Below are 55,855 nucleotides of genomic sequence, written 5' to 3' on the forward strand. Positions count from 1 at the left end.
TTCGTGACCGTCGTCGGTCTCGTGCTCCACCTCGCGGGTGTGCCGTGGGCGCTGCCTATCGCCGCCGCGATGGCGTTCATGGCCGCGTTCCTCAATGCCGTCTTCGGGCTCTGCTTGGGATGCCAGCTGTGGCTGCTCCTGCAGCGCGTCGGGCTCGTGGGCCGCGCCGCCTGACCGCTCCGCGCCCGTCCGTCAAGACGCTCCTCGGTCCACCGCCGCCGGTCTAGGCTCGGCCTCGAATCCGTCAGCACGACACGAGGAGACCGACATGAGCGTCACGAGCGAAGCCACCACCAGCTGGAAGGGAAGCCTCTTCGAGGGTTCCGGCGAGATCGCACTGGAGAGCTCGAACCAGGGACCGTTCGCAGTGAACTGGAAGGCGCGCAGCGAGGGGTCGACCTCTGTCACGACACCCGAAGAGCTGATCGCCGCGGCCCACTCCTCGTGCTTCAGCATGGCCCTCTCGAACGCCCTCGCCGAGAACGGCACCCCGCCCGAGCGCGTCGACACGACGGCATCCGTCACTTTCATCCCCGGCACCGGCATCACCGGGTCGCACCTGAACGTCAGTGCCACGGTCCCCGGGCTCTCCGCCGAGGACTTCGACCGCATCGCGAACGAGGCGAAGACGGGATGCCCCGTCTCGGCCGCCCTCGCCGGCATCGAGATCACCCTCGAGGCGACGCTTGCCTGACCGGCGCGTCGTGATCTCGGGCGCGTCCGGCCTTATCGGGCGCGCCCTGATCGACTCCTTCACGGCTGACGGGTATGCGGTCACGAGGCTCGTGCGACACGCGCCGCAGTCCCCTCACGAGGTCGAATGGCACCCGGGCGCGGCGCCGCTCGAACCGCACGTCCTCGCCGGCGCCGTCGCCGTCGTGGGGCTGAACGGTGCCACCATCGGCCGGTTCCCGTGGACGTCGTCGTACAAGCAAACGCTCGTCCGTTCGCGCCTCCAGCCGACGCACACCCTCGCCCGCGCGCTCCGTGAACTGGGCGACGATGCACCCCTGTTCGTCAGCTCGTCTGCGACGGGGTACTACCCGACCGACGGACGCGACCGGATCTTCGACGAGGCGGGGCCTCGGGGCGACGCGTTCCTCTCCGAGCTGTGCGGGGAGTGGGAGGATGCCGCCGCCGCTGCGGGTCCCCGCGTCGCCCGGATCCGCACCGCCCCGGTCGTCCACCGGGCCGGCGTTCTGAAGCCGCTGATGCTGCTCACCCGCCTGGGACTGTCCGGGCCGCTCGGTCGCGGCACGCAGGTCTGGCCCTGGATCTCGCTCGAGGACGAGGTGCGCGCGATCCGGCACATCATCGATCGGGGACTCACCGGTCCGGTCAATCTCACCGGTCCGGAACGCGCCACAGCGAACGATCTCGGATTCGCGCTCGCGCAGCGCCTGCATCGGCCGTACGTGCTCCGAGCGCCGCTCTGGGCGATCCGCCTCGTCCTCGGCCGGGACGCCGTCGACGCACTGTTGGCGACCGACACGCACGTCGTCCCGAAGGCCCTCCTCGATTCCGGGTTCGAGTTCCGTCACCGGAGCGTCGAGGACGCGGTCGCGGCGGCCGTCTGAGTCAGCGGCGCCGCGAGGCGCGCTCCACCGAGATGGCCTTCCGGATGGCGCCTCGTGCGCGCTTGCGGTCGCCCGCGCCGTCGTACAGGAGGCCCATCCGATACCACGCCCGCCAATCCCCCGGGTCGGATCGCACGGCGTCGCGGTAGGCCGGGAAGAGCGCGTCAGCCTCGGCCTGCACGGGACGCCCACTCGGGCGCAGGGTCAGTTCCTCGGACGGCAGTGCCCCCTCGTCCGCGAGACGCGCTCCGAGACGCTGCGCGCCGATCCCGAAGCTGAGCTCGCGCCACAGCGCCCAGAGCGCCACGAGCGGGAGGATGGTCAGCGCGACGCCCATGGCGATGCCGACGGGATCGCCGCTGAGGACGAGCAGCACCGCCCGCTGACCGACGAGGGCGATGTAGAGGACGAGGGCGACGGCGACGATCGCGACCGCGATCCGCGTCTTCATGCGTGCGACGACGCTGCGACCTGGCCCGACGCGGCGCCGTCGGCCACCGGTGCTGTCCGGGCGGCGGCCGGCATCCGGATGCCGATGTCGATCATCGAGTCCAGCCCGACCACGACACCGCTCGCCTCACGCGCAGCGCCCAGCGCGACGCGGATGCCCGGGGCGTAGGCGGCGGCCGGGTCGATCGTGTCGTGGACGATCGACAGGGACTCCCCCGGGCCCGACAGGATCGTCTCCTGGCGCGCGACGACACCGGGGCGGCGCAGGGAGTGGACGGGAACGGAGGCGATCTGCTGACCTCGCGCCCGCTGGTCGGCGTGCGGCGCCTCGACGGGACCCGCGTCCGAGCGCGCGGCGGCGATCAGTTCAGCGGTGCGCACGGCGGTGCCGCTGGGCGAGTCGACCTTGGTCTCGCGGTGCGTCTCGACGATCTCGATCGACGGGAAGAACGGGGCGGATGCCGCGGCCAGCGCTGACCCCACGACCGACCCGAGCGAGAAGTTGGGGACGAACACCGCACCCGTCCCGGCGGCGTCGACCAGGGGGCGCACGAGCGCGATCCGCTCCGCCGACCACCCCGAAGTGCCGACGAGGACGTTCTTGCCGCGCTCGATCGCCGCACGGACGACGTCCACCGACACGGCGGGGGTGGAGGCGTCGACGACGAGGTCGGCGGCATCCATCTCGGACAGGTCGCTCGCCGAGCCCAGCACGGCCACGGTCTCGAATCCTTCGGTGTCCTCGATCACCCGGGCGATGATGCCGCCCAGCTTGCCGGTGCCGCCCACGAGGGCCACGCGCGTCGTCATGGTCTCAGCCTAGGCGGGCAGGAAGGAGACGACCGTGTCCCACGCGAGCTTGACGATCAGCAGCGACAGCACGACGAGGAAGACGATCCGCACGAACCGGCTGCCGCCGCGCGTCGCCATCCGTGCACCCACGAACCCGCCGGCCATGTTGGCCGCTGCCATCGCGACGCCGAGCACCAGGAGGATCTCACCGTGCACGCCGTACACCGCGAGCGCGGCGAGGTTCGTGGTCAGATTGGCGATCTTCGCGTTGACACTCGCCTGCAGGAACCCGAAACCCAGGACGCCCACGAGCAGGATGACGAAGAACGACCCCGTCCCGGGTCCGAGGATGCCGTCGTAGAAGCCGACCCCCGCACCGATGAGCGCCGATCGCCAGACGATCGCTCGTCGCTCGGTGTGCCGTGGTTCGTGGCGCAGGCCCATCTGCGGACGCAGCAGGGTGTAGACCGCGACGGCGACGACGGCGACGAGGACCACGGGGGTGAGGACATCGCGGGGAACGTACCGCGACAGCGCTGCGCCGATCGCGGAACCGCTGCACGCGCCGAGCACGAGGGGGATCAGGAGGGTCAGATGAACGCGGACCCGACGGAGGTAGACCCAGCTCGCCGAGAGCGTCCCGAAGAACGACGACAGCTTGTTGGTGCCCAGGATGAAGGGGGTGGCGACGTCCTTCGGCACCCCGACGACGAGCGCAGGGAGCTGGATCAGGCCCCCACCGCCCACGACCGCGTCAACCCAGCCGGCGACGCCGGCCGCGGCGATGAGGAACGCGAGGGCCGCGGCCGAGACCGGCAGCCATTCGGCGAGGAGCGGACCGTCGAGCACCGGTCAGAGCGGGAGGATGTCCGGCAGACCGGTGCGCAGTTCGACGGGGAGGTGGGCGAGGTCGTTGTGGGAGACCAGGGTCCAGGGACGCCCCGGACGCTGCGCCAGCACGGTGAGCCCGCAGTGCGCCTGGTTGATCGTGAGCCACCGCCAGTCCGGCGCCTGCAGGACTTCGCGCACGAACCACGCGATCACGAAGTTGTGCGTGATGAGCAGCTCGTGGGCATTGGGTCGGTGGGCGAGGAACTCGGCCACGGCGTCGGACATCTGGGCGGCACCGGCATCCGTCTCCGCCTCGGTGACGCCGCCGAAGAACGGCTCGTACACGTTCGGGGTGTCGGGGGTCATCGCGCTCGGCACGCAGTCGAACAGCAGCGCCGTCGGTTCGGGATCGACGGCGGGCAGACGCTGCGCGACCGCACGCGCCGTCTCGGCCGCCCGCTCGAGCGGCGAGTGCCAGACGGCGGTCAGCGGGACCCCGGAGAGACGATCCGCGAGCAGCTCGGCCTGGCGGCGACCCCGGGGCGAGAGGGGCCCGTCAGCCAGCCCGTGCTCTGCGTCGAGGTGCTCGCCATGGCGCACCAGGTACAGATAGTGCGTCACGTCATCGCTCGCTTCGTCGGCTTACGCCGGGGTTGGCCACGGCTGCGTACAGCCTAAACCAGGCTCAGTCCGCGGCCCGCGCGATCTCGGCCAGGTGCGCCCTGCTCAGGTGGACGCCGACACCCTGCACCAGCTCGTCCACATGGGATGCCGCGTAGGCGTTCACGATCGGCGCGACGACCACGCGCTGCGCGAGGAGCCACGCGATCGCGATCGCGGCCGGCGGCACAGCGAGCTCGGCGGCGATCCGGTCGAGCGCCCGCAACGTCCGGGCCCCGCGCCGGTTCATGCTGGCGGCCAGCTGCCGGCCGCGGACGTCGGCGCCGACCCTGTCGCGTGCACGATGCGCGCCCGACAGGTAGCCGTGCTCGAGGGCCTGCGAGGGCGTCACCGCGATCCCCTGCGCTCCCGCGACCAGACGCAGGTCGCCGTCGAAGTCGCCGCGACGCAGCACGTTGTAGGGCACATCCAGGACGGTCAGCCTCGGGTACCCCGCGGCGGACAGGATGCGCGCCTCGACCAGCTGCGCGGCACGGTGACCGGACGCGCCGAGGGACCGGACCTTCCCCGTGTCGACGAGCCACTCGGCGGTGGCGAGGGTGTCCTCCAACAGCGTGCGGTGGTCGGCGGTGCCGTCGAGGTAGAGGACGTCGATGCGATCCGTCACGAGCCGCGTCAGGGACGCCTCCACCGCGCGGACGAGGTTCGTCGACCCGAGTCCCGGGTTGTCGGGGCCGCGACCGACACGGACGGCCAGCACGACGTCATCGCGGTTGCGTCGGGACTGCATCCACTGACCCACGACATGCTCGCTGCGCCCCGCGGCGTAGCTGTCGGAGGTGTGGACGGCGTTGCCGCCCCGGTCGACGTAGCGATCGAGGATGGCGTGCGCTGCGGACAGATCGACGTGCCAGCCGAACTCTGCCGCACCGAGGATGAGGGGGAAGACGTCGAGACCGGTCTCACCGAGCGGCACACGCAGAGCCTTGCCCACCGGGGCTCCGTGGACCGGGAGCGGCCCCGACGGGTGCTGGTGGGGCGCGACGGGCTGCGGCGTGTCCTTCGCCGTTTCGAACGCGGCCATGTGCGTCTCCTTGCGGAGCGATCGAGGAGGTGTCGGTCACGCACCCCCTGATGCGCTCACTCCGAGGTTAGGGCAGGTCGCCGACACCGTCGGACGCCCCGGCGACGGGACGGAGAATTTCCGATAACGGTTCTGTCACGCTTCCCGTGGGGGAATGAGGCCCGAACGCGGAACGCCCGCCCCCGCGGACGGGGACGGGCGTTCCGGGTGTCGGACTCAGACCTCGGCAGGAGCCTCGGCGGGCTGCTCGCCCTCCGCGGCCTTCTCCTCGAGGACCGGCTCGAGCGACAACTTGCCGCGGTCGTCGATCTTGGTGATGCGGACCAGGAGCTTCTGACCGACGCCCAGCACATCCTCGACGTTCTCGACGCGCTTTCCGCCGGCGAGCTTGCGGACCTCGCTGACGTGCAGCAGGCCGTCCTTGCCGGGAAGGAGGGAGACGAACGCACCGAAGGTCGCGATCTTGACGACCGTGCCCAGGAACTGCTCGCCGACCTCGGGGTTGGTCGGGTTGGCGATCGCGTTGACCTGCGCGCGGGCGGCCTCCGCCGAGGGGCCGTCGACCGCACCGATGTACACGGTGCCGTCGTCCTCGATCGAGATCTGCGCACCGGTCTCGTCCTGGATCGAGTTGATCGTCTTGCCCTTGGGGCCGATCAGCTCGCCGATCTTGTCGACGGGGATCTGCACGCTGATGACGCGGGGCGCGGTGGGCGCCATCTCGTCAGGGGCGTCGATCGCCGAGTTCAGGACGTTCAGGATGGTGAGGCGAGCGTCCTTGGCCTGGGTCAGCGCGGCGGCGAGCACCGACGACGGGATGCCGTCGAGCTTCGTGTCGAGCTGGATCGCCGTGATGAACTCGCTCGTTCCGGCGACCTTGAAGTCCATGTCGCCGAGCGCGTCCTCGGCGCCGAGGATGTCGGTCAGTGCGGCGTAGCGCGTCTGGCCGTCGACCTCGTCGGTGACGAGACCCATCGCGATACCGGCGACCGGGGCGCGCAGCGGCACACCGGCGTTGAGCAGCGACAGGGTCGACGCGCAGACCGAGCCCATCGACGTGGAGCCGTTGGACCCGAGGGCCTCGGACACCTGACGGATCGCGTACGGGAACTCCTCGCGGCTGGGCAGCACCGGCACGAGGGCGCGCTCGGCGAGGAAGCCGTGCCCGATCTCGCGACGCTTCGGGCTGCCGACGCGACCGGTCTCACCGGTCGAGTAGGGCGGGAAGTTGTAGTGGTGCATGTAGCGCTTGCTCGTCGTGGGCGACAGCGAGTCGATCTGCTGCTCCATCTTGAGCATGTTCAGCGTGGTGACACCCATGATCTGGGTCTCGCCGCGCTGGAAGATGGCCGATCCGTGGACGCGCGGGATGACCTGCACCTCCGCGTCGAGCGGACGGATGTCGGCGAGGCCGCGACCGTCCATGCGCACACCCTCGGCGAGGATGCGGCCGCGCACGACGATCTTGGTGACCGACTTGTACGCAGCGGAGAACTCGATCGGCGCACCGGCGGGCAGCTGCTCCGCCTCCACGGCGGCGATGAGCTCCGCCTTGACGCGGTCCTTGACGGCGTCGTCGGCAGCCTGGCGCTCCTGCTTGTCCGCGATCTGGTAGACGTTCACCAGGTCGTCGTACGCACGGCCCGCGACGAAGTCGTAGACCTCGGAGCTGTAGGGCGGGAAGACGGGGTAGACGCCCGGCTCACGCGAGGACTCCGCGGCCATCTGCGACTGCGCCTCGACGAGCTGCTTGAGGAACGGCTTGGCCGCCTCGAGACCGCCGGCGACGATCTCCTCGCTCGGCTTGACGGCGCCGCCCTTGATGAGGTTCCAGCTGTTCTCGGTGGCTTCCGCCTCGACCATCATGATGGCGACGTCGCCGTCCGCGAGGACGCGCCCGGCGACCATGAGGTCGAAGACGGCCTCCTCGACCTGCGCCTGGTTCGGGAACGCGACCCACTGGTCGGCGTGCTCGCCGTGGCCGGGGATGAGCGCGAGGCGCACACCGGCGATCGGGCCGGAGAACGGCAGACCCGAGATCTGGGTCGAGGCCGACGCGGCGTTGATCGCGAGGGCGTCGTAGTACTCGCCCGGAGCGATGGACAGCACGGTCACGACGATCTGCACCTCGTTGCGGAGGCCGTCGACGAACGACGGGCGCAGCGGGCGGTCGATGAGACGGCAGACGAGGATCGCCTCGGTGGAGGGACGCCCTTCGCGACGGAAGAACGAGCCCGGGATCTTGCCCGCCGCGTACGAACGCTCTTCGACGTCGACGGTCAGCGGGAAGAAGTCGAAGCCCTCGCGAGGGTGCTTGCCGGCGCTCGTGGCCGACAGGATCATCGTCTCCTCGTCGAGGTAGGCGGCGACGGCCCCCTGCGCCTGCTGGGCGAGGCGTCCGGTCTCGAAGCGGACGGTGCGGGTGCCGAAGCGGCCGTTGTCGAGGACGGCTTCGGCGGCGGTGATTTCAGGACCTTCCAAGAGGTCTCTCCTTCTTTGTTTAGCCTCGCGCCTCCGTGTGAGGGGCGAGGTTCGATCGAAGGAGCAGGAACAGGCAGATATGGGCGCGCGGAGGCATCCGCGAGAACCGCCTGCGCTGGCCACCGGTGGAAGACCACCATCCGCATCGTCGGGATGGGAATCCACCACAGGGGACCAGCTTCCTGCCGGCCTGCTCCATGAAGCTCACTGTGAAGTTGAGCGGATGCCACGGTTCGGACCGTGGACAACCCGGCCAAGCCTATCAGCGCGGCCCTCGCCTGCGTATCGTGGGCGCATGAGCGATCACGAGAAGACCGCGGACGCGGCATCCGATGACATGAAGCGGAAGTTCCGCGAGGCGCTCGAGAAGAAGAACGCGCAGCACCGGCAGGGCGAAGCGCACCTGGACGGCGATTCCGCCGTCCACGGGACGCACGGCGCCGTGACCAAGCGCGAGTTCCGACGCAAGAGCGGCTGACCCGACGCGGTCCCGACATGACGGCGGGCCCGGACGCCGTTCGGCTGTCCGGGCCCGCCGCGTTCGTGGCGGCGCGTCGGGGGTCAGTGCGTCACGGCCTCTTCGCGGCGGCGTGCGCGCTCGGCCTTGGCCGCCGCCTCGTCGAGCGCCGCGTCGTTCAGCCCGGTCGTGTCGACCGCGCCGGTGTCGTCCGACACGCCGTGAGCGGTGAGGGTCGACTCGTCGAAGGGCCGCTCCCCCGCGAGGACCGCACGGGCCTGCTGCCGGTCGAACTCCTTCGTCCACGCCCCGATGAGGAGCGTCGCGACGGCGTTGCCCGTGAAGTTCGTGAGCGCACGCCCCTCCGACATGAAGCGGTCGATCCCGACGATCACCCCCACGCCGTCGACGAGGTCGGGGCGGTAGGCCTGCAGACCGCCGGCGAGCGTGGCCAGGCCGGCTCCGGTGACGCCCGCGGCGCCCTTCGACGCGATGATCATGAAGACGAGGAGCCCGATCTGCTCGGGGATCGTCATCGGCGAGCCCATTCCCGCGGCGATGAACAGCGACGCCATCGTCAGGTAGATCGCCGTGCCGTCGAGGTTGAACGAGTACCCGGTGGGAACGGTGATGCCCACGACCGGCTTGGACACGCCCAGGTGCTCCATCTTCGCGATGAGTCGCGGCAGCGCGGATTCACTCGAGGAGGTGCCGACGATGAGCAGGTACTCACGGCCGAGGTACTTCATGACGCGGAAGATGTTGATCCGCGTGACGGAGTACAGGATCGTCCCGAGGACACCCACGATGAACACGAGGCATGTGATGTAGAACGCGATCATCAGGATGCCGAGGCTGACGATCGCGGCGAAGCCCGTCTTCCCGACGACCGCCGCGATGGCGCCGAACGCCCCGATGGGGGCGAGCCAGAGGATCATCCCGAGGATCCGGAAGACGAGGGCCTGCAGGTTCTTCACCGCGGTCATGATCGGCTCGGCCTTGGCCCCCATCTTCTGCAGCGCGAACCCGACGAGGAGCGCGATGAAGAGGACCTGGAGGACGCTCTCACCGGTGAACGCCGAGAAGAACGTCGTCGGGATGATCCCGAGGATGAACTCCGTCGTGGTCTTCGCCTCGCTCGCGTCGCCCGCGTCGTAGCTGGCGCCCTGCATGTTGAGACCCTCGCCGGGGTGGATGATGTTGCCGACCACCAGGCCGATCGCCAGCGCGAACGTCGACATCGCCATGAAGTAGAGCAGCGCCAGTCCGCCGATGCGGCCGACCGTCGCGGCCTTCGCGATGGAGCCGACGCCGACGACGATCGTGCAGAAGATGATGGGCGCGATCATCATCTTGATGAGGTTGACGAACGCCTTGCCGACGGGTTCGAGCGCGACACCGAAGGTCGGCCACAGCAGACCCACCACGGCGCCGAGCACGACGGCGAGGATCACCGAGACGTACAGCCAGGTGTGCTTGTCCCAGGCCTGCTTTCCGCGGCGGGGGTTGTATCCGGGAAGCCGGAACGACGATGTGAGGGCCATGATCTCCTCCAGGTGACAGTCCTTGTCGGGCCGACGGCGGTGTCGACGGATCCCAGCATCACGCCGGTGCGCCCACGGCCCGAGTTGTGGTCGTATTGGTCGCACGACGCGGCTCGGAGACGGAGGATCGGACATGGCAGGTGCGCGCAGCGCGGCATCCCGCGTCTTCGTCCTCGTCAGCGCGGCCGTCCTCGTCCTGGCCCTGGTCACCGCGGGCGTCCTGCTCTGGGAGGGCCAGCGCGCGGTGCGCGCCGAGGCCGAACGCGTCACCCGCGCCGTCGCGGAGACCATCGCCGACACCTCCGCCGTCGTGGACGCGCTCGCGGCGGGCGATCTCGACGCCGCGACGCGGACGCTGCAGCCCGAGGTCGAAGCGATCATCTCCGACGCGGGCGTCGACTTCGTGACGGTCATGGACACCCGGGGCATCCGGGTCACCCATCGCGACCGCGAGCAGATCGGCAAGCCGTACATCGGCACGATCCCCGACGGGCGCGCCGTCCTGACCGAGGATTTCACAGGGACGCTCGGGCCGTCCGTCCGCACGATCGTGCCCGTCCTCGACGGTGACCGGCTCGTCGGTCGCGTCTCGGTGGGGGTGACGATCGGCGCGATCACGCAGACGCTGACCCCGCGCATCCTGGTCGCGATCGCGATCGCCGTCACGCTGGCGGCGGCGGGGCTCATCGGAGCGGTCGTCGCCCGGCGCGCGACCCGACGCGTGACCGGCGACCTGCCGGCGGGCGCCGTGCGCGACGCGGTCTCGTCCTACGAGTCCATGCGGACGCTCGGCGAGGCGCTCCGGGCCCAAACGCACGAGCACGGCAACCGTCTGCACACCGCGATCGCCCTCCTCGAGCTCGGCCGGACCGGGGAGGCGATCGACATCCTCTCGGAGAACGCGCGGCAGAGCCAGCTGCTCGTCGACCAGGTCGCGGCGCGTCGCGACGGCGACCCGACGGTCGGCGCACTGCTGCTCGGCAAGGCCTCGCAGGCGAAGGAACGCGGCATCGAATGGCGCGCCGCCATCGACGCCGACGCCCCACGGTCGGCCCTCTCCCCCGTCGACGCGGTCTCGGTCGTCGGCAACCTCATCGACAACGCGCTGGACGCTGCCGCGGCCGGTCCCGCGCCACGCTGGGTCGAGGTCCGCATGACGCGTACACCCGAGGACGAGCTCGCCGTCGAGGTCGTCGACAGCGGAAGGGGCATCCCCGACGAGCTCCGGGACCGCGTCTTCGACCATGGCTTCTCGACGAAACCCACCGGGAGCGACGGACGCGGCGTCGGCCTCGCCCTCGTCCGCTCGATCGTCGACGAAGCCGAGGGGACCGTGACCGTCGGGCGCGCTCCGACGAGCTTCCGCGTGGTGCTCCCTCGGCGGCCGTCGTGATCGGGGTCCTCCTCGTCGACGACGACGCCCTGACGCTCGAACTGCACCGGCACTACGTCGAGCGACTCGACGGGTTCCGTGTCGTCGGGGAGTGCACCGGCGCGCGGGCGGCGGTGACCGCGATCCTCGACGCCCCCCGGGCGGCGGACATCGACCTGGTGCTCCTCGACATGACGATGCCCGACGGCAGCGGACTCGACGTCCTCCGCCACGTCCGCGCCCGCGCCGCATCGGTCGACGTCATCGCGATCACCTCCGTGCGCGAGGCCGACACCGTCCGTCAGGTCATCGCCCTCGGCGCCGTCCAGTACCTCGTGAAGCCCTTCACCTTCGGCGACTTCCAGGAGCGGATGCTGCAGTACCGACGCTTCCGCGACCAGGCGGCGCTTGCTGCCGGCGCGGCCACACAGGCCGAGATCGATGCGATGCTCGGCGCGCTCCGGACCGCGCCCGCCCCGACCCTTCCGAAGGGGCTGTCGCCCGACACCCTCGATCGCGTGGGCGCGCTGCTGCGCGGCGAACCGATGTCCGCCCGCGAGGCCGCCGACCGGCTCGGGATGTCGCGGGTCGCCGCGCGCCGCTACCTCGAGCACTTCGCGGACGCCGGTCGCGCCGAGCGCGCACAGCGATACGGGACGCCGGGTCGCCCCGAGACGGAGTACCGCTGGGTCCGGTGACCCTCAGCGGCGCGCGCCCTGGCGACCCGCGGGGCGTTCGATCACGATGTAGTCCGGCTGCTTGGCGGTGAGGCCGTCACCGGCGCTGCGGCCCCGCATCCGTCGCCACATCCAGGGAATCGCATCCCTGCGGAGCCAGCTGCCCGGCTCCGGCGCGTCCTCGTCGATGTGGAACGCCTCGTCGAGGTCGGCGAGCGCATCGGCGTGCGGGACGCCGAGCACCTCGGCGGCACGGTACGCGACGACGCGGTGGCCGCGGGGACGCAGATGCACGCGGTCGTCCGCCCACTGATCGAGACGACGGAGCGACTCGTCGTTCTCGAGATCGAGGAGAACGGCGCCGGTCCGCGCGGCGATCTGCCGGAGTCTCGCGTTGTACCGGGCGAACCGTCGGACGAAGAGCCCCGCGCCACGGCGGTCGGGGAGGAAGACCGTCGCGAGCAGGACGTCCGCGCCCTGCGCACGGATGCGCGCCACCGCGTCCTCGACGCGGGAGGCCAGGGCGTCGACGTCCCGATCGCCGGCGAGGAGGTCGTTCGCCCCGATCAGGATGGACACGAGGTCGGGCCGCAGTTCGAGACAGCGCGGCAGCTGCTCCCGCACGAGGTCGTCCACCCGTCGGCTCCGCACCGCGAGATTCGCGTACCGGAAGGGTCGCCCGTCAGCGGTCGACGGCGCGAGGAGGTTCGCGAGCCGGTCCGCCCAGCCGCGGAACGCGCCGGCCGGCATCCGGGACGCGTCGCAGAGCCCCTCCGTGATCGAGTCCCCCAGTGCGACGTAGCGCGCCCAGGGGCGACGCGTCGCGTCGGTGCCCGTGGCGGCGGCGGTGCCGGCGATGTCGGAACGCGGCCAGGCCATCGTCCGGCGCCCACCGTCGAGCCGCCGCAGCTCGGCGGCCCGCTGGTAGTGCTCGACGAGGCGCTCGGCGAGGCTCTGCCACGTGCGGCCGGCGACCGCCGTCCGCGCAGCGCTCGCGAAGGCGCGGCGCTTGATCTCGTCCCCCACCAGATCGAGGACACGCGTGCGCAGATCGGCCGCATCGCCGGGCCGGTAGAGCCAGCCGTCGACACTGCTGCGGACGAGGTCGACCGGGCCTCCGCGCCCGACGGCGACGACCGGCACACCGCTCGCCTGCGCCTCTTGTATCGTCTGCCCGAACGTCTCGCTCTCGCCGGGGTGCACGAAGACGTCGAACGATGCCATCGCTGCGGCGAGCGCCTCTCCGCCGAGGTGGCCGAGGAAGATCGCCTCCGGCAGCAGCCGCTCGAGGGACGGGCGTGACGGACCGTCGCCGACGATGACGAGGCGGACTCCCGGGATGCCGCGGAGCGCCACCAGGTCCTCCACCTGCTTCTCGGGCGCGAGGCGACCGACGTACCCGACGATGTGCTCCCCGGGTGCCACCATCGCCCGCCAGACCTCGTCGCGTCGGTCGGGCCGGAACCGGTCGCCGTCCACCCCGCGGCCCCACAAGGCCACGCGGTCGACGCCCAGTGCGGTCAGCTGCGCACGCGCCGCTGCCGAGGGGGCCAGGGTGAGCGTCGCCCGCCGGTGCAGCCGACGGACCTGCGCCTCAGCGAGCGCCGTCGCCTTCGCCACGCCGTACCGTCCGGTGTAGGCGATGACGTCGGTCTGGTAGACCGCGACGCTCGGGATGCCGCGGGATTCGGCGGCGAGCACCCCCTGCCACCCGAGCAGGAACGGGGACGCCAGATGCACGACGTCGGCGCCGAAGCGCGAGAGGTCGCGTGCGATGGACGCCGCCGGCGGCACCGCGAGACGGACGGCGGGATAGGTCGGCAGCGGGAAGGACGGGACGGCGCGTCCCGGCATCCCCAGGTCGTGGTCACGGACCGCCGGGGCGACGATGAACACCTCGTGCCCCAGGCGCTCCAGCTGCGCCCGCACCTGGAGGACGGACCCGGTGACCCCGTTCATGTGCGGGAGGAAGGACTCGGTGACGACCGCGACTCTCACACGACCAGCGTGAGGGCTCCGGCCTCGTCGGCGCTCCGTCCCGGCCTGGCAGCACGCAGTGTTCACCCGATGCTCCGCGAGCGGTCACGCGTGCGCGGTCCGGGCGCCACCGAGCACCACGACGCCGACTCCCCCGACCGTTCCACCGCCGTTCATCCGGCCCTGCCACCGTGGACCGCATGCTCGAGGACATCGTGCACGACCTCGCATCCGGGCCGTGGGCGCTGCCGCTCGTGGCCCTCGTCGTCCTGGCCGACGCGTTCCTCGTCGTGGTGCCCGGCGAGACCGCCGTTACGGCGGCCGGTGCCCTCGCCGTCGCGCACGGCGCGCCGCCGCTCCCGGCGGTCATCGCCGTCGCCGCGGTCGCAGCGTTCGCAGGCGACGCCTGCTGCTACGCGCTCGGACGCCGCGTGGGACTCGGCCGGTGGCGGTGGATGCGGCACCCGCGGGTCGCGCGCGCCTTCACGTGGGCGGGCGACCGACTCGACGCCCGGATCGCGACCACGGTCTTCGTCGCGCGGTTCATCCCCTTCGCCCGCCTCGCGGTGAACCTGACCGCCGGCGCGACGAGGGTGCCCGCGCCCCGATTCCTCATGGTGGCCGCCGGCGCCGGCGCCGCGTGGGCGTCGTACCAGGCGGTCATCGGCGCCGTCGTCGCCGCGGTCGTGCCGGGCGGCCCGGCGGTCGCGGTCGTCGTGTCGGTGACCGTCGCGCTCTGCCTCGGCATCGCGCTCGACGCCGCCGTGGCCGCAGTGGCCAGGCGGCGTCAGCGCAATGGGCTCACTCGCCGGTGAGACCGCCGAGCAGGTGCCCGAACGAGCCGCCCTTGCCGAGGTAGGAGTCCGGGTCGAACGGGTCGAGCGCCGCATCCGCGGGGCGCCGCTCGATCGCGTCGGCGAGCTCACGAGCGCCGCGCTCGATCCGCGCACCCAGCGGCTTCACGTCATCGGCCCGTGCGCCCCAGTCGGATGAGGCTGCGAAGACCCCGGTGGGGACGGCCTCGGCGTGCAGATAGGCGAACAGCGGGCGGATGGCGTAGTCGATCGCCAGGGAGTGGCGAGCGGTGCCGGCATTCGCGCCGATCAGCACGGGCTTGCCCTGCAGCGCATCGGGGTCCAGCACGTCGATGAACGACTTGAAGAGTCCCGAGTAGCTCGTCGAGAAGATCGGCGTCACCACGATGAGCGCGTCGGCCGAGACGACCGTGTTGATCATCGTCTCGAGCGCCGGCGGTGCGAACCCGGTCAGCAGGTTGTTCGTGATGTCGTGCGCGTACTCACGCAGCTCGAAGGTGTCGACGGATGCCTCGACTCCCCGACCCCGCAGGTCGGCGAGCACCGCCGCCGACAGCTTGTCGGCGAGCATCCTCGTCGACGACGGGTTGGACAGCCCCGCCGAGACGACCGCGATGCGGCGGGCGCTCATCGTGCGCCGCCGAGACCGAAGGCGGCGCCGGCTGCCACGGGCGTGTCCTGGTAGGGACTCGGACCCGACAGGTTGTCACCGCGGTTCGCGCGCGGACGAGCGTCACGGACCGGTCCGTTGCCGTACGTACTCGCCACGCGGGCAGCGTGCGTCGGGGCATCCGGCACGATCGCCGGCCGGTCCTTCGCGAGTTCCTTCCGGAGGACGGGAACCACCTCGCCGCCGAGCAGGTCGAGCTGCTCGAGCACGGTCTTCAGGGGAAGGCCGGCGTGGTCGACGAGGAACAGCTGCCGCTGGAAGTCGCCGAACAGGTCGCGCATCCCGGCGTAGCGGTCGATGACCTGCTGGGGGGACCCGACGGTGAGCGGGGTCATCTCGGTGAAGTCCTCCATCGACGGGCCGTGGCCGTAGACCGGGGCGTTGTCGAAGTACGGGCGGAACTGCGCGACGGCATCCTGCGAGTTCTTCGCCATGAAAGCCTGCCCACCGATGCCGACGATCGCCGTCTCAGGAGCGCCGTGGCCGTAGTGCTCCCAGCGCTGGCGGTACAGACCGATGAGCCGCTGGTAGTGCTCCGCGGGCCAGAAGATGTTGTTCGCGAAGAAACCGTCACCGTAGTAGGCCGCCTGCTCGGCGATCTCGGGCGTGCGGATCGACCCGTGCCAGACGAACGGCGGCACGCCGTCGAGCGGACGCGGGGTCGAGGTGAAGCCCTGCAGGGATGTGCGGAACTTGCCTTCGAAGTCGACCACGTCCTCGCGCCACAGCTTGTGGAGGAGGGCGTAGTTCTCGATCGCGAGCGGCACGCCCTGACGGATGTCCTTCCCGAACCAGGGGTAGACCGGTCCGGTGTTGCCGCGCCCCAGCATCAGGTCCATGCGTCCGCCCGAGAGGTGCTGCAGCATCGCGTAGTCCTCGGCGATCTTCACCGGGTCGTTCGTCGTGATGAGCGTCGTCGAGGTGGAGAGGATCAAGCGCTCGGTCTGCGCGGCGATGTACGCGAGCGTCGTCGTCGGCGAGGAGGACCAGAACGGCGGGTTGTGGTGCTCGCCGAGGGCGAAGACGTCGAGTCCGACCTCCTCGGCGTGCTTCGCGATCTCGACCGTCGCCGAGATGCGCTCCCGCTCGCTCGGCGTGTGGCCGGTGGTCGGGTCCTGCGTGATGTCGGTGACGGTGAAGATGCCGAACTGCACCCCGCCGCGGGTGTCGGTGGTGATGCTCTGCTCGTTCACGATGTCTCTCGATTCCCGGACGGTTCGCGTCCGATTCATGCAAATGAATGTACCGGTGTCAACGTCTGCGTGTCCACGGTATTCCCGCGGGTACGCTGAGCCCGATGAGCACAGACGCCCCCGCCCCGCCGCGGACCCGCCGCATCCCCATCTGGGACAACGCCCGCGCCGCGTGCATCCTGCTCGTCGTCCTGGGGCACGCGATCCAGCGTCTGACATACGACTCCGACATCGCGCAGGGCCTGTACTTCCTGGTCTACGCATTCCACATGCCGGCCTTCGCGCTCATCTCCGGCTACTTCTCGAAATCCGATCCCCCGAACCGGCGCCAGATGACGCGGGTGCTCACCGACATCGTGCTGCCGTATGTGATCTTCGAGGGACTCTGGACCATCACCAAGTTCCTCGTCGAGGGTCAGGCGAACCCGAATCTGACACAGCCCTCCTGGACGCTGTGGTTCCTCCTCGCGCTCGCGATCTTCCGGCTCGTCCTCCCCTATCTCGCCCTCCTGAAGTGGCCCCTCCTCTGGACGGTGGTCATCTCGATCTCGGCCGGCTACCTCCCGAACGTCGACTCCACGCTCTCGCTGTCGCGGACGCTGGGGCTCCTGCCGTTCTTCACGCTCGGCTGGTGGCTCGCGCACCACAAGGTCCTGGAACGGCGGAACCTGCTGCAGCGCCGGCGCGTCTCCGTCCGGGTGGCAGCCGTGGCGGTCTTCGCGGCCGCTGGCTTCTGTGCCTGGTTCTTCGTCGACGAACTCTCCGACATGCAGCTCGGCCAGTGGCTGTTCTATGACGCGAACTACGCCGAGATCGGCGGCACGCAGTGGTGGGCCGGCGGCGTCCGCCTGCTGCTGATGGCGGTGGCCCTCGTGCTCAGCGTCTCGTTCTTCGCCCTCATCCCCCGTGGCGAGTACCGCTGGACGGCCATCGGCCGCTACACGATGTACGTCTACCTGCTGCACTCGTTCGTGCTCTACCCCTTCCGGGAATCGGGGGTCCTTCGCGGGCTCGACCCGACATGGCTGTTCCTGCCCCTCGTCGGCGCCCTGTCCATCGCGATCACCGTCGGCCTCGCGTCGAAGCCGGTCAGGAAGGTGTTCCGCCTGCTCATCGAGCCGCGCCCGGGATGGCTCTTCGCCGATCCGTCACTGACGCGGCGCGACGCCCGCCGGAACGACCCGACCGGATCGCGCCGCCCGCAGTCGGCGACGCAGCCGGGCACCGCTCGGCCGGATCAGTCCGGGTCGTAGGCGAGCCCGAACGCCGCAGCCACACCCTCGTTCGTCACCCGCCCGGTGCGCACGTTGAGACCGCGCGCCAGCGCGGGATCCGCCTGGGCTGCGGCATCCCACCCCCTGTCGGCGAGCGCGACGACGTACGGCAGCGTCGCGTTCGTCAGCGCGCGGGTCGAGGTCTCCGGCACCGCACCCGGCATGTTCGCCACGCAGTAGTACACCGCGTCGTGCACCGGGAAGGTGGGGGCGTCGTGCGTCGTCGGACGCGACCCTTCGAAGCAGCCGCCCTGGTCGATCGCGATGTCCACGAGCACCGCGCCCTTCTTCATCCCCGCCACCATGTCGAGGGTCACGAGTTTGGGGGCCGCGGCTCCCGGGATCAGCACGGAGCCGATGACGAGGTCGGCGGATGCCACCTGTTCCGCGATCTCGTAGCGGCTCGATGCGCGGGTGTGCAGCCCGGTGTAGCGCTGCTCGAGGTCGCGCAGGCGCGGGAGCGACACGTCGATGACGGTGACCTCGGCGCCGAGTCCGAGCGCGTTCGCGGCGGCGTGCTCGCCGGCCACTCCCCCGCCGATGACGACCACTTTCGCCCTGGCCGTGCCCGCGACGCCTCCCAGCAGGGTTCCGCGTCCGCCCGCCGAGCTCATGAGGCTGTGCGCACCGACGACGATCGAGATCCGACCAGCGACCTCGCTCATGGGTGACAGCAGCGGGAGGCTGCGGTCGGCGGCCTGCACCGTCTCGTAGGCGACGGCGGTCGTCCTGGCGGCGATCAGCGCGTCGGTGAGCGGGCGATCGGCCGCCAGGTGCAGATAGGCGAAGAGCGTGAGGTCCTCGCGCAGATGACGGTACTCCTCGGCGATCGGCTCCTTCACCTTGACGACGAGGTCGGCCTCACCCCAGACGGCGTCCGCATCGGCGACGATCGCCGCGCCGGCGTCGGCGTACTGGTCGTCCGAGATGCGTGAACCTGCGCCGGCCCCGCGCTGGATGCGGACGTCGTGGCCGCGGGAGACCAACGCATCGACGCCCGCGGGGGTGATGGCGACACGGTTCTCGTTGTTCTTGATCTCAGTCGGGATGCCGATGCGCATCGTGCACGCTCCTCGTCGGTGAGTGGATGAGATCATCCTGCGGAAGATTCGTTTCGAAGGGATGACAGCCGCAGAAACTTCGACAAGACTGGCTTCGATCGACGAGAGGACTCCCGATGAGCACGTCAAGCGCACTCCCGGCGAAGGATCTTCGCCCGCGAGACGAGCTGGATGAGGTCGACCGGGCCATCGTCGGGATCCTCGCTGCGGACGGTCGCATCTCGAACGCGGAGCTCGCCGCACGCGTCGGCGTCGCACCGTCGACGGCGCATGCCCGGACGCGCGGACTCATCGACCGCGGCGTGATCACCGGCTTCCACGCGAGCGTCGATCAGCGCATCGTCGGCGCCGGACTGCAGGCGATGGTCCACGTGACGCTGCGGCCCGGCTCGCGTCACGAGAGCATCGTGGAATTCGCCCACGAGGTGCGCGGGCTCCCGCAGGTCATCCAGGTGTTCTTCCTCGGGGGGTCCGACGACTTCCTCATCCACATCGCCGTGGCCGACTCGAGCGATGTCCGCACCTTCGTCGTCGAGCATCTGTCGGCGCAGCGGAGCGTCGCGAACACGCGGACCAGCATCATCTTCGACTACCACCGCAATCGGGTGGCCGCACCCTTCCACTGAGCGGCCGCGCCGGCGTCATCGTCGGCAACACAGATCGGATCGCCGCGGGAGCGTGCATATCCTCGGACCATGTCCGACCAGAACCTCCCCGTCCTCGACCTCGCGCTCCTCGACCAGGGACCCGAGTCCGCGGAGCGCTTCCGGGACGAGCTCCGCCGCGCGACGCACGACGTCGGGTTCTTCTACCTGACGGGAACCGGCGTCTCCCCTGCACTCGAAGCCCGCCTGCACCGCGCCGCCCGGACGTTCTTCGAGTTGCCCGACGCCGCCAAGCTCGAGATCGAGAACATCAAGAGCCCGCACTTCCGTGGCTACACCCGGGTCGGCGGCGAACGCACGCAGGGCGAAGTGGACTGGCGGGAGCAGATCGACATCGGGCCGGAGCGGCCTGCGATCGACGACCCGGAGGCGCCCGACTACGCCGTCCTCGTCGGACCGAACCTCTGGCCGTCCGCACAGCCCGAGTTGCGTGAGATCGCCGAGGAATGGACCGACATCCTCTCCGGGGTCGCCCGGCGACTCCTCCGGGCGTGGGCCGAGGCCCTCGGCGCGCCCGGCAGCTATTTCGAGGACCACTTCGGCGAGGCGCAGACACTCCTGAAGATCGTCCGCTACCCCGGCACCACCGCGCCGGAGCCGCAGCAGGGCGTCGGTGCGCATAAGGACTCCGGGGTGCTCACGCTCCTCTGGGTCGAGCCCGGCAAGGGTGGACTGCAGGTCGAACGCGACGGCGGCTGGGTGGATGCCCCCTCCGTCCCCGGCGCGTTCGTGGTGAACATCGGAGAGCTCCTCGAGCACGCCACGGACGGCTACCTGACGGCGACGAACCACCGCGTGGTCTCGCCCCGGGCCCCTCAGGACCGCATCTCCGTGCCGTTCTTCTTCAACCCCTCCCTCGACGCCGAGCTGCCGCGGATCGAGCTGCCGGAAGACCTGGCGGCGCATGCACGCGGCGTAGCGCAAGACCCGCGCAACCCGATCCACGGGCTCCACGGCGAGAACGCCCTCAAGTCGCGATTGCGCGCCCACCCCGATGTGGCCGGGATCTGGCATGCCGATCTGGTGGCCGCTCGCACGTGACGACGGTCAGACCCGCGCCGCGGCATCGGGGAACCGGAGCCGCGGCATCCGGGAACGATGAAGGCCGCCCCACACCGTGGGGCGGCCTTCTCAAGAATGTTTTGCGCGATTGAACGCTGGTGGCGGTGCCTTATCGACGGAGGCCGAGGCGCTCGATGAGCGAGCGGTACCGGTTGATGTCGACGTCCTGGAGGTAGCCCAGGAGACGGCGGCGCTGACCGACGAGCAGGAACAGCCCACGACGCGAGTGGTGGTCGTGCTTGTGCTCCTTGAGGTGCTCGGTGAGGTCCTTGATGCGCTGCGTCAGCATCGCGACCTGCACCTCGGGGGATCCGGTGTCACCGGGGTGCGTCGCGTACTCTTCGATGATCGCCTTCTTGACGTCTGCTTCCAGTGCCATAGGTGATCCCCTTCCTCTTCGTTGCGCGGCGCCCGACGCCTGATGCGAGGGCTCTCTTTATCCGCGGCCGATCGAACGGCAACCACAGGAGTCTACACGAGGCGGAACCCGGCACGCGATCACGGTCAATAGCGCGACGTGACCCCGAGGTACTCGTCGAGGGTCAATCCGGTCCGCTTGAGGTGCGCCGCCGTCGAGGTACCCACGTGTCGCAGATGCCACGGCTCCCACCGGTATCCGGTGATGTGCTCCTTACCCTTCGGGTAGCGCACGATGAAGCCGTATCGGTGCGCGTTGGCTGCCACCCAGCGTCCCGCACGCGTGTTGCCCCACGACTGCGAGATCGAGTTCACATCGATCGCGAGACCGGTCTGGTGCTCGCTGTACCCGGGCCTTGCGGAACGCCGCTCGGCCTCCGCTCGCCCGTGCTGGCGGACCTTGCTCGCGAACACGCTCCGCTGCGACGAATAGGAGCGGAATCCCGAGATGATCGAGAGGGAGATGCCCTCCTCGCGGGCGTCCGCCCGCATCATCGACCAGGCCTTCGTCAGTGCGGGCCGCAGTCCGTTGCCGAAAGACGACGGCAGCGGGTGCGACTTGTTCACGAGGAGGATGTCGCGGATGTAGGTCGGCTTCGCCGGTGCGACCGTCCTGATGTTCGGAGCGCCGGCCTGCGTCCACTGCGCAGCGGAGACCGGCGTGAGGGTCCCACCCATCCGGTGGAAGATGGTGGGTCCGGTCGAGAGTCGGACGAACGAGTCACCGGGGATGCGGGGACGGATGGTCGTCTTCGGTCGACCCGCCCGCGCGAAGTCCGCCGCGCTCAGGCGCGCCACCGTGTCGACGCTGCGGTCCGACGGCGAGGTGGGCCAGGTGACGAGACCGTACACGACAGGCGACCAGGCGGTCTTCGCGTACACGGTCGGCGGGCGGGAGACCTGCGGCTTGCCCACACGACGGTACTCAGCCGCGGTGATCCTGCGGTGCGACCCGTCGGGGCGGACGAACCGGACGTCCGGCGACCACGCCGCGCGATACCAGCCGCCGGCGATGGTGGACGTGGGGCTCGGCGACCCGGCGGCGCGACGCTCAGTGGCGGTCAGCTTCTTCGTCGCACCGTCGGGCGTGCGGGCGTACAGATCCCTCGGCCCGGACTGATAGCGGAAGTAGCGTGTGGTCGGGACGTGGCCGAGCACCCGGCCCGTCGGCGACCCGACCCGCTCGAGCGAGGTGCGGGAGAGTGCGATGACCTTATCGACGGCGCGGTCGTCGTCGGCGTGCGGCCAGGTGATGAGCGCGTAGACCCTGGGCGACCACGACGTCCGTGCGTAGCTGACGGGTGCGACGTCCACCGGGGGGCTGCCTGCCGCGCGCCATTGTTCGCGCGACAGGGGCGTCACCGTGCCGTCCGTCTGCACACGGTAGATCTTCGGGTCCGTGTCCCAGGGCGTTCGGTAGTGCCCGTACACCGCTACCGTCGGAGGCGTCCCGGTCGGCGTCGGTGACGGCGTCGGCGCCACGGACGGCGACGGACTCGGCGACACCGTCTCGGACGGCGACGGACTCGGCGGAGCGGTCTGGGCGGTCGCGGTCAGCGGAGCCTGCGCCAGGGCAGCCGTGACGGCGACCGCGCCGAGAACCGCGGTCCAGCGTGAGATCGGTGTTGCACGTCCCACGGACGCCCTCCTTACGACAGTGGCCCGGCCGGAGAACCGGCCGGGCCACGATGAACGTCTCAGGCGACGTCGAGCAGATCGATGACGAAGATGAGCGTCTTCCCGCCGAGGAAGTGGCTTCCTGCGGGACCGTACGCGAGGTGCGGCGGGATGACCAGCTCGCGACGACCGCCGACCTTCATGCCGGGGATGCCGTCCTGCCACCCCTGGATCAGCCCGCGGAGCGGGAACTGGATGCTCTCGCCGCGGTTCCACGAGGAGTCGAACTCCTCGCCGGAGACGTACTCGACCCCGGCGTAGTGGACGGTGACGGTGTCGCCCGGCTTGGCCTCGGCTCCATCGCCCTCGATGAGGTCGCGGATGACGAGGTCGTTCGGAGCGGGATCGAGCGGGGCGTCGATCTCGGGCTTGGTGCGGTCTGAACTCATACTCCCCATCCAAGCCGAGTGCGCGGACCCGGTCAACGCGACTCAGGCCTGGACGGAACCCTGCAGGTCGAGCTCGATCGTGACGTCCTTGCCGACGAGCACGCCGCCGGTCTCGAGCGCGGCGTTCCACGTCAGCCCGAAGTCCTCGCGGTTGATGACGGTCTTGGCCGTCGCGCCGGCCTTGTAGTTGCCCCACGGGTCGGTGCCGAAGCCGCCGAAGTCGACCTCGAAGGTCACCGGCTTGGTGACGTCCTTGATGGTCAGGTCGCCGTCGACGAGGAAGTCGCCACCCTCGACGCGGACACCGGTCGACGCGAAGGTGATGGTCGGGTAGGTCTCGACGTCGAAGAAGTCGGCGCTGCGGAGGTGGCCGTCGCGACCCTCGTCCTTGGTGTCGAGCGACGCGGCGTCGACCTTGGCATCGAGCTTCGCCTCGAGGGGGTTCTCGGGAGCGACCAGAGTCGCCTCCTTGATGTTGAAGTGCCCACGCACCTTCGAGATCATCATGTGGCGGACGCTGAAGCCCACTTCGCTGTGCGAGGCGTCGAGCACCCACGTGCCCGCCTTGTAACCGGGGATGTCGAGGGTCGTGGTGGAGTCGGTCATGATCGTCCTTCGTGCAGGGGTCCGGTGTTCCGGCTGTCGTGGGGCGCAACGCCGCCGCATCCCACCGTATTCCAATGAATACAAAACTCCGTGGGCGGATGACCGTGGCCGGGACCCTTGACACCGTCGAAGGCGGACGGGATCATGGCCATAGGCCAACTCAGCGCCCGGAAGACTCGCAGGCATCGCCGCGGCACCGGGCGCTGAGTCTTGTCAGGGGTCTTGTCAGCGGGGTCCACGCGGTCTGGAGTTCAGCGGCTGAGCAACGCGCGACGCGCTGCCGTCGCGCGTTCGAGGTAGACGAGCTCATCGGCTGCGGCCCGCGGGTCGCGACCCGTGATGACGCGCTGCCTCGCGGCGGCCAGCGCGGTCGCCTCGGCGATGAAGCGGCGCATGGCCGCCGCTCGGTCACCGGGCAGGGTGCGCGCCCAGGCGATCGCCTTCGTGCGGCCCGGACGCGTCGCGAGCATCTCCACCTCGGCGCGAGAGAACCAGCCGGCGTCGGCGTAATCCGAGAGGCGCTCGCGTGTGAGTCGCGCCTCTTCGCGTCGGAGCAGCACCACACCGAACACGAACACCGCGAACAGCGGGATCTGCAGGCTGACGTACAGCCCCAAGAAGTCGGCGAAGGTGGCCGACCCGTTCCAGAGCGCGTGGAGCACGATCGCGCCGACGACTCCGACCGACCACCGTCCCAGCGCGCCCGCGCCGCGGCGACCCGCTCTGGCCGCGAGCCCGAGCGCGAACCCGGTCACCGCCGTGAACATGACGTGCGCGAAGGGCGAGAGGATGCCACGCAGGAAGAACGTCGTGGCCGCATCCGCCGCGCCGCCGGTGATGAGGCTGTCGGCGAAGTACAGGATGTTCTCCGTGAAGGCGAAGCCTGCCCCGACGAGCGCGCCGTAGACCACGCCGTCGACCGGACCGTCGAACGCGCGGCGCGCGGCGGCGAAGATGAGCAGCACGCCCGCCCCCTTGGCGACCTCCTCGACGATCGGCGCCTGCACGACCGCGGAGAGGGCGTCGGGCACCCCCGGTTCCACGACGAGGGTGACCAGGAGATCGACGCCGAGCGCGATGACGACGGATGCCACGGCGCCCCACGCGAGCGCGAGGACGATGAGCCCGCGGGGTTCGGGCTCCCACCGGTCGATGATCCGGATGACCGTGAGGACGGCGGCGAGGGGCAGCAGCGCCAGGACTGCGGCGATGACGGAGGCGGCGGCACCGAGGAACGTGAGGAAGTACGCCACGAGGCAGGCGGCGAGGACGATGAGCACGACGCCGACGCTCCAGAGGGCCCATCGGCCGCGCGAGGGCACCGGGACGGGCAGCGATCGCGACGCGGCCGCCGTCGGGGGCACGGTCGCTGGGGCATGGTCCGGCTGCGCGAGCGGCGACGGGAACGACATGCCGCTCAGCCTAGATGTCCGTCCGCTAGGGGCCTCCCGATGCCGCGCCGCGAGGGCGGACGATAGCCTGGAGCAATGCGCTTCGCCCATGTTGTCCCTGACGGAGCCGACCGACCCCAGCTGGTCATCGTCGACGGCGACCGAGCAGCGATCGTCGGCGACATGTTCGCGGGCGCCCCCTCGCGGCTGCAGCAGCTGATCGAGGGCGGCGATGCACTGCTGGACCGGGTGCGCGAGGAATCGTCGGCCGCGACCTGGCAGGCGTTCGGGTCACCGGAGTTCGCGTCGGCGGTCTTGGGGCATCCCGTCACCATCGCCGTCGGCCTCAACTACGCCGCGCATTCGAGCGAGCTGGGACTGAAGGCGGATGCCGCTCCCACCATCTTCACGCTGTGGCCCGGCTCGCTGAGCGGCCATCGCCGCACCACCTCGTGGCCCCGGACCCTCAGCCAGTCCGTCGACTACGAAGCCGAGCTGGGTGTCATCGTCGGGCCGGCCGCGCGCGATGTCGCGCTGGAGGACGCGTTGGACCACGTCTGGGGCTACACCGTCGTGAATGACATCACGGCGCGTGACATCCAGTTCTCGGAGGCGCAGTGGTCGCGCTGCAAGTCCTTCGACGGCTTCACCCCCACGGGGCCGTTCGTCGTCACCGCCGACGAGGTACCCGATCCGCAGGGCCTCCACATCTGGGCCGTCGTCGACGGTCAGACGGTGCAGGATGCCTCGACGGGACAGATGATCCACCCGGTCGCCAAGCTCGTGTCGTATCTCTCGCGCTCCGCCACGCTGCTGCCGGGGACCCTCATCTCGACCGGCTCCCCCGGCGGGGCGGGCTACTCGCGCGACCCGCAGATCTTCCTTCGGGACCGCTCCACCGTCACGGTCGGCATCGACGGGATCGGTGAGCTCACCACCTTCTGCCGCATCACCGATTGAGCCGCGCCCCGCTGCACGACGAAGGCCCGGCCACCTCGCGGTGACCGGGCCTTCGTCGATGTCGGCGCTCAGTAGCCGTTGTTCTCCAGCAGTTCCTGGCACGTCATCGTCATGCCCTGGTAGGTCACGGTGCCGGACGGGTCCTCGAGGCACGCGTTGACCTGCGACACCAAGTCGCCCCCGACGCTGGCAGCCAGCGCGATGAGCGAGATGACGACGATGATCGAGATGATCAGCAGCACGATGCTGATGATGATCGCCGCGATCGCCAGGCCGTTCTTCGCTCCGGCCTTGCGGCTCTGAACGAGCGCGACGATACCGAGGATCAGACCGATGACCTGGGTGAACGGGACGATCGCGAGGATCAGCGCGACGATGCCGAGCGTGCGCCCGGGGACGGATCCGCCTCCCTGCTGGCCGCCGTTGTACTGCGCGGCGTTGTACTGCGGGGCGTTCGGGTAGGCCTGAGCCTCGTACGCGGGAGGCGTCGACGGCGGGGTGTTCTGAGGCGGGTTCGGCTGGGTGGGGTCGGTCATGGCAAGCCCTTCTGGTCGCTGATCGGCCGGTACGACCCCCGACGCTAGCGCCCCGGGGTTCTCACAGACAACCGGCAATCAGCTTCCGTCCACATCCCCCGTGGATGTGATAACGGGGATCGCGCGGGTGGTCGCCTCGAGGCCCGACAGACGCGCCGGCGACAGCTGCTTGTCGACGTCCTCGCGCGACATCAGTCCCGCCTCGACGACGAGGTCCCCCACGTTCCGCCCCGTGAGCAGCGCGGTCTTCGCGAGTGCCGCCGCGGCCGCGTATCCGATGAACGGCGTCAGCGCGGTGATGACGCCCACCGACGAGCCGACCATAGTGCCGAGGCGCTCGCGATTGGCGGTGATGCCGTCGACGCAGTTGAGGCGGAGCGTGCGCATGCCGCGCCGCATCCACGTGATCGACTGGAAGATCGAGTGCGCGATGACCGGTTCGAACGCGTTCAGCTGCAGCTGGCCGCCCTCGACCGCCATCGTGACGGTGAGGTCGGCGCCGGCGACGGCGAAGGCGACCTGGTTGACCACCTCGGGGATGACGGGGTTGACCTTGCCGGGCATGATGCTCGAACCCGCCTGGCGGGGCGGCAGGTTGATCTCGCCGAAGCCCGCCTGCGGCCCGCTGGAGAGCAGGCGCAGGTCGTTGCTGATCTTCGAGAGCTTGATCGCGTTCCGCTTGAGCGAGGACGAGAACGACATGAACGCGCCCGTGTCGCTGGTCGACTCGACCAGGTCCTCGGCGGTCTCGAGGTCGAGGCCGCTGATATCGCGGAGGTGCCGCAGGACGGCGCGCGAGTAGTCGGGGTGGGTGGTGATGCCGGTGCCGATGGCGGTCGCGCCCATGTTGACCTCGTAAAGGAGGTAGGCGTTCTCGCGGAGGCGCTGGTGGTCCTCCCCCAGGGTCGTGGCGAACCCGTGGAACTCCTGCCCGAGCGTCATCGGGACGGCATCCTGCAGCTGTGTGCGGCCGACCTTGAGGATGTCGTGGAACTCCGCCGCCTTGGCGAGGAACGCCCGGCGCAGCAGGTCGAGCTCCTCGAGGAGCGACTGCAGGTCGAGGCCCAGCCCGACCTTGATCGCCGTCGGATAGACGTCGTTCGTGGACTGGCTGCGGTTGGTGTGGTCGATCGGCGAGAGGAACGCGTAGTCGCCCTTCTCGCGCCCGGCCATCTCGAGCGCGATGTTGGTGATGACCTCGTTCGCGTTCATGTTGGTGGAGGTGCCTGCCCCGCCCTGGATGACGCCCACGACGAACTGGTCGTGGAACTCGCCGTCGATCACGCGCTGCGCGGCCCGGTCGATGAGGTCCGCGCGGGATGCCTCGAGCACCCCGATCTCCTTGTTCGCCCGCGCGGAGGCCTGCTTGACCATCGCGAGCGCGACGACGAGGTCGCGGTAGACCGAGATGGGCCTCATCGAGATGGGGAAGTTCTCGAGCGCCCTCGCCGTATGGACGCCCCAGTAGGCGTCGGCGGGGATCTCCATCGATCCCAGGGAGTCGGTCTCGGTACGCGTCGTCGCGTCAGGTGCCATGTGCGGTGTCCTTGTGGGTCACAGGGTGCGGGGATGGGACGAGCCTATCCCCGCAGCCCTGCGGACCTCAGCGGTTGACGCCGGACATGTCGGCGTACCGGTCGCCCACGGCGGGAGCGACCTCGCCGAGCCGTCGCAGCTGATCGTCCGTCAGCGAGAGCTCCGCCGCGGCGATGTTCTCCTCGAGCCGCTCGAGCCTGCGCGTGCCCGGGATGGGGACGATGTCCTCTCCCTGCGCGAGCAGCCAAGCCAGCGCCACCTGAGCGGGAGTGGCGTTCGCGTCCTTCGCGATGCCCTCGATGACCTCTACGATGCGGAGGTTCGCGGCGAGCGCGTCGTCCTCGAACCGGGGATTGTTCCGTCGGAAGTCGTCCTTGTCGAGCTGGTCGACTGAACGGATCGCTCCGGTGAGGAAGCCTCGCCCGAGCGGCGAGTAGGGCACGAAGCCGATGCCGAGCTCCCGCAGGGCGGGAAGGAGCTCGGCTTCGGGGTCGCGGCTCCACAGCGAGTATTCCGTCTGCACGGCCGTCACAGGGTGCACCGCGTGCGCGCGGCGGATGGTGGCGACGGATGCCTCCGACAGCCCGTAGCCGCGGATCTTGCCCGCTGCGACGAGCTCGGCGAGCGCGCCCACCGTCTCCTCGACCGGCACGGCCGGGTCCATCCGGTGCTGGTAGTAGACGTCGATGCGGTCCGTCTGCAGTCGCCGGAGCGATCCCTCGACCGAGAGACGGACGTTCTCGGCGCTGCCGTCGAGGCCGGGCTGGTCCCCCGCGGTGTGGCGGATGGTGCCGAACTTGGTCGCGATCACGACGTCGTCGCGGCGACCGGCGTCAGCCAGGGTCTTCCCCAGCAGTTCCTCGTTGGCGTACGGGCCGTACATCTCGGCGGTGTCGAGGAACGTGACGCCCCGGTCGATCGCGCCGAGGATCGTGCGTGCGCCGCCCGCGTCATCTGCTCCGGCGCCGGTGTAGAAGGCGCTGATGCCCATGAGGCCGAGGCCGATGCGGCCGACGTCCGGGCCGCGCGTTCCGAGCGCGGTGGTCTTCATGATGTGGCGATCTCCTTGTCGTAGGTGTCGATCTTGTAGTCGATGGCGGCGAGGCTGAGGGTGACCTCGTCGAGTTGTCGGCGCACGACCTCGCGGTGCTCGACGAGCAGGCGCCGCCGCTCGGCGACCGTTGCCGCGCCGTCGCGGGCGAGCTCGGTGTATCGCCGCATGGTGGCTATCGGCATCCCGGTCCACCGCAGGCGTGCGAGGAAGCGGATCCAGCCGAGGTCGGCATCGGAGTAGCGCCGGTGGGACGAGGAGGCGCGATCGACGGGGTGCAGCATCAACCCGGCCCGCTCGTAGTAGCGGAGCGTGTGCGCGCTGACGCCGGTCGCCTCAGCGGCCTCGGCGATGGTCACGCCGGGGGGCGCGGCGTCGGAGAGGAGGGACATGCCCTCACGGTAGGACTTCGAGTGCGCTCGAAGTCAAATGCGGCTCAGGGGACTTTGCGCGAGAACGCCTCGAGGCGCTCGTCCGGCGACAGCGCGGCCATCCGTTCGACCCACTCCGCGGAGAAGTACTCGCCGGTCGGCGCCTCGACGACGGGCACGACGGCGTGCGTGACGACGTCGTCGTAGACGTGGACGAGATGGAACGACTGACCGGCATCCATCCCGTTGACCTCGGTGGCAGGACGTTGGAGATTCATCGTGTAGCAGGTGGCGGATGCGACGTTCACGGGGATGCCGGCGAAGGTGCCGCTCGTCGAGTAGTGGAGGTGTCCCGCGAGGATCCCCCGCACGTCGCTGCCGGCGAGCACCGCGGCCAGCTCGTCCTGGCCCCGGAGCTCGAGGATGTCGAAGAACGGGATGTGGCTCGGCAGCGGCGGGTGGTGGAGGGCGAGGATCGTGCCGAGCGGCGCGGGATCGGCCAGCTCGGCGCGGAGCCAGTCGAGCTGTGCGGGGTCGATCTCACCGTGGTGCCACCCCGGGACGCTCGAGTCGAGCGCGATCAGGCGCAGCCCGCCCAGGTCGTGAACGGCGGTCACCGGCTCGGAGGACTCGGCCTCGTCGAGCAGCCCCGCCCGCATCGCGGGACGCTCGTCGTGGTTGCCTGCAACCCAGACCACCGGCGCCCCGAGCCGGGCGGCCGCGGGCTCGACGAGTTCGCGGAGCCGGCGGTACGCGTCGGGCTCCCCCAGGTCGGTGAGGTCCCCGGTGATCACGATCGCATCGGGGCGGATGCCGGTGCGCTCCACGGCGGCCAGGGCCGCCACGACGCCGCCGGTCGAGTCGTAGGCGCCGCCGAGACGGCGATCGCCGGCGAGCAGGTGCGTGTCGCTGAGGTGCACGATCGAACGCCGGGCGGGCTCGTGTCGGCCGAAGGAGACGGGCTGCATACCGCCCAGCCTATTGACGGGCGGCGACGACGATCAGTGGTTGAAGAGGATGAGGAGCAGCCCGCCGAGGACCACGAGGCCGCACACGGCGAAGGACGCGTACGCACCGACGAGCGCGACCTGCTTCTGGGCCGGCGTCAGCGGGTTCTTCTTCGCCGCTTTGCGGGCGGCCTTCGCGGCGCGCTTCTGCTCCTTCTCGGTCATGACCGTGAGCGCGTCGGTGAACGTCGCGGGCACCACGACGGGCACGCGTCCCGCGCGGACGAGCAGGCGCAGGCCGATCGCGTAGAACGCGACGACCGTCGAGGCCGCCAGGAGCGCGGCGAGGAAGACCTGGACGAAGGCGAACCAGTCGATCTCGAAGCTCATCGCGCGTTCTCCTCATCCGATCCGGCCGACGACTGCGCGACGCGCTGCTGGCGTCGCGTGGGGGGCGGGTCCTCCGTCAGGTCGACGGCGGCGCCGGAATCGGCGACCTCGCTCATCGCGTTGGCCGCGTTCACCTCATTGCGGCGGGAGCGCAGGAAGATGGCGAGGATGATCGCGACGGCGACCACCGCGCCGACGAGGACACCCACGAGCTGGCCGAACCAGACCACCAGCAGCGCGGCGAGGGCGCCCACCGCTCCGGCGGCCGGGAGGGTCAGCACCCAGCCCACCATGATGCGGCCGACGGTCCGCCACCGCACCGACGCACCGCGGCGGCCGAGCCCGGATCCGATGACCGATCCCGAGGCGACCTGGGTGGTCGAGAGCGCGAAGCCGAGGGCGCTGGAGGCGAGGATCGTCGACGCCGTCGACGCCTCGGCCGAGAAGCCCTGCGCGGGCTTGACGTCGGTGAGACCCTTGCCGAGCGTGCGGATGATGCGCCATCCGCCCATGTAGGTGCCGAGCGCGATCGTGATGGCACAGGCGAAGATGACCCACAGCTGCGGGTCGGACTGGCTCTGCCACCCCACGGTGATGAGGGCGAGGGTGATGACGCCCATCGTCTTCTGGGCGTCGTTCGTGCCGTGGGCCAGCGCCACCAGCGAGGACGTGAAGATCTGCCCCCAGCGGAAGCCGTCCCTGCCGTCCGGCTTGTTGTCGTAGCGACGGGTCACGCCGTACGCGATCTTGGTGACGGCGAAGGCGATGAGCCCGGCGGTCAGCGGCGCGATGAGCGCCGGCAGCACGACCTTCGACATCACGACGCCGACGTCGATGGCCGCGGCCGAGGCGCCGACGATGGTGGCCCCGATGAGTCCGCCGAAGAGCGCGTGCGACGAGCTCGACGGCAGACCGAGCAGCCACGTCAACATGTTCCAGGTGATGGCGCCGACGAGCCCGGCGAAGATGATCGCCGGGAAGATGGATGCCGAGAGCTCGTCCTCGCGGATCATGCCGCCCGAGATCGTTTTGGCCACCTCGGTCGACAGGAACGCGCCGACGAGGTTGAGGACGGCCGCGAGGAGCACGGCCACCTTCGGCTTCAGCGCGCCGGTCGCGATGGGCGTCGCCATCGCGTTCGCGGTGTCGTGGAAGCCGTTGGTGAAGTCGAAGAAGAGTGCCAGCGCGATGACAAGGACGACGATGAGGGCTGCGGTCTCCACAGTTCGCTTTCCGTCAGGATTCGGGGAACGGGTGCCGCGGCGATCGGCAGTGCGAACGAAAAGTTCACCCAGACGTCACGAGAAGTTCAATCGGGCCGGAGAAATCCTCGCACACGATGGCGCACGGCATAACCCGCGCCCGCGCGCGGGGGTCGGTTAGCGTGGTCGGGTGACCTCCGAAGCAGTGCAGCCCCCCGTCGCCGACCGCCGACCATTCACCCGCCGTCACCACGGCGATGCCGTCGAAGACCCCTACGAGTGGTTCCGCGCGAAGGAGGATGCGGACGTCGTCGCTCACCTCGAGGCGGAGAACGCATACACCGACGAGCGCACGGCGCACCTCGCGGGCCTGCGCGAGCGGATCTTCGAGGAGATCAAGGGGCGCACCCTCGAGACCGATCTGTCCGTCCCATCGCGCCGCGGCGCGTGGTGGTACTACGGCCGGACGGTGGCGGGCCAGCAGTACGGCATCCACTGCCGCGCTCCGATCACCGACGAGACGGACTGGACCCCTCCGCTCCTCTCCCCCGACGCCCCCGTCCCGGGCGAGCAGGTGCTGCTGGACGGCAACGTCGAGGCCGAGGGCCAGGACTTCTTCTCCCTCGGCAGCCTCGACGTCTCGGCGGACGGGTCGCGCATGCTCTACGGCGTGGACGTCGCCGGCGACGAGCGCTACACCCTCCGCATCCGCGATCTCGCGACCGGGGTCGACCTCGACGACGTCATCGAGCACACGTTCTCGGGGGCGGTCTTCTCGCCCGACGGCCGCTCCGTCGTCTACACGACCGTCGACGACGCCTGGCGCCCCGACACCGTCTGGGTGCACGAGGTCGGGACGGATGCGGCATCCGACCGCATCGTGTTCACCGAGACGGACGAGCGGTACTGGGTCGGCGCGGGCTTCACCCGGAGCGACCGCTACCTCGTCATCGGGGTGGGGTCGTCCATCACCTCCGAGGAGTTCCTCGTCCCCGCCGACGACCTGACCGCCGAGCCCCGCTCGGTGTGGCCTCGGCGCGAGGGGGTGGAGTACTCGCTCACCCACGCGGTGATCGACGGGGAGGATGTGCTGTACATCCTCCACAACGACGGCGCACTGGACTTCGAGCTCGTGCGGGTGGCGGCATCCGACCCCGCCGGCGAGCGCCGCGTCGTGCTGCCCCATGAGCCCGGCAGGCGTCTCCTGGATGCCTCGGCCTATCGCGACTGGGCCGTCGTCGAGTATCGGCGCGATGGTCTCGCACGGGTGGGACTCCTCGACTACGCGACCGACGAGGTGACCGAGATCGGCTTCGACGAACCGCTGTACGCGGTCGGTGAGAGCGGATCGTCGGAGTGGGCGCCGCCGGTGATCCGGCTGGGATACGCGTCGTTCGTGACGCCCAGCACCGTCTTCGACTACGACGTCGCCGGGCGCGAGCTCCTGCTGCGCAAGCGCCAGCCCGTGCTCGGCGGGTACGACCCGTCGGAATACGGCCAGGAGCGGGTGTGGGCGACGGCGGAGGACGGAACCCGCATCCCGGTGTCGCTGGTCTGGAAGCGCAGCTTCGGTGCGCCCGGCGACAGCCCGCGGCCACTGCACCTGTACGGCTACGGGTCCTACGAGCACTCCATCGAGCCCGGGTTCTCGGTCGCTCGGCTGTCCATGCTCGACCGCGGGATGATCTTCGCCATCGCCCACGTCCGAGGCGGCGGCGAGATGGGGCGTCAGTGGTACGAGGACGGCAAGCTGCTCCATAAGCGCAACACGTTCACCGACTTCGTCGCGGCGGGCCGGCATCTGGTCGCCGAGGGGATCACCTCGCCCGATCGCCTCGTGGCCGAGGGCGGATCGGCGGGCGGACTGCTCATGGGCGCGGTCGCGAACCTCGCGCCCGACCTGTTCGCCGGCGTCCTCGCCGCCGTGCCGTTCGTCGATGCGCTGACGACCATCCTCGACCCCTCGCTGCCGCTGACGGTCATCGAATGGGACGAATGGGGCGACCCGCTGCACGACCCCGACGTCTACGCGTACATGAAGTCGTACACGCCCTACGAGAACGTCCGCGACGACGCGTCGTATCCGCGCATCCTCGCGGTGACGTCCCTGAACGACACCCGGGTCCTGTACGTCGAACCGGCCAAGTGGGTCGCGCGACTTCGCGAGGTCGGTGCCGACGCGCTCCTGAAGTGCGAGATGGTGGCGGGGCACGGCGGCGTGAGCGGACGGTACAACTCGTGGCGCGAGCGCGCCTTCGAGTTGGCCTGGCTGCTGGACGTCGTCGGACTCGCCGAGGCGGACTGAGTCACGGCGTCCCGGCGACGTCGGTACGATGCCGCCATGCCCTCAGGTCCACGCTTCCGCGCTGCGGTCCGCATCGATCTCGATCTCGCCTGCGCGCACCCGGATGATCTGATCGCCGGGACGGACGACGCCGCCCGCATGTCGGCCGCGGCCATCGACGCCGAGGACGTCCTCCTCTCGCTGATCGACGTGCGGGTCGCCCGCGGCGCCGACCACCTGGTGCAGATCGAATCGAGCACGACAGCGGTGGTCGACTCCGAGTGGGAGGGCACGACGGGGAGCGTCCCGTCCGGATCATCCGACACCGCCCGCGTGGCCCGGACGGGTGCACGCCTGGCGGGCATCGACTGGGCGCTCGACGAGCTCTTCGGCACCGCCTCGGGCGGCACCGAAGAAGCCGCGGCGCTCCGCCAGCGCACGGTCATCAAAGGCCTCGTGTGGAACGCATCGGTGGTCGTCGTGGACTGCCTCTTCGAGGACGTCCGGCATCTCGCCGACCGCCCGGACGACCGATCGGCGTGGCGCGACACCCATGTCATCTCGCAGCTGCCGTCGCAGTACGCGACGCACTACGACCGGGCGTTCGCGCAGAAGTTCCTCGCCGCGACGATCGAGGTCACCTCCCGCCTCAGCGCCTCGCCCGTGTACCCCCCGACGGTGGCGCACGAGCTGGCGCTGAAGATCGTGCTCGACGAGGCCCAGCGCGGCGCGGACCGCCTGGCGGGGGCCCTGCCGCAGGGATGGCGCGAACACCTCGACACCGTCCTGTTCCAGGATCTCGACGTCGAGTCGCTGTTCGCCGAGCAGGACGCACGAACGAAGCAGGATGCCGCGAACGCCACCCCGCCGCTGGACTTCGCGAGCTGGTTCATCCCCTACGCCCACGCGCCCGCACCGGCGCCGTACGCGAACGACGACATCAAGGAACCCAGCCGGCGCTAGCACCGAACGGCGCGTCAGGCAATTGTCAGTTTGCCGCTGCGGCATCCCCTAAAATCGTGATCCCCAGGGGGAGTACTCCGACACGGTCGATTCGTCATTACGGATGCAACAGCGCATCCCGGATCGCCGGTCCCGGGCAACCGGGATGGAGAAGACTCTGGCGTCATCCGTTCACGCCATCGAGGAGACTCCTGTGGAAATCACCCCGCTCGTCTGGGGCATCACGATCGCCGTCACGATCGCCTTCTTCGTCTACGAATTCTTCGCCCACGTGCGCAAGCCGCACGAGCCGTCCATCGCCGAATCGGCGCGCTGGTCGGCCTTCTATATCGGCCTCGCCCTGCTGTTCGGCGTCGTCATCGGGTTCGTCCCCGGCTGGGGCTGGGTGTACTCCGGCGAGTACTTCGCCGGCTATCTGACGGAGAAGGCGTTGTCGATCGACAACCTCTTCGTCTTCCTCATCGTGATGGCCGGCTTCGCCGTGCCGAAGATCTACCAGCAGAAGGTGCTGATGATCGGCATCGTGATCGCCCTGATCATGCGCGGCGGGTTCATCGCGGTCGGCGCCGCCCTCATCGAGAACTTCTCGTGGATCTTCTACATCTTCGGCGCGCTGCTGCTCTTCCTCGCGTATCGTCAGGCCTTCGCCCACGGCGACTCCGACCCGGCCAACGGCAAGTTCATGCAGTTCGTCCGCCGGCATCTGCCCGTCAGCGACGAGTACAACGGCGACAAGCTCACGGTCAAGAAGGACGGCAAGCGCTTCGTGACCCCGATGCTGCTCGTCATCGTCGCGATCGGCTTCGTCGACCTCATCTTTGCCGTCGACTCGATCCCCGCGATCTACGGCCTCACCGAGGAGGCGTACATCGTCTTCACCGCCAACGCCTTCGCGCTCATGGGTCTGCGGCAGCTCTTCTTCCTCATCGGCGGTCTGCTCGAGCGTCTCGTGTACCTCGCCCAGGGTCTGGCGGTCATCCTCGCCTTCATCGGCGTCAAGCTGCTCTTCCACGCCCTGCACGTCAACGAGCTGCCCTTCATCAACGGCGGCGAGCCGCTGCTGTGGGTCCCCGAGATCCCGATCTGGCTCTCGCTCCTGTTCATCGCCGCGACCATCGCGGTCGCCACGGTCGCGAGCCTCGCCAAGACGCGCGGCGATCGCGAGAAGGCCGACCGGGAGCAGGTCGAGGGCGAAGAGATCAACGCCGCCCCCGAGGCATCCACCACCACCACCGACGACGCGAAGGATCGTGCCTGACCGATATGGACTGTCACCATACGAAGACCGCAGCACCCGCCTGTGCACATCTCGATGAGGTGAACCGATGAGCGCGGATCTGCTGTGGAACATCGCACTGGTCATCGTCTTCGTCCTCGTGGGCGGCGTCTTCGCCGCCACCGAGATGGCCCTCGTGACCCTGCGCGAGAGCCAGATCAACGCGATCGCCGCTCGCGGCAAGCGGGGGCAGAAGGTCGCGGGCCTCGCCCGCAACCCGAACACGTTCCTCTCGGCGGTGCAGATCGGCGTCACCGTGGCGGGCTTCGCGTCCGCCGCGTACGGCGCGACGTCGATCGCACCGTCGGTGGCTCCCCTGTTCGAAGGCTGGGGATGGGACCCGGCGCTCTCGCTGACAGTGGCGACGGTGCTGCTGACCCTCGTCATCGCCTACCTGTCGCTGGTGCTCGGCGAGCTCGTCCCCAAGCGGCTCGCGATCCAACGCAACGCGTCGTTCGCCTACGGTGTCGCGCCCATCCTCGACGGGTTCGCGAAGGTGATGCGTCCGGTGATCTGGCTGCTGTCGGTCTCGACCAACGCCCTCGTGCGTCTCTTGGGCGGCGACCCGCACAAGACCGGTGAGGAACTGACCGACGAAGAGGTGCGCGATATCGTCGCGAGCCACGAGGGCCTCCCCGACGACGAGCGCCGCATCCTCGACGACGTCCTGTCGCTGCGGGGCCGTCAGCTCAGCGAGGTGATGCGTCCCCGGCCGGAGGTCACGGCGCTGGATGACACCTTCACCGTGCGTGAGGCGCTGTCACAGGTGCACGACCAGCCGTTCTCCCGCTATCCCGTCGCCGACAAGTCGATCGACGACATCGTCGGCTTCATCCACGTCAGGGACCTCTTCGAGGCTGCGGGCGATCCGGATGCCCCGCTGCGCTCGATCGTCCGCCCCATCTCCTACTTCCCGTCCACGGCGGGTGTGCTGCCGACGCTGACCCGGATGCGGGCCGACGGCCAGCACATCGCGGTGGTCGTCGACGAGTACGGCGGCACGGACGGCATCGTGACCCTCGAGGACCTCGTGGAAGAGGTCGTGGGCGAGATCTTCGACGAGTACGATCCGGCGACGCTTCCGGCATCCGACAAGACCCTGCTCGACGGTCGCCTGAACCTCGCCGAGTTCGAGGAGCAGACCGGCGTCGACCTCCCGCGCGGCTCCTCCGACACGATCGCGGGCTTCGTGACGGAGCGGCTCGGCCGCCTGGCGGTCGTGGGCGACGTGATCGAGGTGCCGGGGGCCACCATCCAGGTGACCGCGATGGACCGTCGCCGAATCGCTGAGGTGCGCGTCACGCCGCGCGAGGACGAGCCGCTCGAGGCCTGACCCGCCGGCTCGCCTGTCACGATGTGCGCGTCCACGCGGCGTGTCGTGACAGGCGAAGCCTGCGCGGGCAGCGAGATCGGCGATGCCCGGATCAGGCTGCCGCGCGGCTCAGGGTGCCGGCTACAGGACTTGAACCTGCAACCCCCGTATTACAAGTACGGTGCGCTACCAATTGCGCCAAGCCGGCGGGAACGCCCAGTCTAACCGGGCGCCCGGGCTCACTCCGACGGCGTCGCAGACGGGGTGGGAGTCGGGGTCGGCGTCGTGTAGAACGCGTCGCTCGCGCTCGTCAGGACGAACTGCGAGAACTCCGCCGCGTCCGCCAGCGAGCCGAGGTACGGCTGGCCGTTCACAAGGATGGTGGGGGTACCCGAGAGCTCGAGACCGTCAGTGTCGGGGATGCCGCTGACCGCCCGTTCGGTGGCGTCCTTCGCCCATTCGACGAAGTCGCCGCCCTCGATGCATTCGCGAAGGTCGGCCGGGTTCGACGCACCGACCGCCTGGGCGAGGTCGGCGAGCTCGACGTCCGAGAAGCCGTCGGTGTCCATCGCGGGCTGACGGCTGAGCAGCTCGGTGTTGTACGCGAAGAACACCGCTTCGTCGTGGGTGGCCACGCACGCAGCCGCGGCGGCGGCGCGGAGAGAGTACTTCGTGCCGTTCGACTTCGCCGTCAGCATCGACACCGGGTGGTAGCTGAGGGCGGCGGCTCCCTCGTCGACCCACGTCGTCAGCTGCTCGACGTTGGCGAGCTGCCACTCACGGGCGCCGGGAGAGAGGTAGTCGACGTAGACGCGGATGTCGACCGGGGCAGCCACCGACGCGGACGGGTCGGGAGTGGGCGTCGCCGCCGCGCTGCCGTTCGGCGTCGCCGACGGCGTCGCATCCGCGATCGACCCCTGCTGGGATGCCGCGCCCGTGACGTCGCTGATGGCGAACCCGTCCGCCGTCGAGTTCCGCGGGGTCAGGTCCCGCCCGCCGACCGACGACATGACCGACCACACCACGACGCCCGCGACGGCGGCGACGGCGGCCGTGGCGACGACGCCGAGGCCCACGCGACGCGCGACGCGGATGCGGGATTGCCGCACGCGGACGCGCTGCGCCTTCTCACGGACCGCTTCGCGCCGATCGGGCGCAGGTGACGGGGTATCGCCGGAGTCGATGGACATGGAACCTCGGGAAGATCTGACGGAGCCGTGACGGCCTTGCGCTCGGGGGCGGCGCACACTGTCCGATGGTAGTCAGACGCGCTGGAAAAAGGCTGACGAGGCAGCATCCCCCGGCGCCGCCGTCCCGTGGCATACTGATCACGCACCCGATGAAGGGTGTGCGGGGTCGTCCCCCGCTCGCTTCACTACGGATCGTCCGGCACGTACCTGCCGGTGAAGGAGAAGAAACAATGGCGTCCGTCACGTTCGACAACGCAACCCGTCTGTACCCCGGTGGCACCCGCCCGGCGGTCGACAAGCTCAACCTCGAGGTCGGTGACGGGGAGTTCCTCGTCCTGGTCGGCCCGTCCGGCTGTGGCAAGTCGACCTCGCTGCGCATGCTCGCCGGTCTCGAAGAGGTCAACTCGGGCCGCATCCTCATCGGTGACCGCGATGTCACCGATGTGCCCCCGAAGGACCGCGACATCGCGATGGTCTTCCAGAACTACGCGCTGTACCCGCACATGACCGTCGCCGAGAACATGGGCTTCGCCCTGAAGATCGCCGGCGTCGGCAAGGAAGAGCGCGCCCAGCGCGTCCTCGAGGCCGCCAAGCTTCTCGACCTCGAGCAGTACCTGACCCGCAAGCCCAAGGCACTCTCGGGTGGTCAGCGTCAGCGTGTCGCAATGGGTCGCGCGATCGTCCGCCAGCCGCAGGTCTTCCTCATGGACGAGCCGCTGTCGAACCTCGACGCCAAGCTCCGCGTCCAGACCCGTACGCAGATCGCGTCGCTGCAGCGCCGCCTGGGCGTCACGACGGTCTACGTCACGCACGACCAGACCGAGGCCCTCACGATGGGTGACCGCATCGCGGTCCTCAAGGACGGCCTGCTCCAGCAGGTCGGCTCGCCGCGCGACCTGTACGAGAAGCCGAACAACGTGTTCGTCGCCGGCTTCATCGGCTCGCCGGCCATGAACCTCTTCGCCGCGGACCTCGCCGACGGCGGCGTCCAGTTCGGCACCGAGGTCGTCCCGCTCGACCGCGACACCGTCGGCCGTGCACACGGCAGCCAGGTCACCGTCGGCGTCCGCCCCGAGGACATCGAGGTCGGTCCCGCCGACGGTCGCGGTCTGGCCGTGCAGGTCGACCTCGTCGAGGAGCTCGGCGCGGACGGCTACCTCTACGGCCACGCGGACATCAACGGCAAGCGCACCGACATCGTGGCGCGCGTCGACGGCCGCAGCCACCCGAACGCGGGCGAGACGGTGACCCTGGCTGCCAAGCCGGGCCACATCCACGCCTTCGACCTCGAGTCGGGCGAGCGCCTGAACGACAAGCCGGTCGTCTCGGCCTGATCGTCATCATCAGCAGGACCGCGGCGCGGGTGGGTCTTCCGGACCCCCCGCGCCGCGGCGCGTGAGTCGGAGGTCGTCCCGTGGTCCACTCCCTGAGCATCACCGCCAGCAGCGTCGACGCCGGCCTGCTGGCCCTCCCCTGGTCCACCCCGCTGGGTGAATGGCCGAGCGATGCGATCGTCTCGCTGCCGAAGGGACTCTCCCGCCACCTCGTGCGCTTCGCCAGCCTCTCCGGTCGCGTGGTCGCGGTGAAGGAGACGACCGCCGAGATGGCCCGGCGCGAGTACGAGATGCTCGGCTCGCTCGCGCGCCTCGACGTCCCCTGCGTCGGCCGCGTCGCGGTCATCGACGGGCGTCGGCCGCCGAAGGGCGAGCCGCTCCCGGCCGCCCTGGTGACGGCGCACCTGCGCTTCTCCCTCCCGTATCGGGCCCTCTTCACCCAAGTCCTGCGTCCCGACACGGCCACCCGCCTCGTCGACGCCCTCGCCGCCCTCCTCGTCCGCCTCCACAACGTGGGCTTCTTCTGGGGCGACGTGTCGCTGTCGAACACGCTCTTCCGGCGGGATGCCGGGGCGTTCGCCGCGTACCTCGTCGACGCCGAGACCGGCGAGCTGCACGAGAACGGCCTGACCCGCGGACAGCGCGAACACGACCTCGACGTGGCGCGGACCAACATCGCCGGCGAGATCATGGACCTCGAGGCCGGCGGTCGGCTCGAGGGCGGTGTCGACGCCGTGGCCATCGCCGACGGGATCATGTCGTCCTACCGCTCGCTGTGGAGCGCCCTGACCGAGACCGAGAGCTTCTCGGCCAACGAGACCTGGCGCATCACCGAACGGGTGCAGAAGCTCAACAGCCTCGGCTTCGACATCGGCGAGATGTCGATCGATGAGACCTCGGACGGCACGAAGGTGCTCATCCAGCCGAAGGTGGTGGATGCCGGGCACCACCAGCGGCGTCTGCTCCGGCTGACCGGGCTCGACGTCGAGGAGAACCAGGCACGTCGCCTTCTCAACGACATGGACGAGTTCGCCGCCCGGGTCTCCCGGCTCGGCAGCGACGAGGAGATGGTCGCCCATGAGTGGCTCACCCGCGTGTTCGAGCCGGTCGTGAAGGCGATCCCGTGGGACCTTCGCGCGAAGCTCGAACCGGCCGAGGTGTTCCACCAGGTGCTCGAGCACCGCTGGTACATGTCGCAGGCGCGCGGGAGATCGATCCCGATCGCCGAGGTGCTGTCGTCCTACATCGACGGTGTGCTGCGCCACCGCCGGGACGAGGCGACGGTGATGGGGCCGCCGACCGAGACGATGGCGGTGCCGGTGGTCACGGCCGACGTGCCCGTCCCCGATGACGAGGCCGACGAGGTCGACTGGCGCGACCTCGTCTGAGCCCCTCCGTCAGTAGCCGACGGTGAACCGCTCGTTCCGGTGCTTCGGCGATTCGATCTCGTCGAGGACGGCGATGCCGAAGTCGGCACCGGAGATGAAGGACTCGCCGTCTGCGTCGGTGACGATGACGTCGCCGCCGTCGCGGTACGACCCGGTGCGCTCGCCCGGCGCCCACGCACCGAACCCGCCTGCCGGGTGGATGTAGAACCACTCACGACCGGTGGTGTCGGACTCGAGGTCTTCGAGGATGCCGATGGCCTCCATCGCCTCGGGCTTGATCTCCTCGGGAAACCCGCTGTCGATGACGCGCGGGCCGCCGGGGGCGACGAGACTGCCGCCGGCTCCCCCGATGACGCCGACCCGCACGCTGAGCGGCAGCGCGCGGATGACCTCACCCACGGCATCCCGCATCTTGCCGACCATGTCGCCACGCGGGGAGGTCGCGAACACGACGACCTCGACGCCCTCGAGCTCGGCTGCCAGCGCAGGTGCGTCGAGCATGGTGCCCTCGACGTAGGTCGCACCCTCGACCCGCTGGTCCGGGACCTTGCGGGCGACGGAGACAACGGTGTGGCCGCGGCGGGCGGCTTCGGCGACGATGTGGCTGCCGGCGTAGCCGGTGCCTCCGATGACGGCGATGCGGGTCATGACGGTCCTTTCACGAACGGATACCGCCAGCGTGGCGGCGCTGCCTATGCGAACCCTAGTACGCGACCATGACTCCTCGGAGCGAGGTCACTCCGAGGCGGCGCGAATGGACGACACCTGGTAGAGGGCGACGGATGCCGCAATCCCGGCGTTCAGCGACTCCGTCGCCGACGAGATCGGGATCGACACGATCTGGTCGCAGGTCTCGGTCACCAGACGCGAGAGCCCCTTGCCCTCGGAGCCGACGACGATGACGACGGGCCGGTCGGCGAGTTCGAGCGCCGGCAGCGACACGTCACCGCCACCGTCGAGGCCGAGGATGAAGACGCCCTGCTTCTTGAACTCCTTGAGCGTCGTGGTGAGGTTCGGTGCGATGGCCACGGGGATGCGGGCCGCCGCCCCCGCGCTCGTCTTCCACGCGGCGGAGTTCACGCCCGCGGAACGCCGCTGCGGCACGATGATCGCCTGCCCGCCGAACGCGGCGGTGGAGCGGATGATGGCGCCGAGGTTGCGGGGGTCGGTGATCCCGTCGAGGGCGATGAACAGCGGCAGCTGACCGCGACCGATGACCTGTTCGAGCAGGTCCTGCGGGTGCGCGTACTCGTAGGGCGGGACCTTCAGCGCGACACCCTGGTGCACGCCGTCGAACCCGGCCATGCGGTCGAGCTCCTGTCGGGTGACCTCGAGCACGGGGATGCCGCGGTTCGTCGTGATCGAGAGCATCTCCTTCACACGGTCGTCCATCTCGACGCGCTGGGCGATGTAGAACGCCGTGGCGGGGATCTTCGCGCGAAGCGCCTCGAGCACGCTGTTGCGGCCCGTGACGGTCTCGGTGTCGTCACCGGCCTTCGCCTTCGGCGCGCGGCCCCCAGTCGTCTGGCGGATCTGCGGCTTGCCGCCGGACGCGACGAAGCGCTCCTTCGCGGCCTTGCGCTTGCCCGCGGGGTGCCAGGCGCGGTCCTCGGCCTTCGGGGTCGGGCCGCGCCCCTCGAGGGAGCGTTTGTTCTTCCCGCCGGACCCCTTGGTGGGGCCCTTCTTGCCGCGTCCGGCGGAGGGGTTTCCAGGCTTAGCCATTGTGCAGACTCCAATGCGTCCCTGCGGGACCGTCTTCGAGGACGACACCGGCCGCCGCGATCGCGTCGCGGATGCGGTCGGCTGCCGCCCAGTCCTTGGTCGCGCGGGCTTCCGCGCGCTGGTCGATCATGGTGGTGATGAGGCGGTCGAGCGCTGCCGAGACAGCCTCGTCGCCGTCAGCCCGCCACTGCGTCGAGGTCGGGTCGACGCCCAGCAGGCCCGTCATCTCGCGGACCTGCCACGCGGCGATCCACGCCTGCTCGTGCTCGCCGGCATCGATCGACGCGTTGCCGCGGCGCACCGTGTCATGGATGACGGCGAGTGCCAGTGGGACGGAGAGATCGTCGTCCATCGCGTCGGCGAACGCAGACGGGAGGCGGAACACGTCCGCTGCGTCAGGGTCAGGTTCGGGTGCGCCATCGGGAGGGTACGCCAACCAGACGAACGGGCTGTCGAGGCGTCCGGCACGCTCGAGGAACGAGCGAACACGGCCGAGCGCGGCATCCGCCTCGTCGAATGCGGACGGCGACAGATCGAGGTTCGACCGATAGTGGGCGGCGAGCAGCGCGTACCGCACCACCAGCGGGTCATACTGGGCGAGCACGTCCTCGGCGAGCAGGAAGTTGCCGAGCGACTTCGACATCTTCTGGTCGCCGACGGTGACCAGGCCGTTGTGCACCCAGTAGCGCGCGAAGCCGTCGCCGGCCGCCGTGGACTGCGCGAGCTCGTTCTCGTGGTGCGGGAAGCGCAGGTCGAGGCCGCCGCCGTGGATGTCGAATTCGGGACCGAGGTAGCGCCGGCTCATCGCCGAGCACTCGATGTGCCATCCGGGGCGCCCGGATCCCCATGGGGAGTCCCAGGCGGCATCGGCGGGCTCGCCCTCCTTCGCACCCTTCCAGAGCGCGAAGTCGCGCGGGTCGCGCTTGCCGCGAGGGTCGGCGTCGGCGGCGGACTCCATGGCGTCGACCGATTGCCGGGTCAGCGCGCCGTACGACGGCCAGGAGCGTACGTCGAAGTAGACGTCGCCCGCGGCGGCGTAGGCGTGCCCCGCGTCGATGAGGCGCTCGATCAGCTCCTGCATCTGCGGGATCGACGCGGTCGCGCGCGGCTCGTAGGTCGGCGGGAGGATGCCGACCGCGGCATACGCGCGCGAGAACTCGAGCTCCATCCGGTAGGCGAGGGCCCACCACGGCTCGTCCGCGGTCGCGTTCGCCAGCACCTTGTCGTCGATGTCGGTGACGTTGCGCACGAAGGTCACACGCCCGAAGCGGTGCGCCAGCCACCGGCGGAGGACGTCGAAGCTCAGCGCGGCGCGGACATGCCCGATGTGCGGACCGGACTGCACCGTCGGGCCGCAGACGTACATCGTGACGTTCCCCTCCTCGGCGGGCGCGAAATCGCGCAGCGCCTGCGCCTGGGTGTCATAGAGCCGAACCGTCACCGCACCATGCTACCGGCGGGCGTCCTGGCGACCCGCTCGGAGACGGTAGAAAGGACGGGTGCTGCATGTGATCGGCGTCCTCGCCGCGGCCCTCCTGTTCGGCACCACCGGCACCGCGAAGGCCCTCGGGCCGGAAGAGGCATCCGCCCTCTCCGTCGGCGTCGCCCGCATGGTGATCGGCGGCGCCGGACTCGCCCTCATCGCCTTCGTCCTCGAGGCACGCCACGCACGCACCGCGCAGCGCCCGCGGCCACCCGTCACCGCCAGGCCGGTGCTCCTGATGATCGCGACCGGCGTCGCGATCTCGGTCTACCAGCCGCTGTTCTTCCTGGGGACGCAGCTGAACGGCGTCGCGGTGAGCACCGTGATCGCGCTCGGCTCCGCACCGGTCCTCGCCGGCATCCTCGAATGGGCGGTCACGCGCCGACTCCCCTCGCGGGTGTGGATCGCGGCGACGGCGGCTGCCTCGGCCGGCGTCGCACTCCTCGGCATCGGGGGCGGGGCGGGCACGGGCGGCGTCGACCCGGTGGGACTGCTCGGCGCGGTCGGCGCCGGCGCCGCGTTCGCCGTCATCGCGAACGCGCAGCGACGGCTGCTCGACGAGGGATGGGACCCCTTCACCGTCGTCGGGGCGATGGGTGCCGGCTCCGCGATCCTCTGCGCCGCCGCGATCCCGTTCGTGGACCTCTCGTGGCTGGGCGCGCCGGGTGGGTGGCCCACGGCCCTCTGGCTCGGCCTCGCGACGATCTCCGTCGCGTACGTCCTCTTCACCTGGGGGCTGCAGGGCCTCACCGCCGCCACCGCCGCGACCCTCACGCTCGGCGAGCCGCTGACCGCTGCGCTGCTGGGCGTCGGCGTCCTCGGCGAGCAGCTCTCCGCACTGGCGTTCGCGGGTCTCGCCGTGCTCGCGGGCGGACTGATCGCGCTCGCGTGGGGGTCGCGCAGACCGCGCGATCCGCTCCCCTATGCCGTGGAGGCCTGACATGGCGGCATCCGACCCGCTCCGCATCGTCGTCGACGACCTCACGGGCGCGGCGACCGTCGCCCTCGTGCAGCAGCACCTCACCGGCATGCACGAACAGACCCCGGCGGAGAGCGTCCACGCCCTCGACCTCTCAGCCCTCCGCGACCCGCGCGTGACCGTGTGGTCGGCCTGGCGCGGCGTCGAACTCGCCGGCATCGGCGCACTGTCGCACTGGACGCCCGCCGACGGCGAGCTCAAGTCGATGCGGGTCGCCGAACACCACCTCGGGACGGGCGTGGGTCGCGCGCTCCTGCGGCACATCATGGCTCGGGCGGCGGGACGCGGCATCGAGCGTCTGTGGCTGGAGACGGGATCGGATGCCGGCTTCGCCGCCGCGCGCGGGCTGTATGCGAGCGAGGGATTCGTCGAGTGCGAGCCGTTCGCCGACTATCGACCTGACCCGCTGTCGACGTTCATGACGCGCTCGCTCTGACCCGTCACGCCGGCACGACGATCGCGACCGCGAACGCCGCAACCCCGTCGCCGACGCCGGTGTAGCCGAGGCCGTCGGTCGTCGTCGCGCTGACCGAGACGGGGGCTCCGAGCGCGTCGGACAGCACGCGCTCCGCCTCGGCGCGGCGCGCCGCGAAGCGCGGTCGCTTCGCCTGGACCTGCACGCTGACGTTCCCGATGACCCACCCCGCGTCCGCGACCAGCACCCGGGTGCGGATGAGGAACGCCGCGGCGTGCGCGCCGGCGTACTCGGGCTTGTCCGTCCCGAAATGCGTCCCGATGTCGCCGAGACCCGCAGCGGCCAGCACCGCGTCGACGATGGCGTGCGCGACGGCGTCGCCGTCGGAGTGGCCCGACAGTGCGCGCTCCCCCGGCCACTCGAGGCCGGCGAGCCAGAGGTCCCCGTCGCCCCCGAATGCGTGCACGTCGGTGCCCATGCCGACGCGGGGCGCACCCGTCGGGCGGCTGGGCGCGGGGGCGACGAGGGCGCGGGCGCGGTCGAGGTCCGCCTGTGTGGTGATCTTGAAGGAGCGCTCGTCGCCGGGCACCGTGCGCACCCGCACGCCGGCGGCCTGCAACAGGGCCGCATCGTCGGTGTGGTCGGCGGCGGCGTCACGGTATGCGGCGTCCAGCGCGTCCCGTCGGAACCCCTGGGGGGTCTGGGCCGCGGCGAGCACCGACCGGTCCACCGCATCCACCACCGACGGGCCGTCCACGCGCTTCAGGGTGTCGACGACGGGCAGCACGGGGATGACGGCATCCGCACCGCCGTCGACTGCGGCGACGACCCGCTCGAACACCTCCGGCGGCGTGAGCGCCCGCGCGGCGTCGTGCACGAGGACGACGTCGACGTCCGGCCAGACGGCGCGCAGCCCCGCCGCGACCGAGGCCTGCCGGGTGTCCCCGCCCGCGACGACGGATGCCAGGTCGCGCCGCTCGCCCGCGGCCTCGCCGACCTCGGTCGTCGCATCGCCGACACGGTCGGCGGGAGCGACGACCACGACCTGGGCGGCCGGAGCGGCGAAGACGCCCGCCAGCGCGTGGCGGAGGATCGACCGCCCGTCGATGCCGACGAAGGCCTTCGGAGCCCCGGCATCCAATCGCGACCCGGATCCCGCTGCGACGACGATGACAGCAACGCGGGGGACGGGGGTGAGGCTCATGCCTCCGAGCGTACCGAGGACGGGGTCCGAGGTCGGCGCCGCAGCAGAACGACGGCGGTCGCCAGGAGGACGGCGCCGACCACCGCGATCGGCAGGTCGAGGAACCATTCCATAACCGCGAACGGCGGTGCGAACGCGCAGAGCCAGGCGAGCGCGACGACGGCGCCGGGCGGCACCGGGCCGAGCGTGCCGATGGCCTCCCACCGGGCGATCGCGAGCGAGAGGAGGAGCAGCACAGCCAGGACGGCGAGGAACATCAGGGGCCTCGACCACCACCACGCCTCGCTCGCGGGCGCGGGGGCTGCCCCGGGGATGAGCAGCGTCACCCCGGTGAGGACGAGCATGACGGGGAGGTGCCAGAGGTAGATCGTCATCAGTCGCGAGCCGAGGACGAAGACGATGCCCTGCATTGCGCGCAGCCGCATGAGGCGCGTCAGGGCGGGTTTCGCCAGACGCAGCAGGCATGCCTGTGCGACCCCCAGGACCACGAGGGGGACGGTCGGCGGATTCAGGTTGCCAAGCATGCTCGTCGAGTACGGCCCCCACGCCGTCAGCGGCCACAGCAGGGCGTAGCCGGCCGCGGCGATGGCGAGCAGGGCCAGCGGATGCCGCCGGTCGAACCATCCGTCCGCGTACCAGAACCCGAACTGCTGCACGAGCGGCCAGACGAAGAGCAGGTTGAGGAGTCCGAGCTGCTCGACGCCCGTGCTGAAGCGCGCCGCATCGACGACCACGACGGCAGCGGCGAGCACCAGCACAGTCGCCACGGGACGGCGCTCGTGCGCGGACGCGAGCAGCGGGACCGCCGCCTGGCACAGCAGGTACGCGGCGAGGAACCACAGCGGCGACCCTGCCCCGGTGGCGGCATCGGCGACGAGCTGCGGGGCGACGCCGGCGAGGGTCGCCCCGCCGAGGACCACCGCGAAGAAGACGAACAGCGGCAGTGCGGGCTGCGCCAGGCGGAGCGTCCGCGTGCGGATGAACCCCGCCGCGTCGCCGCCCTTCGCGGTCCACGAGCGCCACCCCACCGCAGACGCGAACCCGCCGACGACGAAGAAGAGCGGCATGATCTGCCCGACCCACGTCGCGGCGTCGAACCACGGCTGTTCCTCGGCCGGGCGAGAGGCGACGAGCGCACCGTCCGGGCCGGGGCCGATCCCCACCTGCACCAGATGCACGACGATGACGAAGAGCACGCAGACGACGCGCGCGAGGTCCAGCGTGAGGTCGCGCTTCGAGAGGTCGACGGCGGGCGCGGAGCGCGTGGTCATCGCATCATCATGGCGCGGACGCCGGGGTTCCGGTGGAGCACGCCTCCGGACACACGAAGAAGGGCCGGCAGACGCCGGCCCTTCTTCGTGATGGTCAGGAGGCGAGGACCTCGTCGAGGACGGCGGATGCCTTGTCCTCGTCGGCCTTCAACGCCAGGGCGATCTCGGAGATGAGGATCTGCCGGGCCTTCGCCAGCATCCGCTTCTCACCCGCCGACAGGCCGCGATCCTGGTCGCGGCGCCACAGGTCGCGGACGACCTCGCTCACCTTGATGACGTCGCCGGAGGCGAGCTTCTCGAGGTTCGCCTTGTAGCGACGCGACCAGTTGGTCGGCTCCTCGGTGAAGGGAGCGCGCAGGACGTCGAAGACCTTCTCGAGACCGTCTTTGCCGATCACGTCACGGACACCCACGAGATCGACGTTGTCCGCAGGGACCTCGATGATGAGGTCTCCCTGGGTGACGTTGAGCTTCAGGTATTTCTTGGTCTCGCCCTTGATGACGCGATCCTTGACCTCGATGATGGTCGCGGCGCCGTGGTGCGGATAGACGACTGTTTCGCCAACCTCAAAAAGCATGCAGTTGTGTCCTTTCGGCAACCTCCAGAATACCACAGGCGACATACGCTAAAGTTCGCCGCCCAGCACCGGACCCCCTGCCCCGGCCTGCGCACGCCGACGGCATAGGATGGTCGTGTCGCCGTCTGCTTCATCTGGAGGAACCGTGAAATCGCGTCTCGCCGCGTCCATCGCCCTGGGCACCGCCGTCGTCCTCGGCGCCACCGGCTGCAACATGCTTGCCCCGCAGGCGACGACCATCCAGTACTCCGCCTCGGACGGCGTGAACATCCCCGAGTCCGGCCCCCTGAAGGTGCGCAACGCCCTCATCATCGCCGACGCCGACGGGACGCTCGGCAACTTCGTCGCCGGCATCGTGAACGACACCGACGAGCAGGCCATCCTGAACGTCTCGATCGACGGCGAGTCCCAGTCCATCCCGGTCGACGCCCGGTCGAGCGTGAGCCTCGGTCGCGACACCGCACCCATGGTCTTCGAGAACGTCGGGCAGCCGGGCTCGGACGTCGAGGTCTCGTTCCAGTCCGGCGAGGGCGAAGGCGTCGTCCGGAACGTCCCGATCCTGGACGGCACTCTGCAGCAGTACTCGACGCTCGTCCCGACGCCGCTGCCCGAGACCACCACGACGCCCGCTGCGACGCCGTCACCGACCGCGACGCCGGCCGGCTGACCCCGGATCACCGACGACGAAGCCCCCGCCTCGGCGGGGGCTTCGTCGTTGCGCTCAGGCCTCGAAGCGATATCCGAGTCCGCGCACCGTGAGCAGCATCACCGGCTCGCTCGGGTTCTGCTCGATGCGGGAACGGATGCGCTTGATGTGCACGTCGAGGGTCTTAGTGTCACCGAAGTAGTCACTCCCCCAGACGCGGTCGATCAGCTGACCGCGGGTGAGCACGCGTCCCGCGTTGCGCATGAGCAGCTCGAGCAGTTCGAACTCCTTCAGCGGCATGGAGATCTCCGAGCCATCCACCGCTACGGTGTGTCGGTCGATGTCGAGCGTCACCCGCCCGCCCTGGACGATCCGCTCGTCGAGGTCGACATCGTCGGTCTCGCTCCGGCGCAGCACCGCCCGCATCCGCGCGAGCAGTTCGCGTGACGAGTAGGGCTTGGTGATGTAGTCGTCCGCGCCGAGTTCCAATCCGACGACGATGTCGACCTCGCTGTCCTTCGCGGTCAACATGATGATCGGCACCTTGGAGGTCGTGCGGATGACGCGGCAGACCTCCGTGCCGGGCATGCCCGGCAGCATCAGGTCGAGCAGCACGATGTCGGCACCGCGGGCGGTGAAGGCGTCGAGGGCGAGGCCGCCGTCCTCAGCGATCTCCACCTCGAACCCCTCGCGCTTGAGGAGGTAGGCGAGCGGGTCGGCGAGGTCGGGTTCGTCTTCGACGATCAGGACACGGGTCATGGTGCGTTCTTTCTGGCCGGGCTCTTGAGGCCGGCGGCCTTGCTGGGTTTCGCGGTCTTCTTGGGCTTGCGCGGCACGGCGCCCTCGGGCGCTGCGGCGAGCGGGAGTCGGATGGTGAACGTCGAGCCCCGACCGGGCCGTGACCAGAGGTCCACCGAACCGCCGTGCCGCTGCACGGCGTGCTTCACGATCGACAGGCCGAGCCCCGTGCCGCCGGTGCGGCGAGAGCGGGCCTGATCGGCGCGGTAGAAGCGTTCGAAGATGCGCTGCTGGTCGGCTTCGGGGATCCCGATCCCGTGGTCGGCGACGGCGATCTCGACGGCTCCGTCGGCGACGCGCACCCCGACGCCGACCTGTGCGCCGGCTGGCGAGTAGGCGATGGCGTTCGCCAGCAGGTTGCTGACCGCCTCGGTGAGGATCTGCGGATCGCCGCGCACGAAGAGTCCGCGGTCGCCACCGCGGGCGACGGCGATGCCCGCCGACTCGGCGGAGATCGTCTGGGACTCGATCGCCGAACGGACCACCTCGTCGACGGAGACGTCGCGCATCTCGGCGATCTCGTCGGCGGACTGCAGGCGCGACAGGTTCATGATGCGCGAGGTGAGCTGCCCGAGCCGGGTCGCCTCGCCGGAGAGCCGACCGGCGAAGTGACGGACCTGCTCCGGGTCATCGGATGCCGACTCGATCGCCTCGGCGAGCAGGGTCACCGCGCCGACGGGGGTCTTCAGTTCGTGCGAGGTGTTGGCGACGAAGTCCCGCCGCATCTGCTCCACCCGCTCGCGTTCGGTGATGTCGCGGATGACGATCAGGGTGAGCCGCGGCGTGATGACGCTCGCACGCGCCGCCACCACGCGCGGCTCGATCCCGCGGTTGAGGTGCATGCTCTCGGCCGCGGGGAGGCCCGTCTGCCGTGCACTGCGGGCGAGGTGGCGCAGGCGGTCGGCCTGCAGGCTCTCATCGACGCGCAGGCCGAACACCTCGGCGGTCGCGGATGCCGCGAGGATGAGCATCGAGGGATCGACGACGACCGCGGCGTCGTCCATCGCCTGCAGGACCGACCCCGTCCCTTCGGGCAGCTCCACAGACGTCACCCGTCGGGTGAGCTCCCGGGCGCGCAGCGCGTAGAAGACGAGGGCGACGGCTCCGCCGCCGACGAGCAGTCCCACGGCGAGGGCCAGCAGCGCGAGCTGCGTCGAGTCCATGTCCTCCAGCGTAGGGCGGTCGCGCAGCCGTCATCAGCCGGAAAGCGACCCGAACGGGCTGCGCGGGTGAGTGTTCACCGTGTCGGCACCGACCGTTAACCTTGGCGCGGGAGGATCGCCGACGTCTCCGCGCGACAGCTCGCGCCCGTCACCCGCCCGCACGAAGAGAAGGTGCTCCATGCGCGAAGTGTTCCATCAGTCCCTCGAGGACGTGCAGACCCGTCTCGTCGAGATCTCCGACCTCGTCGCCGTCGCCATCGAGAAGGCGACCCGCGCCTTCGGCACGAGCGACGTCGCCCTCGCCGAGGACGTCATCGACAACGACCAGGTGATCGACGACAAGGCCATCGAGCTCGACGAACTCGCGATCGAGATCCTCGCCCGCCAGCAGCCGGTCGCGCGCGACCTCCGCATCGTCGTCGCCGCCCTGCGCGTGAGCGCGTCGCTCGAGCGCATGGGCGACATCGCCGAGCACATCGCTCAGCTGACCCGCATGCGCTTCCCGGAGCGCGCGGTGCCGAAGGGACTCAAGAGCACCTTCGCGAAGATGGGCGAGATCGACACCGAGGTCGCCCGCACCCTCGCGGATCTGCTCCGCACCGAGGACCTTTCGCTGGCCGAGAAGCTCCACAACCTCGACGACGAGCTCGACGCCCTCCACCTCTCGGTCTTCGAGAAGGTGCTCAGCGACAACTGGCAGGGCGAGGCATCCGCCACCGTCGACGCCACCCTCGCGTCCCGGTACCACGAGCGCTTCGGCGACCACGCCCTGTCTGTCGCGAAGAAGGTCTCGTACCTCGCGACGGGCACGTGGTCGGCCGACCTCGAAGGCGCCGACGCCGAGGTCTGATCACTCCGGAGCCTGCACGAAGAAGAGAGCGGATGCCGGTCGGCATCCGCTCTCTTCGTTCCCCGGCGTGCGGGGTTACTTCTTGCCCTGCGACGCGACCGCGGCGGCGCCGGCGGCGGCGGCCTCGGGGTCGAGGTACTGTGCCGGCTCGAGCGGCGTCAGGTCCTCGCCGAGGCGGTAGACGAGGGGGATGCCGGTCGGGATGTTCAGGGCGGCGATGTCGTCGTCGCTGATGCCGTCGAGATGCTTCACCAGCGCGCGCAGCGAGTTGCCGTGCGCGGCGACGATGACGGTCTTGCCGGAGCGGAGGTCGGGGACGATCTCGTTCTCCCAGTAGGGCAGCAGCCGGTCGATCACGATCGCCAGCGACTCGGTGCGGGGCACGTCGCCGTCGATGTCGGCGTAGCGCGGGTCGGCGATCTGCGTGTAGGGGTCGTCGTCGGCGATGTCCGGCGGCGGCACGTCGAACGAACGGCGCCACAGCATGAACTGGTCCTCGCCGAACTCGTCGAGGGTCTGCGCCTTGTCCTTGCCCTGCAGGGCGCCGTAGTGACGCTCGTTCAGGCGCCACGAGCGCTTGACCGGGATCCACAGGCGGTCGGCCGCGTCGAGCGCGATGTTCGCGGTCTGGATCGCACGCGACAGCAGCGACGTGTGCAGGATGTCGGGCGTCAGGCCGGACTCCTTGATCAGCTCGCCGCCGCGCTGGGCCTCGGCCTTGCCCTGATCGGTGAGACGGACGTCCACCCAGCCGGTGAACTGGTTGGACTTGTTCCATTCGCTCTGACCATGGCGGAGGAGGATCAACGTGTAGGGGGCTGTCATGCCCGCAATCCTACCGGCGCCCGGGGTGCGATCATGGGGGCATGACGCGCGCCGAGCCCGTCGTCGGACAGGTCACCCGGGGCACGACGAACACCAACCGGCTGCGCCGCGTCGACCGCTGGATCGCGCGGCATCCGGTGCTGCGGCGCACCGCCGATCCGCTCGTCGTCGACCTGGGCTACGGCGCCAGCGGCGTGACGGCCTTCGAGCTCGAGGCGCGCCTGCGCCGCACCCGCGCCGACGTCGAGGTGCTCGGCCTCGAGATCGAACCGGCCCGGGTCGACCGTGCGAACCGGCAGCTGGAGGCGATCCGGGCAGGCGGCGCGAGCTTCGACCCCGACGCCCGGGTGTCGTTCGCCCGCGGCGGCTTCGAGGTGCCGGTGGCGGGCGGGCGCCGGCCCGCCGTCATCCGCGCGTTCAACGTGCTGCGCCAGTACGACGAAGCCGACGTCGCAGGCGCCTGGCGGCGCATGACGCAGCGTCTGCAGCCGGGCGGCATGCTCGTGGAGGGCACGTGCGACGAACTGGGTCGCATCTCGACGTGGATCGAGGTGGGGTCGGATGCCGCACCCCGCTCGCTGACCATCTCGCTGCGTCTCGCGGGTCTGGATTCCCCCGCGGTCGCCGCCGAACGGCTGCCCAAAGCCCTCATCCATCGGAACGTGCCGGGCGAACGCGTCCACGACGCCCTCGCCGCCCTCGAACGGGAGTGGACGCGTGCGGCCCCGGCATCCGCCTTCGGTCCGGTCCAACGCTGGCGCGCCGCCCTCGACGCGATGGCCTCGGACGGGTGGCCGGTGGCCGGACGGTCGCGGTGGCGGCTCGGTGAGGTCACCCTGCCGTGGGAGTCCGTCGCGCCGGTCGGCGACTGAGACCCGTCAGACCCGCGGCAGGATCGCCCTGGCCTCGGCGGGGGTCATCCCCGTCGCGCACAGCAGATCGGTGGCGAGGGGCCGGAGCGCACTGATCAGGGTCTGGTCGCCGAGCGAGCCGTCGGGTACGAGCGCGATCGGATCGAGCCGCGCTGCCGCGGCCGTCAGGGTCTCGCGGGCGGCGGGCTCGAGGGAGATGTCGTGCAGCGATGCGGCGAGCAGGTCGGCTCCGCGTGAGAGGTCGGCGAGCAGATCGGCGGCGAGCTCCCGCTCGCTGCCGTCGTCGGAGAGGTAGACCGCGCGTCGCGCCACAACGCGGAGGTTGCGCACGGCCAGGTCCATGCTCGTCCGGATGCGGTCGTGGCGTTCGAGCTCGTGCCGCTGGCGACGCGTGAAGGGCGAGATGCGGGCGATGGCGAGGCCGGATTCGACGGAGGTGCGCCACGCGTCGACGAGCCCCTGCAGCTCGCGCGCCTTCTCGAGTCCGCGTTCGGAGCGCATCCGGCTGCCGCTGCGCAGCCCCTGCACGACGGTGCCGGCGGCGCCGCCGAAGGCCGTGAACAGCTCCGCCGCGTCCGTCAGGGCCGTCCGCAGGGGGCTCCGCGGGATGAGCGCGGTCACCAGGAGCGCCATGGCGCCGCCGATCGTCGCGTCGATGAGACGCAGGAGCGGCACCTGCGTCGGCACGATCACGACGATGATCGACTGGATGGCGGCGGCGATCGCGAAGGCCGGCTGCGGCGAGACGAAGCGCGCGATCGCCAGGCTGCATGCGAGCGTGACCGCCAGCTGCCACCAGCCGCTCCCCGCCGTCAGCACGACGATCTCGGCGACGAAGACGCCGAGGATCATCCCGATGACCGTCTCGAGGACCCGCCTCGGGCGCGCGTCGCGCACGAGCCCGAGGCTCGAGATCGTGACGGTCGCGGCGATCAGCGGCGCGGGGTGCCCGAATCCGTAGTGCGCGATGGAGAACGCGGCGGTCGCTGCCACGACGAGCTGCAGGATCGCCGGGAGCGACGCCCGCATCCGACCCCAGCCTTCGCGCGGATAGCGGCGGGTGGCCGGCACCGGCGCAGTGGGCGGCGGGTCGGTCACCACGGGTCAGCGACGCTGTGAGAGGCGCGGGAGCCGCGGGACGGATGCCGCGCGTCCGGCCTCGGGCGGGACGACGACCTCCTGCGCCGCGGCGATGGGACCGTCGGGCCCGTCCACGGTGAGCGCAGC

The 55,855-nt window shown here is 70.3% G+C and carries 57 protein-coding genes and 1 tRNA gene (2 of these 58 cut by a window edge); 22 read left to right on the forward strand and 36 right to left on the reverse strand.

Translation table 11 applies throughout. The features are described from left to right. The 3 genes from KZX17_RS14300 to KZX17_RS14310 all read left to right on the forward strand — a co-directional run. Window positions 1–174, forward strand: the end of a protein-coding gene (locus tag KZX17_RS14300) for a DUF4395 domain-containing protein (protein ID WP_248175118.1). The gene continues 402 nt to the left of window position 1, outside the view; the window shows 174 of its 576 coding nt (coding positions 403–576); the start codon falls outside the window, past its left edge; it ends in the stop codon at window positions 172–174. Between the two features lie 94 nt (window positions 175–268). Further along, complete coding sequence (locus KZX17_RS14305) at window positions 269–694, forward strand: OsmC family peroxiredoxin (RefSeq protein WP_248175116.1); 426 nt, start codon at window positions 269–271, stop codon at window positions 692–694. Then, window positions 687–1,577: a TIGR01777 family oxidoreductase gene (locus KZX17_RS14310; RefSeq protein ID WP_248175114.1), complete on the forward strand. Its 891-nt coding sequence runs from the start codon at window positions 687–689 to the stop codon at window positions 1,575–1,577. The genes KZX17_RS14305 and KZX17_RS14310 overlap by 8 nt, the downstream gene beginning before the upstream one ends. Window position 1,578: 1 nt before the next feature. Here KZX17_RS14310 and KZX17_RS14315 read toward each other — a convergent pair whose 3' ends face one another. From KZX17_RS14315 to KZX17_RS14340, 6 genes are all read right to left on the reverse strand, one after another. Beyond that, window positions 1,579–2,028: a tetratricopeptide repeat protein gene (locus KZX17_RS14315; RefSeq protein WP_248175112.1), complete on the reverse strand. Its 450-nt coding sequence runs from the start codon at window positions 2,026–2,028 to the stop codon at window positions 1,579–1,581. Then, window positions 2,025–2,837 carry a 4-hydroxy-tetrahydrodipicolinate reductase gene (gene dapB, locus KZX17_RS14320; RefSeq protein WP_248175110.1) on the reverse strand — a complete coding sequence of 271 codons (813 nt, stop codon included), beginning with the start codon at window positions 2,835–2,837 and terminating at the stop codon, window positions 2,025–2,027. Before dapB ends, KZX17_RS14315 begins: the two co-directional genes overlap by 4 nt. A gap of 9 nt (window positions 2,838–2,846) precedes the next feature. Then, complete coding sequence (locus tag KZX17_RS14325) at window positions 2,847–3,668, reverse strand: TSUP family transporter (RefSeq protein WP_248175108.1); 822 nt, start codon at window positions 3,666–3,668, stop codon at window positions 2,847–2,849. Between the two features lie 3 nt (window positions 3,669–3,671). Continuing rightward, window positions 3,672–4,271 (reverse strand): histidine phosphatase family protein, encoded by a 600-nt coding sequence (locus KZX17_RS14330; protein ID WP_308194640.1) that lies wholly within the window; start codon window positions 4,269–4,271, stop codon window positions 3,672–3,674. A 64-nt stretch (window positions 4,272–4,335) separates the two neighbouring features. Continuing rightward, complete coding sequence (locus KZX17_RS14335; RefSeq protein WP_248175106.1) at window positions 4,336–5,355, reverse strand: aldo/keto reductase; 1,020 nt, start codon at window positions 5,353–5,355, stop codon at window positions 4,336–4,338. 216 nt (window positions 5,356–5,571) lie between these two features. Beyond that, window positions 5,572–7,836: a polyribonucleotide nucleotidyltransferase gene (locus tag KZX17_RS14340; RefSeq protein ID WP_248175104.1), complete on the reverse strand. Its 2,265-nt coding sequence runs from the start codon at window positions 7,834–7,836 to the stop codon at window positions 5,572–5,574. A 295-nt stretch (window positions 7,837–8,131) separates the two neighbouring features. On the opposite strand from KZX17_RS14340, the gene KZX17_RS14345 reads away from it, so the two are divergent. Further along, window positions 8,132–8,314: a DUF5302 domain-containing protein gene (locus tag KZX17_RS14345; protein ID WP_248175103.1), complete on the forward strand. Its 183-nt coding sequence runs from the start codon at window positions 8,132–8,134 to the stop codon at window positions 8,312–8,314. An 83-nt stretch (window positions 8,315–8,397) separates the two neighbouring features. On the opposite strand, the gene KZX17_RS14350 is transcribed toward KZX17_RS14345, so the two are convergent. Further along, window positions 8,398–9,837: a cation:dicarboxylate symporter family transporter gene (locus KZX17_RS14350; RefSeq protein WP_248175102.1), complete on the reverse strand. Its 1,440-nt coding sequence runs from the start codon at window positions 9,835–9,837 to the stop codon at window positions 8,398–8,400. Between the two features lie 133 nt (window positions 9,838–9,970). On the opposite strand from KZX17_RS14350, the gene KZX17_RS14355 reads away from it, so the two are divergent. Together KZX17_RS14355 and KZX17_RS14360 are read left to right on the forward strand one after the other, a co-directional pair. Further along, complete coding sequence (locus tag KZX17_RS14355) at window positions 9,971–11,230, forward strand: ATP-binding protein (protein WP_248175101.1); 1,260 nt, start codon at window positions 9,971–9,973, stop codon at window positions 11,228–11,230. Continuing rightward, window positions 11,227–11,907, forward strand: coding sequence for a response regulator (locus KZX17_RS14360; RefSeq protein ID WP_248175100.1), 681 nt, complete (start codon window positions 11,227–11,229; stop codon window positions 11,905–11,907). Before KZX17_RS14355 ends, KZX17_RS14360 begins: the two co-directional genes overlap by 4 nt. A gap of 3 nt (window positions 11,908–11,910) precedes the next feature. On the opposite strand, the gene KZX17_RS14365 is transcribed toward KZX17_RS14360, so the two are convergent. Beyond that, complete coding sequence (locus KZX17_RS14365) at window positions 11,911–13,884, reverse strand: GDSL-type esterase/lipase family protein (RefSeq protein ID WP_248175098.1); 1,974 nt, start codon at window positions 13,882–13,884, stop codon at window positions 11,911–11,913. A gap of 179 nt (window positions 13,885–14,063) precedes the next feature. Between KZX17_RS14365 and KZX17_RS14370 the strand changes: the two genes are divergently transcribed. Further along, window positions 14,064–14,678 (forward strand): DedA family protein, encoded by a 615-nt coding sequence (locus tag KZX17_RS14370; RefSeq protein WP_248175096.1) that lies wholly within the window; start codon window positions 14,064–14,066, stop codon window positions 14,676–14,678. Here KZX17_RS14370 and KZX17_RS14375 read toward each other — a convergent pair. Both KZX17_RS14375 and KZX17_RS14380 read right to left on the reverse strand, forming a co-directional pair. After that, complete coding sequence (locus tag KZX17_RS14375; RefSeq protein WP_248175094.1) at window positions 14,665–15,309, reverse strand: FMN reductase; 645 nt, start codon at window positions 15,307–15,309, stop codon at window positions 14,665–14,667. The two genes, KZX17_RS14370 and KZX17_RS14375, sit on opposite strands and share 14 nt — an antisense overlap. Beyond that, window positions 15,306–16,502, reverse strand: a complete 1,197-nt coding sequence (locus KZX17_RS14380; RefSeq protein WP_374107970.1) for an LLM class flavin-dependent oxidoreductase — start codon at window positions 16,500–16,502, stop codon at window positions 15,306–15,308. The genes KZX17_RS14375 and KZX17_RS14380 overlap by 4 nt, the downstream gene beginning before the upstream one ends. A 143-nt stretch (window positions 16,503–16,645) precedes the next feature. Between KZX17_RS14380 and KZX17_RS14385 the strand changes: the two genes are divergently transcribed. Continuing rightward, the gene (locus tag KZX17_RS14385; protein WP_248175089.1) at window positions 16,646–17,794 is read left to right on the forward strand and encodes an acyltransferase family protein; all 1,149 of its coding nucleotides are present in this window, start codon (window positions 16,646–16,648) and stop codon (window positions 17,792–17,794) included. On the opposite strand, the gene ald is transcribed toward KZX17_RS14385, so the two are convergent. Further along, complete coding sequence (gene ald, locus KZX17_RS14390) at window positions 17,779–18,876, reverse strand: alanine dehydrogenase (RefSeq protein WP_248175087.1); 1,098 nt, start codon at window positions 18,874–18,876, stop codon at window positions 17,779–17,781. The two genes, KZX17_RS14385 and ald, sit on opposite strands and share 16 nt — an antisense overlap. 116 nt (window positions 18,877–18,992) lie before the next feature. Here ald and KZX17_RS14395 point away from each other — a divergent pair, with 116 nt between their 5' ends. Both KZX17_RS14395 and KZX17_RS14400 read left to right on the forward strand, forming a co-directional pair. Further along, window positions 18,993–19,502, forward strand: a complete 510-nt coding sequence (locus KZX17_RS14395) for an Lrp/AsnC family transcriptional regulator (RefSeq protein WP_248175085.1) — start codon at window positions 18,993–18,995, stop codon at window positions 19,500–19,502. A gap of 69 nt (window positions 19,503–19,571) precedes the next feature. After that, a complete protein-coding gene (locus tag KZX17_RS14400; RefSeq protein WP_248175083.1) occupies window positions 19,572–20,582 on the forward strand; it encodes an isopenicillin N synthase family oxygenase in 1,011 nt (336 codons plus the stop codon). A gap of 130 nt (window positions 20,583–20,712) precedes the next feature. On the opposite strand, the gene rpsO is transcribed toward KZX17_RS14400, so the two are convergent. From rpsO to KZX17_RS14425, 5 genes are all read right to left on the reverse strand, one after another. Continuing rightward, window positions 20,713–20,982 (reverse strand): 30S ribosomal protein S15, encoded by a 270-nt coding sequence (gene rpsO / locus KZX17_RS14405; RefSeq protein WP_018187174.1) that lies wholly within the window; start codon window positions 20,980–20,982, stop codon window positions 20,713–20,715. A 125-nt stretch (window positions 20,983–21,107) separates the two neighbouring features. Next, the gene (locus tag KZX17_RS15230) at window positions 21,108–22,658 is read right to left on the reverse strand and encodes a M15 family metallopeptidase (protein WP_248175081.1); all 1,551 of its coding nucleotides are present in this window, start codon (window positions 22,656–22,658) and stop codon (window positions 21,108–21,110) included. 59 nt (window positions 22,659–22,717) lie between these two features. Continuing rightward, on the reverse strand, window positions 22,718–23,086 hold the full coding sequence (locus tag KZX17_RS14415) for an FKBP-type peptidyl-prolyl cis-trans isomerase (protein WP_248175080.1): 369 nt from the start codon (window positions 23,084–23,086) through the stop codon (window positions 22,718–22,720). Window positions 23,087–23,128: 42 nt separating this feature from the next. Beyond that, window positions 23,129–23,692 carry a YceI family protein gene (locus tag KZX17_RS14420; protein ID WP_248175078.1) on the reverse strand — a complete coding sequence of 188 codons (564 nt, stop codon included), beginning with the start codon at window positions 23,690–23,692 and terminating at the stop codon, window positions 23,129–23,131. A 251-nt stretch (window positions 23,693–23,943) separates the two neighbouring features. Next, entirely contained in the window at window positions 23,944–25,104 is a 1,161-nt protein-coding gene (locus KZX17_RS14425; RefSeq protein ID WP_248175076.1) for a PrsW family intramembrane metalloprotease, read from the reverse strand. A 75-nt stretch (window positions 25,105–25,179) separates the two neighbouring features. Between KZX17_RS14425 and KZX17_RS14430 the strand changes: the two genes are divergently transcribed. Next, window positions 25,180–26,043 (forward strand): fumarylacetoacetate hydrolase family protein, encoded by an 864-nt coding sequence (locus tag KZX17_RS14430; protein ID WP_248175068.1) that lies wholly within the window; start codon window positions 25,180–25,182, stop codon window positions 26,041–26,043. Window positions 26,044–26,111: 68 nt separating this feature from the next. On the opposite strand, the gene KZX17_RS14435 is transcribed toward KZX17_RS14430, so the two are convergent. The 7 genes from KZX17_RS14435 to KZX17_RS14465 form a co-directional block, all read right to left on the reverse strand. Further along, the gene (locus KZX17_RS14435; RefSeq protein WP_248175067.1) at window positions 26,112–26,579 is read right to left on the reverse strand and encodes a DUF4190 domain-containing protein; all 468 of its coding nucleotides are present in this window, start codon (window positions 26,577–26,579) and stop codon (window positions 26,112–26,114) included. Window positions 26,580–26,657: 78 nt separating this feature from the next. Then, window positions 26,658–28,115: an aspartate ammonia-lyase gene (locus KZX17_RS14440; RefSeq protein WP_248175065.1), complete on the reverse strand. Its 1,458-nt coding sequence runs from the start codon at window positions 28,113–28,115 to the stop codon at window positions 26,658–26,660. A gap of 67 nt (window positions 28,116–28,182) precedes the next feature. Further along, window positions 28,183–29,166 carry an aldo/keto reductase gene (locus KZX17_RS14445; RefSeq protein ID WP_248175063.1) on the reverse strand — a complete coding sequence of 328 codons (984 nt, stop codon included), beginning with the start codon at window positions 29,164–29,166 and terminating at the stop codon, window positions 28,183–28,185. Continuing rightward, window positions 29,163–29,558, reverse strand: coding sequence for a MerR family transcriptional regulator (locus tag KZX17_RS14450; protein ID WP_248175061.1), 396 nt, complete (start codon window positions 29,556–29,558; stop codon window positions 29,163–29,165). The genes KZX17_RS14445 and KZX17_RS14450 overlap by 4 nt, the downstream gene beginning before the upstream one ends. A 44-nt stretch (window positions 29,559–29,602) precedes the next feature. Beyond that, window positions 29,603–30,505, reverse strand: a complete 903-nt coding sequence (locus KZX17_RS14455; RefSeq protein WP_248175059.1) for a phosphodiesterase — start codon at window positions 30,503–30,505, stop codon at window positions 29,603–29,605. A 33-nt stretch (window positions 30,506–30,538) separates the two neighbouring features. Then, window positions 30,539–30,874, reverse strand: a complete 336-nt coding sequence (locus KZX17_RS14460) for a peptidase (RefSeq protein WP_248175057.1) — start codon at window positions 30,872–30,874, stop codon at window positions 30,539–30,541. Next, a complete protein-coding gene (locus tag KZX17_RS14465; protein ID WP_248175055.1) occupies window positions 30,871–32,097 on the reverse strand; it encodes an inorganic phosphate transporter in 1,227 nt (408 codons plus the stop codon). The genes KZX17_RS14460 and KZX17_RS14465 overlap by 4 nt, the downstream gene beginning before the upstream one ends. A 184-nt stretch (window positions 32,098–32,281) precedes the next feature. On the opposite strand from KZX17_RS14465, the gene KZX17_RS14470 reads away from it, so the two are divergent. The 4 genes from KZX17_RS14470 (at window position 32,282) to KZX17_RS14485 (ending at window position 37,932) form a co-directional block, all read left to right on the forward strand. Beyond that, window positions 32,282–34,381, forward strand: coding sequence for a S9 family peptidase (locus tag KZX17_RS14470; RefSeq protein ID WP_248175230.1), 2,100 nt, complete (start codon window positions 32,282–32,284; stop codon window positions 34,379–34,381). 36 nt (window positions 34,382–34,417) lie between these two features. After that, window positions 34,418–35,323 (forward strand): hypothetical protein, encoded by a 906-nt coding sequence (locus KZX17_RS14475; protein ID WP_248175054.1) that lies wholly within the window; start codon window positions 34,418–34,420, stop codon window positions 35,321–35,323. Window positions 35,324–35,516: 193 nt separating this feature from the next. After that, on the forward strand, window positions 35,517–36,581 hold the full coding sequence (locus KZX17_RS14480; protein ID WP_248175052.1) for a TerC family protein: 1,065 nt from the start codon (window positions 35,517–35,519) through the stop codon (window positions 36,579–36,581). Between the two features lie 67 nt (window positions 36,582–36,648). Further along, window positions 36,649–37,932: a hemolysin family protein gene (locus KZX17_RS14485; protein WP_248175050.1), complete on the forward strand. Its 1,284-nt coding sequence runs from the start codon at window positions 36,649–36,651 to the stop codon at window positions 37,930–37,932. A gap of 114 nt (window positions 37,933–38,046) precedes the next feature. Here the strand turns inward: KZX17_RS14485 and KZX17_RS14490 are convergent. Then, window positions 38,047–38,119 (reverse strand) — tRNA-Thr (locus KZX17_RS14490). Window positions 38,120–38,150: 31 nt separating this feature from the next. Continuing rightward, entirely contained in the window at window positions 38,151–39,101 is a 951-nt protein-coding gene (locus KZX17_RS14495) for a thioredoxin domain-containing protein (protein ID WP_248175048.1), read from the reverse strand. A gap of 230 nt (window positions 39,102–39,331) precedes the next feature. On the opposite strand from KZX17_RS14495, the gene KZX17_RS14500 reads away from it, so the two are divergent. Both KZX17_RS14500 and KZX17_RS14505 read left to right on the forward strand, forming a co-directional pair. Beyond that, on the forward strand, window positions 39,332–40,435 hold the full coding sequence (locus KZX17_RS14500; protein ID WP_248175045.1) for an ABC transporter ATP-binding protein: 1,104 nt from the start codon (window positions 39,332–39,334) through the stop codon (window positions 40,433–40,435). An 80-nt stretch (window positions 40,436–40,515) separates the two neighbouring features. Beyond that, window positions 40,516–41,823, forward strand: coding sequence for a DUF4032 domain-containing protein (locus tag KZX17_RS14505; protein WP_248175043.1), 1,308 nt, complete (start codon window positions 40,516–40,518; stop codon window positions 41,821–41,823). Between the two features lie 9 nt (window positions 41,824–41,832). Here the strand turns inward: KZX17_RS14505 and KZX17_RS14510 are convergent, their stop codons facing one another. The 3 genes from KZX17_RS14510 to cysS form a co-directional block, all read right to left on the reverse strand. Beyond that, window positions 41,833–42,471: an NAD(P)-dependent oxidoreductase gene (locus KZX17_RS14510; protein ID WP_248175041.1), complete on the reverse strand. Its 639-nt coding sequence runs from the start codon at window positions 42,469–42,471 to the stop codon at window positions 41,833–41,835. An 87-nt stretch (window positions 42,472–42,558) separates the two neighbouring features. Then, the gene (rlmB, locus tag KZX17_RS14515; protein ID WP_248175039.1) at window positions 42,559–43,545 is read right to left on the reverse strand and encodes a 23S rRNA (guanosine(2251)-2'-O)-methyltransferase RlmB; all 987 of its coding nucleotides are present in this window, start codon (window positions 43,543–43,545) and stop codon (window positions 42,559–42,561) included. Beyond that, the gene (gene cysS, locus KZX17_RS14520) at window positions 43,538–44,986 is read right to left on the reverse strand and encodes a cysteine--tRNA ligase (RefSeq protein ID WP_248175037.1); all 1,449 of its coding nucleotides are present in this window, start codon (window positions 44,984–44,986) and stop codon (window positions 43,538–43,540) included. The genes rlmB and cysS overlap by 8 nt, the downstream gene beginning before the upstream one ends. A 58-nt stretch (window positions 44,987–45,044) precedes the next feature. On the opposite strand from cysS, the gene KZX17_RS14525 reads away from it, so the two are divergent. Then, window positions 45,045–45,968, forward strand: a complete 924-nt coding sequence (locus tag KZX17_RS14525; protein ID WP_248175035.1) for a DMT family transporter — start codon at window positions 45,045–45,047, stop codon at window positions 45,966–45,968. A gap of 1 nt (window position 45,969) precedes the next feature. Beyond that, window positions 45,970–46,443, forward strand: a complete 474-nt coding sequence (locus KZX17_RS14530) for a GNAT family N-acetyltransferase (protein WP_248175033.1) — start codon at window positions 45,970–45,972, stop codon at window positions 46,441–46,443. A gap of 4 nt (window positions 46,444–46,447) precedes the next feature. Here the strand turns inward: KZX17_RS14530 and ispD are convergent, their stop codons facing one another. The 3 genes from ispD to KZX17_RS14545 form a co-directional block, all read right to left on the reverse strand. Next, the gene (gene ispD, locus KZX17_RS14535; RefSeq protein WP_248175031.1) at window positions 46,448–47,626 is read right to left on the reverse strand and encodes a 2-C-methyl-D-erythritol 4-phosphate cytidylyltransferase; all 1,179 of its coding nucleotides are present in this window, start codon (window positions 47,624–47,626) and stop codon (window positions 46,448–46,450) included. Next, entirely contained in the window at window positions 47,623–48,897 is a 1,275-nt protein-coding gene (locus KZX17_RS14540; RefSeq protein ID WP_248175029.1) for an acyltransferase, read from the reverse strand. The genes ispD and KZX17_RS14540 overlap by 4 nt, the downstream gene beginning before the upstream one ends. 94 nt (window positions 48,898–48,991) lie before the next feature. Next, complete coding sequence (locus KZX17_RS14545; protein ID WP_248175027.1) at window positions 48,992–49,474, reverse strand: CarD family transcriptional regulator; 483 nt, start codon at window positions 49,472–49,474, stop codon at window positions 48,992–48,994. 145 nt (window positions 49,475–49,619) lie between these two features. Here KZX17_RS14545 and KZX17_RS14550 point away from each other — a divergent pair, with 145 nt between their 5' ends. After that, complete coding sequence (locus tag KZX17_RS14550; RefSeq protein WP_248175025.1) at window positions 49,620–50,141, forward strand: DNA modification methylase; 522 nt, start codon at window positions 49,620–49,622, stop codon at window positions 50,139–50,141. Window positions 50,142–50,195: 54 nt separating this feature from the next. On the opposite strand, the gene KZX17_RS14555 is transcribed toward KZX17_RS14550, so the two are convergent. Both KZX17_RS14555 and KZX17_RS14560 read right to left on the reverse strand, forming a co-directional pair. Next, complete coding sequence (locus KZX17_RS14555) at window positions 50,196–50,879, reverse strand: response regulator transcription factor (protein ID WP_248175023.1); 684 nt, start codon at window positions 50,877–50,879, stop codon at window positions 50,196–50,198. After that, window positions 50,876–52,081, reverse strand: coding sequence for a cell wall metabolism sensor histidine kinase WalK (locus tag KZX17_RS14560; RefSeq protein WP_248175021.1), 1,206 nt, complete (start codon window positions 52,079–52,081; stop codon window positions 50,876–50,878). Before KZX17_RS14560 ends, KZX17_RS14555 begins: the two co-directional genes overlap by 4 nt. A 178-nt stretch (window positions 52,082–52,259) precedes the next feature. Between KZX17_RS14560 and phoU the strand changes: the two genes are divergently transcribed. Beyond that, window positions 52,260–52,931: a phosphate signaling complex protein PhoU gene (gene phoU / locus KZX17_RS14565; RefSeq protein ID WP_248175019.1), complete on the forward strand. Its 672-nt coding sequence runs from the start codon at window positions 52,260–52,262 to the stop codon at window positions 52,929–52,931. A gap of 75 nt (window positions 52,932–53,006) precedes the next feature. On the opposite strand, the gene KZX17_RS14570 is transcribed toward phoU, so the two are convergent. Further along, complete coding sequence (locus tag KZX17_RS14570) at window positions 53,007–53,756, reverse strand: phosphoglyceromutase (protein ID WP_248175017.1); 750 nt, start codon at window positions 53,754–53,756, stop codon at window positions 53,007–53,009. 41 nt (window positions 53,757–53,797) lie between these two features. Between KZX17_RS14570 and KZX17_RS14575 the strand changes: the two genes are divergently transcribed. After that, complete coding sequence (locus KZX17_RS14575; protein WP_248175015.1) at window positions 53,798–54,628, forward strand: class I SAM-dependent methyltransferase; 831 nt, start codon at window positions 53,798–53,800, stop codon at window positions 54,626–54,628. 6 nt (window positions 54,629–54,634) lie between these two features. Here KZX17_RS14575 and KZX17_RS14580 read toward each other — a convergent pair whose 3' ends face one another. Both KZX17_RS14580 and KZX17_RS14585 read right to left on the reverse strand, forming a co-directional pair. Then, the gene (locus KZX17_RS14580) at window positions 54,635–55,726 is read right to left on the reverse strand and encodes an aromatic acid exporter family protein (RefSeq protein ID WP_248175013.1); all 1,092 of its coding nucleotides are present in this window, start codon (window positions 55,724–55,726) and stop codon (window positions 54,635–54,637) included. 6 nt (window positions 55,727–55,732) lie between these two features. Continuing rightward, window positions 55,733–55,855: the 3' end of a glycine cleavage T C-terminal barrel domain-containing protein gene (locus tag KZX17_RS14585; RefSeq protein ID WP_248175011.1), read on the reverse strand. 954 nt of this gene lie beyond the right edge of the window; only the last 123 of its 1,077 coding nucleotides appear in the window; its start codon lies beyond the right edge, outside the window; it ends in the stop codon at window positions 55,733–55,735.

Source organism: Microbacterium sp. EYE_78 (assembly GCF_023149035.1).
Classification (GTDB): Bacteria; Actinomycetota; Actinomycetes; order Actinomycetales; family Microbacteriaceae; genus Microbacterium.

Coding starts and splice junctions, on each gene's coding strand:
- KZX17_RS14305 (WP_248175116.1), top strand. CDS start 269: ATGAGCGTCACGAGCGAAGCCACCACCAGCTGGAAGGGAAGCCTCTTC.
- KZX17_RS14315 (WP_248175112.1), bottom strand. CDS start 2,028: ATGAAGACGCGGATCGCGGTCGCGATCGTCGCCGTCGCCCTCGTCCTC.
- dapB (WP_248175110.1), bottom strand. CDS start 2,837: ATGACGACGCGCGTGGCCCTCGTGGGCGGCACCGGCAAGCTGGGCGGC.
- KZX17_RS14335 (WP_248175106.1), bottom strand. CDS start 5,355: ATGGCCGCGTTCGAAACGGCGAAGGACACGCCGCAGCCCGTCGCGCCC.
- KZX17_RS14345 (WP_248175103.1), top strand. CDS start 8,132: ATGAGCGATCACGAGAAGACCGCGGACGCGGCATCCGATGACATGAAG.
- KZX17_RS14350 (WP_248175102.1), bottom strand. CDS start 9,837: ATGGCCCTCACATCGTCGTTCCGGCTTCCCGGATACAACCCCCGCCGC.
- KZX17_RS14355 (WP_248175101.1), top strand. CDS start 9,971: ATGGCAGGTGCGCGCAGCGCGGCATCCCGCGTCTTCGTCCTCGTCAGC.
- KZX17_RS14370 (WP_248175096.1), top strand. CDS start 14,064: ATGCTCGAGGACATCGTGCACGACCTCGCATCCGGGCCGTGGGCGCTG.
- KZX17_RS14375 (WP_248175094.1), bottom strand. CDS start 15,309: ATGAGCGCCCGCCGCATCGCGGTCGTCTCGGCGGGGCTGTCCAACCCG.
- KZX17_RS14385 (WP_248175089.1), top strand. CDS start 16,646: ATGAGCACAGACGCCCCCGCCCCGCCGCGGACCCGCCGCATCCCCATC.
- ald (WP_248175087.1), bottom strand. CDS start 18,876: ATGCGCATCGGCATCCCGACTGAGATCAAGAACAACGAGAACCGTGTC.
- KZX17_RS14395 (WP_248175085.1), top strand. CDS start 18,993: ATGAGCACGTCAAGCGCACTCCCGGCGAAGGATCTTCGCCCGCGAGAC.
- KZX17_RS14400 (WP_248175083.1), top strand. CDS start 19,572: ATGTCCGACCAGAACCTCCCCGTCCTCGACCTCGCGCTCCTCGACCAG.
- rpsO (WP_018187174.1), bottom strand. CDS start 20,982: ATGGCACTGGAAGCAGACGTCAAGAAGGCGATCATCGAAGAGTACGCG.
- KZX17_RS14415 (WP_248175080.1), bottom strand. CDS start 23,086: ATGAGTTCAGACCGCACCAAGCCCGAGATCGACGCCCCGCTCGATCCC.
- KZX17_RS14420 (WP_248175078.1), bottom strand. CDS start 23,692: ATGACCGACTCCACCACGACCCTCGACATCCCCGGTTACAAGGCGGGC.
- KZX17_RS14425 (WP_248175076.1), bottom strand. CDS start 25,104: ATGTCGTTCCCGTCGCCGCTCGCGCAGCCGGACCATGCCCCAGCGACC.
- KZX17_RS14430 (WP_248175068.1), top strand. CDS start 25,180: ATGCGCTTCGCCCATGTTGTCCCTGACGGAGCCGACCGACCCCAGCTG.
- KZX17_RS14435 (WP_248175067.1), bottom strand. CDS start 26,579: ATGACCGACCCCACCCAGCCGAACCCGCCTCAGAACACCCCGCCGTCG.
- KZX17_RS14440 (WP_248175065.1), bottom strand. CDS start 28,115: ATGGCACCTGACGCGACGACGCGTACCGAGACCGACTCCCTGGGATCG.
- KZX17_RS14445 (WP_248175063.1), bottom strand. CDS start 29,166: ATGAAGACCACCGCGCTCGGAACGCGCGGCCCGGACGTCGGCCGCATC.
- KZX17_RS14450 (WP_248175061.1), bottom strand. CDS start 29,558: ATGTCCCTCCTCTCCGACGCCGCGCCCCCCGGCGTGACCATCGCCGAG.
- KZX17_RS14455 (WP_248175059.1), bottom strand. CDS start 30,505: ATGCAGCCCGTCTCCTTCGGCCGACACGAGCCCGCCCGGCGTTCGATC.
- KZX17_RS14460 (WP_248175057.1), bottom strand. CDS start 30,874: ATGAGCTTCGAGATCGACTGGTTCGCCTTCGTCCAGGTCTTCCTCGCC.
- KZX17_RS14475 (WP_248175054.1), top strand. CDS start 34,418: ATGCCCTCAGGTCCACGCTTCCGCGCTGCGGTCCGCATCGATCTCGAT.
- KZX17_RS14485 (WP_248175050.1), top strand. CDS start 36,649: ATGAGCGCGGATCTGCTGTGGAACATCGCACTGGTCATCGTCTTCGTC.
- KZX17_RS14495 (WP_248175048.1), bottom strand. CDS start 39,101: ATGTCCATCGACTCCGGCGATACCCCGTCACCTGCGCCCGATCGGCGC.
- KZX17_RS14500 (WP_248175045.1), top strand. CDS start 39,332: ATGGCGTCCGTCACGTTCGACAACGCAACCCGTCTGTACCCCGGTGGC.
- KZX17_RS14510 (WP_248175041.1), bottom strand. CDS start 42,471: ATGACCCGCATCGCCGTCATCGGAGGCACCGGCTACGCCGGCAGCCAC.
- rlmB (WP_248175039.1), bottom strand. CDS start 43,545: ATGGCTAAGCCTGGAAACCCCTCCGCCGGACGCGGCAAGAAGGGCCCC.
- KZX17_RS14530 (WP_248175033.1), top strand. CDS start 45,970: ATGGCGGCATCCGACCCGCTCCGCATCGTCGTCGACGACCTCACGGGC.
- ispD (WP_248175031.1), bottom strand. CDS start 47,626: ATGAGCCTCACCCCCGTCCCCCGCGTTGCTGTCATCGTCGTCGCAGCG.
- KZX17_RS14540 (WP_248175029.1), bottom strand. CDS start 48,897: ATGACCACGCGCTCCGCGCCCGCCGTCGACCTCTCGAAGCGCGACCTC.
- KZX17_RS14545 (WP_248175027.1), bottom strand. CDS start 49,474: ATGCTTTTTGAGGTTGGCGAAACAGTCGTCTATCCGCACCACGGCGCC.
- KZX17_RS14555 (WP_248175023.1), bottom strand. CDS start 50,879: ATGACCCGTGTCCTGATCGTCGAAGACGAACCCGACCTCGCCGACCCG.
- KZX17_RS14560 (WP_248175021.1), bottom strand. CDS start 52,081: ATGGACTCGACGCAGCTCGCGCTGCTGGCCCTCGCCGTGGGACTGCTC.
- phoU (WP_248175019.1), top strand. CDS start 52,260: ATGCGCGAAGTGTTCCATCAGTCCCTCGAGGACGTGCAGACCCGTCTC.
- KZX17_RS14570 (WP_248175017.1), bottom strand. CDS start 53,756: ATGACAGCCCCCTACACGTTGATCCTCCTCCGCCATGGTCAGAGCGAA.
- KZX17_RS14575 (WP_248175015.1), top strand. CDS start 53,798: ATGACGCGCGCCGAGCCCGTCGTCGGACAGGTCACCCGGGGCACGACG.